General features: G+C 72.1%; 52 protein-coding genes, 1 tRNA gene, 2 pseudogenes and 1 riboswitch. Of the genes and pseudogenes, 25 read left to right on the plus strand and 30 right to left on the minus strand.

What is annotated here, in order from left to right; genetic code table 11:
* Nucleotides 1-313: 313 nt before the first annotated feature.
* Entirely contained in the window at nt 314-1,402 is a 1,089-nt protein-coding gene (locus AB0P06_RS02950; RefSeq protein WP_363604617.1) for a ThiF family adenylyltransferase, read from the minus strand.
* A 456-nt stretch (nt 1,403-1,858) separates the two neighbouring features.
* Between AB0P06_RS02950 and AB0P06_RS02955 the strand changes: the two are divergent.
* Nucleotides 1,859-2,404 (plus strand): annotated as a pseudogene (locus AB0P06_RS02955) (M48 family metallopeptidase); the annotation flags it as partial.
* A gap of 104 nt (nt 2,405-2,508) precedes the next feature.
* Here the strand turns inward: AB0P06_RS02955 and AB0P06_RS02960 are convergent.
* Together AB0P06_RS02960 and AB0P06_RS02965 are read right to left on the minus strand one after the other, a co-directional pair.
* Nucleotides 2,509-3,096: an NUDIX hydrolase gene (locus tag AB0P06_RS02960; RefSeq protein ID WP_363604619.1), complete on the minus strand. Its 588-nt coding sequence runs from the start codon at nt 3,094-3,096 to the stop codon at nt 2,509-2,511.
* On the minus strand, nt 3,093-4,628 hold the full coding sequence (locus tag AB0P06_RS02965; protein ID WP_363604621.1) for a zinc-dependent metalloprotease: 1,536 nt from the start codon (nt 4,626-4,628) through the stop codon (nt 3,093-3,095). The genes AB0P06_RS02960 and AB0P06_RS02965 overlap by 4 nt, the downstream gene beginning before the upstream one ends.
* Before the next feature lie 210 nt (nt 4,629-4,838).
* Between AB0P06_RS02965 and AB0P06_RS02970 the strand changes: the two genes are divergently transcribed.
* The 4 genes from AB0P06_RS02970 (at nt 4,839) to AB0P06_RS02985 (ending at nt 8,119) form a co-directional block, all read left to right on the plus strand.
* Nucleotides 4,839-5,987, plus strand: a complete 1,149-nt coding sequence (locus AB0P06_RS02970; RefSeq protein ID WP_363604622.1) for an NAD-dependent epimerase/dehydratase family protein — start codon at nt 4,839-4,841, stop codon at nt 5,985-5,987.
* A gap of 156 nt (nt 5,988-6,143) precedes the next feature.
* Nucleotides 6,144-6,584, plus strand: coding sequence for a molybdenum cofactor biosynthesis protein MoaE (locus AB0P06_RS02975; RefSeq protein WP_363604623.1), 441 nt, complete (start codon nt 6,144-6,146; stop codon nt 6,582-6,584).
* Nucleotides 6,585-6,796: 212 nt separating this feature from the next.
* Nucleotides 6,797-6,997: a hypothetical protein gene (locus AB0P06_RS02980; RefSeq protein ID WP_363604624.1), complete on the plus strand. Its 201-nt coding sequence runs from the start codon at nt 6,797-6,799 to the stop codon at nt 6,995-6,997.
* A gap of 42 nt (nt 6,998-7,039) precedes the next feature.
* Nucleotides 7,040-8,119 carry a PDZ domain-containing protein gene (locus AB0P06_RS02985; protein WP_363604625.1) on the plus strand — a complete coding sequence of 360 codons (1,080 nt, stop codon included), beginning with the start codon at nt 7,040-7,042 and terminating at the stop codon, nt 8,117-8,119.
* Between the two features lie 21 nt (nt 8,120-8,140).
* Here the strand turns inward: AB0P06_RS02985 and AB0P06_RS02990 are convergent, their stop codons facing one another.
* On the minus strand, nt 8,141-8,704 hold the full coding sequence (locus tag AB0P06_RS02990) for a PPA1309 family protein (RefSeq protein ID WP_363604627.1): 564 nt from the start codon (nt 8,702-8,704) through the stop codon (nt 8,141-8,143).
* A gap of 177 nt (nt 8,705-8,881) precedes the next feature.
* On the opposite strand from AB0P06_RS02990, the gene AB0P06_RS02995 reads away from it, so the two are divergent.
* From AB0P06_RS02995 to AB0P06_RS03005, 3 genes are all read left to right on the plus strand, one after another.
* Nucleotides 8,882-11,878 carry a UPF0182 family protein gene (locus AB0P06_RS02995; RefSeq protein ID WP_363604628.1) on the plus strand — a complete coding sequence of 999 codons (2,997 nt, stop codon included), beginning with the start codon at nt 8,882-8,884 and terminating at the stop codon, nt 11,876-11,878.
* Between the two features lie 56 nt (nt 11,879-11,934).
* Nucleotides 11,935-12,008 (plus strand) — tRNA-Met (locus AB0P06_RS03000).
* Between the two features lie 358 nt (nt 12,009-12,366).
* Nucleotides 12,367-14,352 carry a tetratricopeptide repeat protein gene (locus AB0P06_RS03005; RefSeq protein WP_363604629.1) on the plus strand — a complete coding sequence of 662 codons (1,986 nt, stop codon included), beginning with the start codon at nt 12,367-12,369 and terminating at the stop codon, nt 14,350-14,352.
* Nucleotides 14,353-14,382: 30 nt separating this feature from the next.
* Here AB0P06_RS03005 and AB0P06_RS03010 read toward each other — a convergent pair whose 3' ends face one another.
* Nucleotides 14,383-14,802 carry a Fur family transcriptional regulator gene (locus tag AB0P06_RS03010; RefSeq protein WP_363604630.1) on the minus strand — a complete coding sequence of 140 codons (420 nt, stop codon included), beginning with the start codon at nt 14,800-14,802 and terminating at the stop codon, nt 14,383-14,385.
* Nucleotides 14,803-14,907: 105 nt separating this feature from the next.
* Between AB0P06_RS03010 and AB0P06_RS03015 the strand changes: the two genes are divergently transcribed.
* Nucleotides 14,908-16,389, plus strand: a complete 1,482-nt coding sequence (locus tag AB0P06_RS03015) for a catalase (protein ID WP_363604631.1) — start codon at nt 14,908-14,910, stop codon at nt 16,387-16,389.
* Nucleotides 16,390-16,444: 55 nt separating this feature from the next.
* Here the strand turns inward: AB0P06_RS03015 and hisN are convergent, their stop codons facing one another.
* The 5 genes from hisN to AB0P06_RS03040 form a co-directional block, all read right to left on the minus strand.
* Nucleotides 16,445-17,242 (minus strand): histidinol-phosphatase, encoded by a 798-nt coding sequence (gene hisN / locus AB0P06_RS03020; RefSeq protein WP_363604632.1) that lies wholly within the window; start codon nt 17,240-17,242, stop codon nt 16,445-16,447.
* Nucleotides 17,243-17,324: 82 nt separating this feature from the next.
* Nucleotides 17,325-17,648, minus strand: a complete 324-nt coding sequence (locus AB0P06_RS03025; protein WP_363604634.1) for a multidrug efflux SMR transporter — start codon at nt 17,646-17,648, stop codon at nt 17,325-17,327.
* Nucleotides 17,649-17,778: 130 nt separating this feature from the next.
* Nucleotides 17,779-18,834, minus strand: coding sequence for a ribosome small subunit-dependent GTPase A (gene rsgA / locus AB0P06_RS03030; RefSeq protein WP_363604635.1), 1,056 nt, complete (start codon nt 18,832-18,834; stop codon nt 17,779-17,781).
* Between the two features lie 15 nt (nt 18,835-18,849).
* Complete coding sequence (gene aroA / locus AB0P06_RS03035) at nt 18,850-20,181, minus strand: 3-phosphoshikimate 1-carboxyvinyltransferase (protein WP_363604637.1); 1,332 nt, start codon at nt 20,179-20,181, stop codon at nt 18,850-18,852.
* 66 nt (nt 20,182-20,247) lie between these two features.
* Nucleotides 20,248-21,012, minus strand: a complete 765-nt coding sequence (locus AB0P06_RS03040; protein WP_363604638.1) for a M50 family metallopeptidase — start codon at nt 21,010-21,012, stop codon at nt 20,248-20,250.
* Nucleotides 21,013-21,141: 129 nt separating this feature from the next.
* Between AB0P06_RS03040 and AB0P06_RS03045 the strand changes: the two genes are divergently transcribed.
* The 8 genes from AB0P06_RS03045 (at nt 21,142) to def (ending at nt 29,278) form a co-directional block, all read left to right on the plus strand.
* The gene (locus tag AB0P06_RS03045; protein ID WP_363604639.1) at nt 21,142-21,894 is read left to right on the plus strand and encodes an SOS response-associated peptidase; all 753 of its coding nucleotides are present in this window, start codon (nt 21,142-21,144) and stop codon (nt 21,892-21,894) included.
* 90 nt (nt 21,895-21,984) lie between these two features.
* The gene (locus AB0P06_RS03050; RefSeq protein ID WP_363604641.1) at nt 21,985-22,620 is read left to right on the plus strand and encodes an alpha/beta family hydrolase; all 636 of its coding nucleotides are present in this window, start codon (nt 21,985-21,987) and stop codon (nt 22,618-22,620) included.
* Nucleotides 22,621-22,911: 291 nt separating this feature from the next.
* Nucleotides 22,912-23,655 (plus strand): sigma-70 family RNA polymerase sigma factor, encoded by a 744-nt coding sequence (locus AB0P06_RS03055; protein WP_363604642.1) that lies wholly within the window; start codon nt 22,912-22,914, stop codon nt 23,653-23,655.
* Nucleotides 23,652-24,077 carry a mycothiol system anti-sigma-R factor gene (gene rsrA, locus AB0P06_RS03060; protein ID WP_363604644.1) on the plus strand — a complete coding sequence of 142 codons (426 nt, stop codon included), beginning with the start codon at nt 23,652-23,654 and terminating at the stop codon, nt 24,075-24,077. The genes AB0P06_RS03055 and rsrA overlap by 4 nt, the downstream gene beginning before the upstream one ends.
* Before the next feature lie 357 nt (nt 24,078-24,434).
* A complete protein-coding gene (locus AB0P06_RS03065; RefSeq protein ID WP_363604645.1) occupies nt 24,435-25,871 on the plus strand; it encodes an HD-GYP domain-containing protein in 1,437 nt (478 codons plus the stop codon).
* Nucleotides 25,872-25,924: 53 nt separating this feature from the next.
* Nucleotides 25,925-27,292: an HD domain-containing phosphohydrolase gene (locus AB0P06_RS03070; protein WP_363604646.1), complete on the plus strand. Its 1,368-nt coding sequence runs from the start codon at nt 25,925-25,927 to the stop codon at nt 27,290-27,292.
* Between the two features lie 277 nt (nt 27,293-27,569).
* Nucleotides 27,570-28,559 (plus strand): hypothetical protein, encoded by a 990-nt coding sequence (locus AB0P06_RS03075; RefSeq protein WP_363604647.1) that lies wholly within the window; start codon nt 27,570-27,572, stop codon nt 28,557-28,559.
* Between the two features lie 65 nt (nt 28,560-28,624).
* Nucleotides 28,625-29,278, plus strand: coding sequence for a peptide deformylase (gene def / locus AB0P06_RS03080; protein ID WP_363604649.1), 654 nt, complete (start codon nt 28,625-28,627; stop codon nt 29,276-29,278).
* Between the two features lie 60 nt (nt 29,279-29,338).
* Here the strand turns inward: def and AB0P06_RS03085 are convergent, their stop codons facing one another.
* Complete coding sequence (locus AB0P06_RS03085) at nt 29,339-30,352, minus strand: LacI family DNA-binding transcriptional regulator (protein WP_363604651.1); 1,014 nt, start codon at nt 30,350-30,352, stop codon at nt 29,339-29,341.
* Nucleotides 30,353-30,535: 183 nt separating this feature from the next.
* On the opposite strand from AB0P06_RS03085, the gene AB0P06_RS03090 reads away from it, so the two are divergent.
* From AB0P06_RS03090 to AB0P06_RS03110, 5 genes are all read left to right on the plus strand, one after another.
* Nucleotides 30,536-32,344 carry a glycoside hydrolase family 13 protein gene (locus AB0P06_RS03090; RefSeq protein WP_363604653.1) on the plus strand — a complete coding sequence of 603 codons (1,809 nt, stop codon included), beginning with the start codon at nt 30,536-30,538 and terminating at the stop codon, nt 32,342-32,344.
* Entirely contained in the window at nt 32,341-33,681 is a 1,341-nt protein-coding gene (locus AB0P06_RS03095) for an alpha/beta hydrolase-fold protein (RefSeq protein WP_363604654.1), read from the plus strand. Before AB0P06_RS03090 ends, AB0P06_RS03095 begins: the two co-directional genes overlap by 4 nt.
* Before the next feature lie 76 nt (nt 33,682-33,757).
* On the plus strand, nt 33,758-35,050 hold the full coding sequence (locus AB0P06_RS03100) for an extracellular solute-binding protein (RefSeq protein ID WP_363604655.1): 1,293 nt from the start codon (nt 33,758-33,760) through the stop codon (nt 35,048-35,050).
* A 106-nt stretch (nt 35,051-35,156) separates the two neighbouring features.
* Nucleotides 35,157-36,773, plus strand: coding sequence for an ABC transporter permease subunit (locus tag AB0P06_RS03105; protein WP_363604657.1), 1,617 nt, complete (start codon nt 35,157-35,159; stop codon nt 36,771-36,773).
* Entirely contained in the window at nt 36,770-37,627 is an 858-nt protein-coding gene (locus tag AB0P06_RS03110) for a sugar ABC transporter permease (RefSeq protein WP_363604658.1), read from the plus strand. Before AB0P06_RS03105 ends, AB0P06_RS03110 begins: the two co-directional genes overlap by 4 nt.
* 122 nt (nt 37,628-37,749) lie before the next feature.
* Here the strand turns inward: AB0P06_RS03110 and AB0P06_RS03115 are convergent, their stop codons facing one another.
* Both AB0P06_RS03115 and AB0P06_RS03120 read right to left on the minus strand, forming a co-directional pair.
* Nucleotides 37,750-37,998 (minus strand): hypothetical protein, encoded by a 249-nt coding sequence (locus tag AB0P06_RS03115; protein WP_363604659.1) that lies wholly within the window; start codon nt 37,996-37,998, stop codon nt 37,750-37,752.
* Nucleotides 37,995-38,276, minus strand: coding sequence for a hypothetical protein (locus AB0P06_RS03120; protein WP_363604661.1), 282 nt, complete (start codon nt 38,274-38,276; stop codon nt 37,995-37,997). Before AB0P06_RS03120 ends, AB0P06_RS03115 begins: the two co-directional genes overlap by 4 nt.
* A 415-nt stretch (nt 38,277-38,691) precedes the next feature.
* Here AB0P06_RS03120 and AB0P06_RS03125 point away from each other — a divergent pair, with 415 nt between their 5' ends.
* The gene (locus AB0P06_RS03125; RefSeq protein WP_363604663.1) at nt 38,692-39,858 is read left to right on the plus strand and encodes a methyltransferase domain-containing protein; all 1,167 of its coding nucleotides are present in this window, start codon (nt 38,692-38,694) and stop codon (nt 39,856-39,858) included.
* 78 nt (nt 39,859-39,936) lie between these two features.
* Here AB0P06_RS03125 and AB0P06_RS03130 read toward each other — a convergent pair whose 3' ends face one another.
* From AB0P06_RS03130 to AB0P06_RS03185, 12 genes and pseudogenes are all read right to left on the minus strand, one after another.
* Nucleotides 39,937-40,998, minus strand: a complete 1,062-nt coding sequence (locus AB0P06_RS03130) for a ferritin-like protein (protein ID WP_363604665.1) — start codon at nt 40,996-40,998, stop codon at nt 39,937-39,939.
* Between the two features lie 411 nt (nt 40,999-41,409).
* Entirely contained in the window at nt 41,410-41,829 is a 420-nt protein-coding gene (locus AB0P06_RS03135) for a hypothetical protein (protein ID WP_363604667.1), read from the minus strand.
* Nucleotides 41,830-41,905: 76 nt separating this feature from the next.
* On the minus strand, nt 41,906-42,148 hold the full coding sequence (locus tag AB0P06_RS03140) for a DUF397 domain-containing protein (protein WP_363604668.1): 243 nt from the start codon (nt 42,146-42,148) through the stop codon (nt 41,906-41,908).
* 92 nt (nt 42,149-42,240) lie between these two features.
* Nucleotides 42,241-42,489: a hypothetical protein gene (locus AB0P06_RS03145; protein ID WP_363604670.1), complete on the minus strand. Its 249-nt coding sequence runs from the start codon at nt 42,487-42,489 to the stop codon at nt 42,241-42,243.
* Between the two features lie 67 nt (nt 42,490-42,556).
* Nucleotides 42,557-42,775, minus strand: a complete 219-nt coding sequence (locus tag AB0P06_RS03150) for a hypothetical protein (protein WP_363604671.1) — start codon at nt 42,773-42,775, stop codon at nt 42,557-42,559.
* Nucleotides 42,768-42,905, minus strand: a complete 138-nt coding sequence (locus AB0P06_RS03155) for a Scr1 family TA system antitoxin-like transcriptional regulator (RefSeq protein WP_363604672.1) — start codon at nt 42,903-42,905, stop codon at nt 42,768-42,770. The genes AB0P06_RS03150 and AB0P06_RS03155 overlap by 8 nt, the downstream gene beginning before the upstream one ends.
* Nucleotides 42,886-43,179 (minus strand): annotated as a pseudogene (locus tag AB0P06_RS03160) (Scr1 family TA system antitoxin-like transcriptional regulator); the annotation flags it as partial. The pseudogene AB0P06_RS03160 and the gene AB0P06_RS03155, both read right to left, overlap by 20 nt.
* Nucleotides 43,180-43,476: 297 nt before the next feature.
* Nucleotides 43,477-44,310: a helix-turn-helix transcriptional regulator gene (locus AB0P06_RS03165; protein WP_363604673.1), complete on the minus strand. Its 834-nt coding sequence runs from the start codon at nt 44,308-44,310 to the stop codon at nt 43,477-43,479.
* Nucleotides 44,307-44,834 (minus strand): DUF6879 family protein, encoded by a 528-nt coding sequence (locus AB0P06_RS03170; RefSeq protein ID WP_363604674.1) that lies wholly within the window; start codon nt 44,832-44,834, stop codon nt 44,307-44,309. The genes AB0P06_RS03165 and AB0P06_RS03170 overlap by 4 nt, the downstream gene beginning before the upstream one ends.
* Complete coding sequence (locus tag AB0P06_RS03175; RefSeq protein ID WP_363604675.1) at nt 44,818-45,009, minus strand: hypothetical protein; 192 nt, start codon at nt 45,007-45,009, stop codon at nt 44,818-44,820. The genes AB0P06_RS03170 and AB0P06_RS03175 overlap by 17 nt, the downstream gene beginning before the upstream one ends.
* A gap of 252 nt (nt 45,010-45,261) precedes the next feature.
* Nucleotides 45,262-45,534, minus strand: a complete 273-nt coding sequence (locus AB0P06_RS03180; RefSeq protein ID WP_363604677.1) for a hypothetical protein — start codon at nt 45,532-45,534, stop codon at nt 45,262-45,264.
* Nucleotides 45,531-45,962, minus strand: a complete 432-nt coding sequence (locus AB0P06_RS03185; RefSeq protein WP_363604678.1) for an ATP-binding protein — start codon at nt 45,960-45,962, stop codon at nt 45,531-45,533. Before AB0P06_RS03185 ends, AB0P06_RS03180 begins: the two co-directional genes overlap by 4 nt.
* A 230-nt stretch (nt 45,963-46,192) precedes the next feature.
* On the opposite strand from AB0P06_RS03185, the gene AB0P06_RS03190 reads away from it, so the two are divergent.
* Together AB0P06_RS03190 and AB0P06_RS03195 are read left to right on the plus strand one after the other, a co-directional pair.
* The gene (locus tag AB0P06_RS03190) at nt 46,193-47,050 is read left to right on the plus strand and encodes a helix-turn-helix transcriptional regulator (RefSeq protein ID WP_363604679.1); all 858 of its coding nucleotides are present in this window, start codon (nt 46,193-46,195) and stop codon (nt 47,048-47,050) included.
* Nucleotides 47,051-47,061: 11 nt separating this feature from the next.
* Nucleotides 47,062-47,277, plus strand: coding sequence for a DUF397 domain-containing protein (locus tag AB0P06_RS03195; RefSeq protein WP_363604897.1), 216 nt, complete (start codon nt 47,062-47,064; stop codon nt 47,275-47,277).
* Between the two features lie 62 nt (nt 47,278-47,339).
* On the opposite strand, the gene AB0P06_RS03200 is transcribed toward AB0P06_RS03195, so the two are convergent.
* The 5 genes from AB0P06_RS03200 to AB0P06_RS03220 form a co-directional block, all read right to left on the minus strand.
* Nucleotides 47,340-48,356 carry a ribonucleotide-diphosphate reductase subunit beta gene (locus tag AB0P06_RS03200; protein WP_363604680.1) on the minus strand — a complete coding sequence of 339 codons (1,017 nt, stop codon included), beginning with the start codon at nt 48,354-48,356 and terminating at the stop codon, nt 47,340-47,342.
* Nucleotides 48,356-50,761, minus strand: a complete 2,406-nt coding sequence (locus AB0P06_RS03205) for a ribonucleoside-diphosphate reductase subunit alpha (protein WP_363604899.1) — start codon at nt 50,759-50,761, stop codon at nt 48,356-48,358. Before AB0P06_RS03205 ends, AB0P06_RS03200 begins: the two co-directional genes overlap by 1 nt.
* A 187-nt stretch (nt 50,762-50,948) precedes the next feature.
* Nucleotides 50,949-51,080, minus strand: a riboswitch (cobalamin riboswitch).
* Nucleotides 51,081-51,152: 72 nt separating this feature from the next.
* Nucleotides 51,153-52,853, minus strand: a complete 1,701-nt coding sequence (locus AB0P06_RS03210; RefSeq protein WP_363604681.1) for a glycosyltransferase family 39 protein — start codon at nt 52,851-52,853, stop codon at nt 51,153-51,155.
* Nucleotides 52,850-53,944: a glycosyl hydrolase gene (locus AB0P06_RS03215; protein WP_363604900.1), complete on the minus strand. Its 1,095-nt coding sequence runs from the start codon at nt 53,942-53,944 to the stop codon at nt 52,850-52,852. Before AB0P06_RS03215 ends, AB0P06_RS03210 begins: the two co-directional genes overlap by 4 nt.
* A 5-nt stretch (nt 53,945-53,949) precedes the next feature.
* Nucleotides 53,950-55,368 (minus strand): glycosyltransferase family 2 protein, encoded by a 1,419-nt coding sequence (locus AB0P06_RS03220; RefSeq protein ID WP_363604901.1) that lies wholly within the window; start codon nt 55,366-55,368, stop codon nt 53,950-53,952.
* Nucleotides 55,369-55,678 lie beyond the last annotated feature (310 nt).

A 55,678-nucleotide genomic window follows, 5' to 3' on the forward strand; every position in this document is an offset into this window, starting at 1 on the left:
CCAGTTTCAGATTACTCCGCAGGGCCGATCCGGCTCGGGGGCGGTGGCGGGGAGGCCTGACCCCCCACCCCCTCCCACCCACCCGCCTCCCGTGATCTTGGCTTGTCGGGCCGGACGGGGAGCGAGCACACCTGCCCGCTCCCGCGCAGCCCACGTGCATGCTCCCGCGCAGCCCACCTGCGCGTTCCCGCGCAGCCCACGTCGGGCCCCGTGTGGTGGCTCGCCGGTCCGGGCCGGCTGCTGCAGCAGCCGACCCGGCGCCAGACGACGGTATTGCCGGCGGACCGCCGGAGTTCCGTCCCTGGGCCTCCGCTCAGTTCGGCGGCAGCGGCTGCCAGAGGCAGCCACAGTCGGGGTGGCCCTTGAGCCGCAACCGACGGGGCATGCCGTCGATGGCGGAGAGTTCGCACCAGCCGTCGACGCTGGGCGGGCGTCCGCCGTCCAGATACACCTGCACATGCAGCGCGGCGAGACCGGCGACGGCCGTCGCGAGGGCGGTGTCACAGGCCGGGGTACGGGCCCGCCCCGGCCCCTCGTCGGCGAGTTGCGCCAGCACCCGGGGCCAGGCCGCGTCCTCGTCCTCCCTCGTCAGCACCAGGCAGTGGCCGCAGGCCGAGCGGCCCGGCACCACCAGCGGCCCGACCACCCCGATCTCCTCCACCACCCCGGCGTACAGATGGGGCACCCCGGCCCGCAGCAGCTGTCTCGCCTCGTAGGTGCCGCCGGCGAACGCGCCGCTGCCGTCCCTCGGCGCCAGCACCACCAGGTCGGGTGGCCCGTTCGGGGCGGCACGGCGGGCGCCCGCCGCCGGGCGGCGCGCCGAGGCCCGCTGGACGGCCTCGCGGGCGGCGCTGGTCCGCAGCCGCCCGACCTCGCCCGGTGGCAGCCCGGCGGGGGAGCAGTCCCCGGGGGTGACCCGGCCGCCGTCCGTCACGGTGACCGTGCCCGTGCCGCCGGCGGCGAGGACGGCGGCGAGCGCCGCCCCGACCCGTCCGGCACCGCGGACCTCCACCCGGGTGTCGGCCCGGCGGGCCAGTACGGCGGGCGCGGCGCCGGGGCTGGAGTGCACCAGGGAGAGCGAGGCGAGGTCCGGCCCGAGCAGTTCGCGATGCGGCTGCGGGAAGCGGGCCAGCGCGCCGCCCACCGCGTCGGCGTCGTCGAGCAGCCCGCCCTGTTCGAGTTCGTCCAGCAGGGCGTCGGCCGGGTCGCGGCCGAAGCCCACCCGTTCACCGGCGTCGAGCAGCGCGGGCCGGTCCCTCGTCCCGTCGACGAGCCCGAGGAAGTCGCACAGGGCCTTGTCGGCGCGTTCGAGCACCCCCGCGTACTGGCGGACGGTGCCGAACTGCAGGGTCTCCGAGTCCCGCCAGCTGCGGGAGAGGGCGGGCTTCAGCACAAGGCGCACGACGGTTCTCCTTCCGATCGTTTCCGGACGGCTGACGGCAGCATGCCCGATCGGCCCGACATCGTGCTGTGCGTTGTCCACAGGTCCGGCCTCATGATCGGAAGATCTGTTCGCACGCCCTGTGGATAACTTGCCGTGCGGTCCCGAGACGGTTTCCGGACACCCGCTGTCGGCTTTTCGTTCCCGATCACTCCACGAAAGATTTCGGCCACGGCAGCGGACTTCTGTCAGCGGTACCGGGTAACGTCGTGTGGCATGGCAGCCGAACGGGACTCCCATCCCCCGGCGTCGCGTCGGCGTGCCCGCGCAGCGTCCGGGTCGCAGGTCGCCGCGCCGAGCACACGCGGGCGCCCGGATCAGCAGCAGAGGCCCCCGCAACCGCCGCAGCCCCCCGCCGCGCAGCCCCCCGAGTCGCATACCGAGCGGTTCGACGGGAAGCATGCCGACCGCTCCCGGGTGGAGGTCCGCCGGAGTGCCCGTCGCAGCCGTACCGTGTCCGCGTACCGCGAGGGCGATCGCACCGTCGTGCTGATCCCGGCCCGGATGTCGCACGCCGAGGAGCAGCGCTGGGTCGCGCAGATGCTGGAGAAGCTGGCCGCCCAGGAGAGCCGCCGGGTCCTCGGGGACGACGCGCTGGCGGCCCGGGCCCGCGAGCTGTCGGCCGCCTACCTGGGCGGTCGCGCCCAGCCGGCCCAGGTGCGCTGGGTCACCAACCAGAACTCGCGCTGGGGCTCCTGCACCCCCAGCGAGCGGACGATCCGGCTCTCGCACCGCCTCCAGGGCATGCCGGAGTACGTCGTCGACTATGTGCTGCTGCACGAGCTCGCCCACCTGCTGGTGCCCGACCACGGCCCCGCCTTCTGGGCGCTGCTGGAGGCGTATCCGCGGACCGAGCGGGCCCGCGGCTATCTGGAGGGTGTGGTCTCGGCGGCCCGGCTGCCGCACATCCCCGGCGCCCGGCATGCGGACCCGGAGCCCGATCCGGCCGAATCCTGCGGCTAGGTTCCCCCGGAGCCGCGCCCGGCTCGGGTCCGGCGGCACGGTGGCGAGGACGGATGAAGGGGGCGCGGGCCGCATCGGCCCGCGCCCCCTTCATCCGTCGTACCTCAGGCCGTCAGCCTCCGGGCCCGTGCCACCAGGTCGCGCACCGAGTGGTCGGTGAGCTCGGGCAGCCGGTCGTAGTCGAACCAGCGCAGGTCCAGTGACTCCTCGCTGATCAGCGCCTGCGCGCCCGGCGGGGCCACCGCGACGTACTGGACGTCCAGGTGGATGTTATCCGGCTGGTCCTTGCCGGTGCAGCGGACCTGGTGCCGGTCGAGCCTGGTCGGCACCGGCGTGCCGTCGACGGCCAGCAGGGTGAGGTCCGCGATGCCCGACTCCTCGGTGGCCTCGCGCAGTGCGGCGGAGGCCAGGTCCCGGTCGCCCGGCTCGCAGTGGCCGCCCATCTGCAGCCAGATGCCGACCTTGGGGTGCAGGGTGAGCAGCACCCGCCCGGCGGTCGGGTCGACGACCGCCGCGCTGGCGGTGATGTGGGCGGGCAGGCAGGACCGGAACAGCCCCTCGGGCTGCTCGGCGAGGTGGTCCAGGTAGTCGCGGCGCAACCGGTCCTGGTCCGGGTCGGCGGGCTGCCAGCGGCTCAGGGTGCGGACGGCGTCCGCGTGCAGGGCGGACCCGCCCGTCTCGGTGACCGTCATGCGGTGGGCTCGCCCTTCCCGTCGTCGTTCTTGCCGTCCTCGCCGCCGTCCTTGGTGAGGTCGTGCTTCGGGGAGCCGCCCGCGGCCGCCTCGCCGAGCAGCTTGTCGATCGCGTCGAAGTCGATGCCGCCCTCCAGGTCACCGGTGCCCCGGTGCACGAAGGCGTCCGGGTCGTCGAGGTCGGCGGCGGTGGGCAGCATGTCGGGGTGCTGCCAGAGGTCGTCGCGGCCCTCGATGCCGCGGGCGTCGGCGAGCAGTGCCCAGAGCCGGGCGGCGTCGCGCAGCCGGCGCGGGCGCAGCTCCAGGCCGACCAGGGTGGCGAAGGTCTGCTCGGCGGGCCCGCCGGCCGCGCGACGGCGGCGGACGGTCTCGCGCAGCGCGCCGGCCTGCGGCAGGTGCGGCTCGGCGGCGGTGTGCACGACGGCGTCCACCCAGCCCTCGACCAGCGCGAGCGCCGTCTCCAGGCGGGCGAGCGCGGCCTTCTGCTCGGGGGTGTCCTCGGGCTGGAGCAGGCCGCCGGCCAGTGCCTCCTGGAGCGCCTCGGGGTTGCTCGGGTCGAGCTGGCCGGCCAGCTCCTCCATCCGGGAGCTGTCGACCTTGATGCCGCGGGCGTAGGCCTCGACGGCGCCCAGCAGGTGGGCGCGCAGCCACGGCACATGGGCGAACAGACGCTGGTGGGCGGCCTCGCGCAGGGCGAGGTAGAGCCGGACCTCGTCGGCGGGCACGCTCAGGCCCTCGCCGAACTCGGCGACGTTCTGCGGCAGCAGCGCGGCCTTGCCGGCCGGGGCGAGCGGCAGGCCGACATCGGCGGAGCCGACGACCTCGCCGGCGAGCGCGCCGAGCGCCTGGCCGATCTGGGTGCCGAACATGGCGCCGCCCATCGAGCGCATCATGCCCATCAGCGGGCCGGCCATGGCCTGCATCTCCTCGGGCAGGACGCCGCCCATGGCGTTGCCGACGCGCTCGGCGACCGGGTCGACCAGGTCCTTCCAGACCGGCAGGGTGGCCTCGATCCACTCGGCCCGGCTCCAGGCGACGGCGGTGCCGGCGCCGGAGGGGAACTCGGTGGCGCCGTCCAGCCAGAGGTCGGCGAGGCGGACGGCCTCGGCGACGGCCGAGCGTTCGGCGGCGCTGACCGAGCGGTCCTTGCTCTTGCCCTCGGTGGGCTCGGCGACCACGGTCTGGCGGGCGATGTCCTTGGCGAGGTCCCAGTTCACCGGGCCGCCGTCGAACGACAGCATCTGCCCGAGCTGCTGGAAGGCGGCGCCGAGGTCGTTGGGGTTGAGGCCGCCGAACATCGCGGCGAACGGGTTGTCCGCGCCGGGACCGCCGGGACCGCCGGGTGCCCCGGGCGTACCGGGACCGCCGGGCATGCCCATCCCGAACAGCGCGCCGAAGGGGTTCCCGGCGAAGCCGAACGACGGGGGACCGCTCTGCTCCTGGTCCTTCTTCTTCTGCTCGTCCTCGGGCTTGGCCTTGCCGTCCTCGGGCTCCTCTGGCGGAACGCCGAATCCGAAGGGAAGGTCGCTCACGGGGTCCTCGATCCGGTCGGCCGTCATGCGGGTGGTGGCGGAAAAGTCTCGGCGCCCGAGGAGGTCGGCGGAGTGGGGGACTCGCGGCCGGTGGGCGGCTCCCGCACGGCTGGACCGCGCCGGGTGCACCGCCGGGCCTTCGCCTCGGGCAGGATGGGCGTACGTGACACACGTACGCACGCACATAAAGCTAACCGTGGAGGATGGCCGGTGAGTTCCCCGCCTTCGGACGTTCGCTCTGGGCTGACCGGAGGAGAGGACGCCCTGGACACCACGGCGTCGCCGCCTCCAGCCTACGGCGGGAGACCGCTGACCGTGGCCGTGACCGGCGCCGCCGGTGTCCTCGGCGAACGCGTCGCGGCCCGGCTGGTGGCCTCGCCAGGGGTCAGGAAGGTCCTCGCGGTCGACGACCGGCGCGGGGAGGTGCCCGGCGTGCAGTGGCGCGTCCTGGACGTCCGGGACCCCGCGGTGGCCGAGCGGCTGGCCGGGGTCGACGTGGTGGTTCACCTGGCGATGGACCTCGGCATGGAGTCCGACCCGCGCGCCCGCAGCGCCTACAACGTGCGGGGCGCGCAGACCGTGCTGACCGCCGCCGCGGCCGCCGGGGTGCACCGGGTGGTGCTCTGCACCTCGGCGATGGTCTACGGCGCGCTGGCCGACAACGAGGTCCCGCTGGCCGAGGACTCGGAGCTGCGGGCCACCGAGGAGGCCTCGCTGGTCGGGGACCTGCTGGAGATCGAGCGCCTCGCCCGGCGGGCACCCCGTGCCCACCCGGGGCTGCAGGTGACCGTGCTGCGGCCCGCCGTCGTGGTCGGGCCGGGGGTGGACACCGTGCTGACCCGGCACTTCGAGGCGCCCCGGCTGCTGGTGGTGGCGGGGTCCCGGCCGTGCTGGCAGTTCTGCCACGTGGACGATCTGGCGGCGGCGCTGGAGTACGCGGCGCTGGGGCTGGTCGAGGGGGAGGTCACGGTCGGCTGCGACGGCTGGCTGGAGCAGGAGGACGTGGAGCGGCTGTCGGGCATCCGGCGGATGGAGCTGCCGGCCTCGCTGGCGCTGGGCACCGCGGCCCGGCTGCACCGGCTCGGTCTGACCCCGGCCCCGGCCGGTGACCTCGCCTACACGATGTACCCGTGGGTGGTCTCCGGCAGCCGGCTGCACGAGGCGGGGTGGCGTCCGGTGTACACCAATGAGCAGGTGCTGGCCGAGCTGCTGGCGCAGGTCTCGGGGAAGCACGCGGTGGCCGGCCGCCGGCTCGGCGGCAAGGAGGCCGCCACCAGCCTGGGCGCGGCCGGGGCGACGGTGGCGCTGGTCGGTACGGCCGCGCTGGTGCGCCGGGCCCGCAAGCGGCGGCGCTTCTGACCCGTGCCCGGCCCCCGGCGGCGGCCGTCGGTCTCCGGTCGTCGGCCGTGGCCCACCGGCCGCGACCGGTGGCGGCATTCTCGCGATGCGAAATTTCACCGTCGTGATGCGGAAGACTCTTGTCCGAAAGCGCCAGGGATGGGGAATCATAAGGTCATGTCCGAGAATCACGACCCCATCCGTCTGCTCGCCGTCCGCGACACCCCGCTCTCGCTCGACGAGGTGTACGAGGCGGTCGGCGACGACGCGGCCGGTGGTACGACCGTCTTCGTCGGGACGGTCCGTGACCACGACGGCGGCAAGCCGGTCGCCGCGCTGGAGTACAGCTGTCACCCCACCGCGGAGCAGGAGATGCGCCGGATCGCGGAGAAGGTCGTCGCGGACTTCCCGGTCCGGGCGCTCGCCGCGGTGCACCGGATCGGGCGGCTGGAGATCACCGACAAGGCCGTGATCGTCGCCGTCTCGTGCGCCCACCGCGGGGAGGCGTTCGCCGCCGCCCGCCGGCTGATCGACGACCTCAAGCACGAGGTGCCGATCTGGAAGCACCAGGTGTTCTCCGACGGCGAGGAGGAGTGGGTCGGCGCCGGAGGCTGCTGACCCCGCGTGGCTCGTGTTGCCGCCCCGATGGCGGCCGTGGCGGCTCTGCACGCAGGCGCGCCGGTTCCTCACCCGAACGGGTGTGGCCGGCTGCTCCGAATACTCCCCGGCGGTGAGCCGATCGGCGGTGCCGTAACCCGGGTGGCGCCGTCCGCGTTGTCCGCCGGAGTGGTTAATCTGCTCATAGACACGACGAGCTGGGAGTGACGGATATGGCTGCGCTCGCCTGGTTGATCATTCCGGTTGTCGCCGCGCTGGTCGCCGCCGTCTGGGCGGGGTGGGCCCAGCGGGCGCCGAAGGCCACGGGGGATCCCGCCTCGCTCGCCGAGCACCGGCGCTTCATGGCGGCGATGGAACGCACCACCGCCGACAGCACCGCGGCCACCGGCCCCGGTGAGCGTCCCGGCCGATAGCCCGGCGGGCGTGCTGTCACGCGCGTCCCGTACTGTCGAGGCATGCCACGCCGCTCTGCGACGATGCTCGCCGCCACCCTGCTGCTCATAGCGCTGCTCTGCGTCTCGGTGCTGATGAAGGTGCCGTACACGGAGATGAGCCCGGGGCCGACGTACAACACGCTCGGGACGCAGGACAAGACGGGCACGCCGGTGATCACCATCACCGGCCGCGAGTCGTACCCGACCAGCGGGCACCTCAACATGACCACCGTCCAGGTCACCGGGGCCAAGTACGAGCCCAGCCTGGTCTCCGCCGTGGTCGGGTGGCTGCGGGACGACGTGCTGGTGGTGCCGCACGACAACGTCTACCCGAAGGGGCAGACGGACGCCGACGCCAAGCGGCAGAACGCCGAGGAGTTCGCGTCGTCGGAGGACAGCGCGCGGACGGCGGCGCTCACCGAACTCGGCATTCCGGTGGGCAACGAGCTGATCGTCAAGGCCGTGACGGCCCACAGCCCGGCGGAGGGCGTGCTGCACGCCGGTGACCAGATCGTCGCGATCGACGGCACGCCGGTCTCCACCCTCGAGGGCGTGACCGAGGCGGTCACCAGGCACCAGCCGGGCGAGAAGACGGTCTTCACCGTGGTGCCGCGGGTCAAGGACGGCGGCAAGGCCGATCCGGCGGCGCGCACCGATGTCACCGTCACCACCGCCAAGTCCCCCGAGACGGGCAACGCGATGGTCGGCATCTACCCGGGCATCCGGCACACCTACCCGTTCCAGATCGACATCGGGCTGCAGGACGTCGGCGGGCCGAGCGCCGGCCTGATGTTCTCGCTGGGCATCATCGACAAGCTGACGCCCGACGACCTCACCGGCGGCAAGTTCGTCGCGGGCACCGGCACCATCGACGACTCCGGCAAGGTCGGCCCGATCGGCGGGATATCGATGAAGCTGATCGCCGCCCGGGACGCCGGCGCCGAGTACTTCTTCACCCCGGCCGCCAACTGCACCGAGGCCGCCAAGAACACCCCGTCCGGGCTGACCCTGGTCAAGGCCGAGACGCTGGACGGCGCGCTGAAGTCGCTGGAGCAGATCCGCTCCGGGCAGGCCTCCGCGCTGCCGTCCTGCGTCAAGTAGCCGCGGGCGGGCGCCCGTCGGTCAGGAGAACGTCGCCAGCAGCGCGGCGGTCAGACCCGGCACGAGGTCGGGGCCGGTCAGCACCTCGCGGGCGGTGTCCTTGGAGCGCAGCCGCAGGGCGATCTCCTTCTTGCCGTCGCGCAGCACGGCGGCGGTGATCCGCACCTCCTCGCGCTTGGGGTGGCCGGCCACCCAGTCGGCGAGCTGGGCGTCGGTCGCGTTGCGCGGGCGGGACTGCTCGGCGCCGGGCGGCAGCATCATCCGCTCGACCACCAGGGCGCAGCCGGCCACCGCGGCGGGCCAGGCGATGGTGCCGAGGAACTTGTCCAGCTCCATGCCGTCCGGCAGTTCGTCCTGCTCGACCGGGGTGAGGCCGGGCTCGTCGCCGCCGGAGAGACCGAGCTGCTCGGCGATCCGGGGGTCGGCCTTGCGCAGCTGGGCGCTGTCCACCAGGGCGAACAGCCGGGCCGGGAGGTCCCAGCCGAGGGTGGCGGCGTACTCGTCGATCTCCAGGGCGGCCCGGGTGAGCGGGGTCGCGGCCGGGAGCTTGGAGACGTCGTCGGGGGAAGGGGAGACATCGGACATGCCTCAATCCTCACACGCCGGACCGCCGGGGCGGTGCCGCGTGCCGGGGGGAGGGAGGGGGGAACGTTGTCGTAACCGTCTGCTAACGGTGGGAACTCGGCTAAAGCCTGGTTAAGTTGCACTGACGACCGACCCATTTCCAGACGACACAGCTGAGGTGCCACCGTGGTATTCCAGATGCCGGAACGCTCAGGGCCGGGTTTCCGGCGCAGAGTAGGCCCGCCCTCCCGGCGCGCGCGGGTACTCCTGCTGACCCTGGGCGTGCTCGCGGTGCTCTTCCTGCTGTTCGTCATGTTCGCCGGATTCTGGACGGACTGGCTCTGGTTCAAGTCGGTCCACTATTCCTCGGTGTTCACCACCCAGCTCTGGACGAAGATCGGCCTGTTCGCCGTTTTCGGCCTGCTGATGGCGCTGATCGTGGGCGCCAACATCTGGCTGGCGCACCGGCTCCGGCCGCCGCTGTCGGCGATGTCGGTGGAGCAGCAGAGCCTGGACCGCTACCGGGCCGGCCTGGCGCCGTTCAAGCGCTGGGCGCTGATCGGCGTCTCGCTGGTGATCGGCCTGGTGGCCGGTGCCGCGGCGTCCGGCCAGTGGCGGACCTGGCTGCTGTGGACCAATGAGACGTCCTTCGGCGTCAAGGACGCGCAGTTCGGCATGGACGTCTCGTTCTACGCCTTCGAGCTGCCGTTCTACGAGTTCCTGCTGGGCTTCGCGTTCAGCGCGGTGATCGTCTCGCTGCTGACCTCGGTGCTGGTGCACTACCTGTACGGGGGCCTGCGGCTGCAGGGCCCGGGCCGTCGGGCCAGTGCGGGCGCGCAGGGCCACCTGGCGGTGCTGCTGGGTGTGTTCGTGCTGCTGAAGGCGGTCGCGTACTGGCTGGACCGGTACGCGCTGGCCGTGAAGACCGGCTCGTACAAGGGCGTCTCGGGCTGGACGGGCCTGCGTTACGTGGACGCCAACGCGTTCCTGCCGGCCAAGACCATCCTGTTCTTCGTCGCGATCATCTGCGCGGTGCTGTTCTTCCTGACCCCGATCCGCCGCACCTGGGCGCCGGCCCTGATCGGCCTCGGGCTGATGGTGCTGTCGGCGGTGCTGATCGGCGGGGTCTACCCGGCGATCGTGCAGCAGTTCCAGGTCAAGCCGAACGAGCAGGCCAAGGAGACGCCGTACATCCAGAAGAACATCGACGCGACGCGGCAGGCGTACGGCATCGCGGACAGCCAGACCACCCAGTACACCCCGCAGGGTTCGACCACGGCGGAGGCGCTCAAGCCGGACGCGCAGACCATCGCGGACATCCGTCTGCTGGACCCGAACGTGGTCTCCCCGACCTTCCAGTCGATCGAGCAGCAGCGCTCGTACTACGCGTTCCCGTCCACCCTGGACGTGGACCGGTACGGCAAGGGCGAGGGTGCGCAGGACACCGTGATCGGTCTGCGTGAGCTGGACCTCAACGGCGTGCAGCGGAACTGGATCAACGACCACTTCAAGTACACGCACGGCTACGGCGCCGTGGTGGCCAAGGGCAACCAGGTCAACGACAAGGGCCAGCCGGTCTTCACCGAGTCCGGTCTGCCGGCCACCGGTTCGCTGGGCGACTACCAGCAGCGGATCTACTACGGCGAGAAGACGGGCACGTACTCGATCGTCGGCGGGTCCAACCAGGAGATCGACTACACCACCGACTCCGGCGAGAACAAGGAGTACCAGTACACCGCCGGCAGCGGGGTGTCGCTGGACAACCCGATCACCCGTGCCGCGTACGCGGTGAAGTTCGCCGAGCCGCAGATCCTGTACGCGGGCGCGATCACCGACGGCGCCAAGGTGATCTACGACCGGACGCCCAAGGAGCGGGTCGAGAAGGTCGCCCCGTGGCTCTCCATCGACGCCGACCCGTACCCGGTGGTCGAGCCGGGCGTGAACGGGCAGCCGGGCCGGGTGGTCTGGGTGCTGGACGGCTACACCACCTCGGACGGCTACCCGTTCGCGTCCAAGACGACGCTGGGCACGGCCACCAAGGACTCGCTGACCAACCAGCGCGGTGAGCTGCTGACCGTCGCCAACCAGGTCAACTACATCCGCAACTCGGTCAAGGCCACCGTGGACGCGTACACCGGCGAGGTGACGCTCTACCAGTGGGACGAGAACGACCCGGTGCTGAAGACCTGGATGAAGGCGTTCCCGGACACCGTCAAGCCCAAGGCCGACATCCCGGACACGCTGATGCCGCACCTGCGCTACCCGCAGGACATGTTCAAGGTGCAGCGCGACCTGCTCGGCCAGTACCACGTGACGGACGCCAACTCGTTCTTCAACGGCAGCGACATCTGGCAGGTCCCGGTGGACCCGACCAGTGACACCAAGCAGGTCCAGCCGCCGTACTACCTGACGGTGCGGATGCCGGACCCGGCGGTCACCTCGGCCAGCTTCTCGCTCACCAGCACCTTCGTGCCGAGCGGCCGGGACAACCTGGCGGCCTTCATGGCGGTCGACGCGGATCCGGGGCCGGACTACGGGAAGATCCGCATCCTCAAGGTGCCCGGGGACAGCAAGACGCTCGGCCCCAACCTGGTGCAGTCGCAGTTCAACTCCCGGCAGGAGGTGGCCCAGCAGATCACCCTGCTGAAGAGCGGCGGTGACTCCGAGCTGGAGTACGGCAACCTGCTGACCCTGCCGGTCGGCGGCGGACTGCTCAACGTCGAGCCGGTGTACGTGCGTGGCCGCGGCGCCAAGTACCCGACGCTGCAGAAGGTCCTCGCGGTGTACGGGAACGACAACGTGGCGTTCGAGAACACCCTGGAGGAGGCGCTGAAGAAGGTCTTCGCCAACGCCGCCCCCGGGACCACGCCGACCGCGCCGACCAGCCCGGGCACGCCGACCAGCCCGACCGCGCCCACCACGCCGGCGCCCACACCGGGCACCGGCACCGGTACGGCGGCCTCGCCGGAGCTGCAGAAGGCCCTGACGGACCTGGACAAGGCCTACACGGACAGCCAGAACGCGTTGAAGAGCGGTGACTGGGCGGCCTTCGGCCAGGCCCAGAAGGCGATCGGGGACGCGATCAAGGCGGCCGGGGCGGCCCAGCAGAAGGACGGCGGCACCGCGCCGGCCACGCCCGCCCCGACACCCACCCAGGGCACCTCGCCGAGCGCCGGGGCGAGCACGAGCCCCTGAGCTGGGAGAACCGATTCCTGTTCCACCCCGGACCCGTGCTATGGTTCAGCTACCGACGCGGGGTGGAGCAGCTCGGTAGCTCGCTGGGCTCATAACCCAGAGGTCGCAGGTTCAAATCCTGTCCCCGCTACTCAGTAGCACAGAGGCCCGGAGGATTCAATCCTCCGGGCCTCTGGCGTTTTCGCCCGGGGGTGGCAGGGTGCGCTCCGGTAGGATCGACCGTCGCCAATGACGCCGGCATCGGGGTTTGTGGGGCCCAAGTGTCGGGAAATCGACAAAGCGCCGAAGCAATTTCGTCGGCTTCGGGTCTGCCCCGCCGAAATCGGCCGGGGCAGGTGTACGCGGGTTGCGGGTGATGCGACGATGGGGCACATGGGGGACGGTGCACGGCTGCTGACCAGCCGTCGGATCCGGCGGGTCCCCTGGGGGTCCCCCCGGCCGAAGGCTGGGGGAGGATGCCGCGACACTCTGGGGGAGCGGGAGTCGGCATGAGGCTGATCGGCAGGAACGGACCAGGAGCCAAGCCCGCTGCGACCACCGAGGCGGACACCGACGCCTGGGCGGAGAGTCCCGCGAAGCACCCCGGCGCCCTCCCGGCCCAGCGCACCAGCGGCCTGACGGAGCGCCGTCCGGTCGACGGCTACGGCCCGGACAGCCTGGTGCACGTCTCCGCCCGGCAGTTCGCCGCCGGCATCGGCCCGTACGGCGCCGCGGCCGAGGCCGCCGACGGCCCGGGCGAGCGGGGCTCCGCCGGCCTCGACACCGCCGGGCTGGACTCCACCAGCTTCGAGACCGCCCTGGCCGCCCGCGAGCAGGCCGCCCTGGAGGCCCGCCACCGCCAGGCCGCCGACGGGGGCGACGCGGAGGCCGCCGGCCGGCTCGGCACCCTGCTGCTGCGCCGCGGCGACCTGGAGGACGCCGAGCCGTACCTGCGCGGCGCCGCCGCCGCCGGGCTGCGCGCCGCCGCCAACAACCTCGGTGTGCTGCTGCACCAGCAGGGCCACCGGGCCGAGGCCGCCCAGTGGTGGCGGCAGGCCGCGGTGGCCGGCAGCGCGCCCGCCGCGCACGCGCTCGGGCTGCAACTGCGGGACCAGGGCGAGGAGGAGGCCGCCGAGTACTGGCTGCACTTCGCCGCCGATCACGGCCACCCGCTGGGCGCCTACGCGCTGGGCGACCTGATGGAGCACCGGCGCGACGTGCGCGCCGAGCGCTGGTTCAAGGTGTCCGCCGACGCCGGGCACCGGGAGGCCGCCTACCGGCTGGCCCGGATGCGCGAGGCCGCCGGGGACAAGGAGACCGCCGAGACCTGGTACCGCACCGCCGCCGCGCGCAGCCACCCCCGCGCCGCGCTGCGGCTGGGCGTGCTGCTGGAGGAGCGCGCCCGCACCGACCGCTCCCTGCTGGACGAGGCCGCCCGCTGGTACCGGCAGTCGGCGCAGAACGGCGAGCCGCGGGCCGCCTGCGCGCTGGGCTTCCTGCTGCGCGACGCCGGGGACCCGGCGGCCGCCGCCGAGTGGTGGCGGGAGGCCGCCGAGGCGGGGGACGGCAACGCCGCCAACGCCCTGGGGGCGTTGCACGCGAGCCGGGGCGAGGCCAAGGAGGCCGAGCACTGGTACCGCGGCGCGCTGGAGGCGGGCGACCAGAACGGCGCGTTCAACCTCGGTCTGCTCTGCGCCGGCGCGGGCCGGGACCAGCAGGCCGAGCAGTGGTACCGCCGCGCCGCGTACGCCGGGCACCGGGAGGCGTGCAACGCGCTGGCCGTGGTGCTGCTGCAGCGCGGGGACGAGTCGGGTGCCGAGCCGTGGTTCTCCAAGGCGGCCGAGGCGGGCAGCGTGGACGGCGCCTTCAACCTGGGCGTCCTGCACGCCGGGCGCGGGGAGCACCGGCAGGCGTACGAGTGGTACGCGCGCGCCGCCGCCGAGGGGCACGGCGAGGCCGCGCTCCAACTGGCCGTGGTCCAGGAGCAGCGGGGCAACCTGGCCGGCGCGCTGGAGCGCTACCGGCAGGCGGCGGCGGGCGGTTCGGCGGAGGGCGCGTTCCGGCTGGCCTCGGTGCTGGACCGGCGCGGCGACGCGGACGAGGAGGCCGAGCACTGGTACGCGCTCGCGGCGGACGCCGGCCACCGGCGGGCCCAGGTGCGGATGGGTGTGCGGGCGGCCGAGCGGGGTGCGCTGGAGATCGCGGAGAGCTGGTACCGGCGGGCGGCGGAGGCGGGCAGCCGCAGTGCCGCGTTCAATCTGGGGCTGCTGCTGGCCCGGCAGGACAGCGAGGCGGAGGCGATGCTCTGGTACACCCGGGCCGCCGACGCCGGCCATGGGCGGGCGGCGCTGCGGCTGGCCCTGCTGGCGCTGCGGCGCGGCGAGCCGGTGCAGGCGGAGAACTGGTGCCGGCGGGCCGCCGACTACGGTCCGGCCGAGGTGGCGGAGCGGGCCGGGCGGCTGCTGGGCGCGCTGCACGCCGAGCTGAGCGCGTAGCGCCCCGGCGGGGGCTGTGCCCGTACGGGCTCAGGGCCCGGTCGTACAGTCCGGACAGAGCCCGCGGTAGGTGATCTCGGCCCCGGAGACGACGAAGCCGAACCGCTCGGAGGCGGGCAGCGCGGCCAGCGGGTCGCCCTGGGGGTGGACGTCGCGGATCGCGCCGCAGCCGGAGCAGACCAGGTGCTGGTGGGCGTGGTGGGCGTTGGGGTCGTACCGCTTGGCGCGGCCGTCGGTGGCGACCTCCAGGACCTCGCCGAGGCAGACGAGTTCGCCGAGCGTGTTGTAGACCGTCGCGCGGCTGATCTCGGGCAGGCGTTCCACGGCGCGGGCGTGCACCTCGTCCGCCGTGAGGTGGACATGCTCACCATCGAGGACCTCGGCCACGACCCGGCGCTGCGAGGTCAGCCGCCACCCACGTCCGCGAAGTCGTTCCAGCAGGTCGTTCATGGATACAGGGTAGGTGACACTCCGAACTTGGTTCCAGTGTTGACTTAGACAAAGTCCAAGTTAGGATCGAGTCGTAACAACCGGATCACGCGGAGGCACCCTCATATGACTACCCAGGACGAGCTGCGCCCCACCCTCACCACGGAGGCGGGTGCCCCCGTCGCCGACAACCAGAACACCGAGACCGCCGGTGTCGGCGGCCCGGCGCTGATCCAGGATCAGCAACTGTTCGAGAAGCTCGCGCACTTCAACCGCGAGCGCATCCCGGAGCGGGTGGTGCACGCCCGCGGCGCCGCCGCGTACGGCACCTTCACGGTGACCGCCGACGTGTCCGCCTACACCCGGGCCGCCTTCCTCTCCGAGGTCGGCAAGCAGACCGAGACGTTCCTGCGGTTCTCCACGGTGGCCGGCAACCTCGGCTCCGCCGACGCCGTCCGCGACCCGCGCGGCTTCGCGCTGAAGTTCTACACCGAGGAGGGCAACTACGACCTCGTCGGCAACAACACCCCGGTGTTCTTCATCAAGGACGCCACCAAGTTCCCGGACTTCATCCACACCCAGAAGCGGGACCCGTACACCGGCTCGCAGGAGGCGGACAACGTCTGGGACTTCTGGGGCCTGTCGCCCGAGGCGACCCACCAGGTGACCTGGCTCTTCGGCGACCGCGGCATCCCGGCGTCCTACCGCCACCTCAACGGCTACGGCTCGCACACCTACCAGTGGCAGAACGAGGCCGGCGAGCACTTCTGGGTCAAGTACCACTTCAAGACCGACCAGGGCATCCGCAACCTGACCGCCGAGGAGGCCGCCAGGCTCGCCGGCGAGGACCCGGACAGCCACCAGCGCGACCTGCGCGAGGCGATCGAGCGCGGCGAGTTCCCGACCTGGACGGTGCAGGTCCAGATCATGCCGGCGGCGGACGCGGCGCAGTACCGCTTCAACCCGTTCGACCTGACCAAGGTCTGGCCGCACGCGGACTACCCGCCGATCGAGATCGGCAAGCTGGAGCTCAACCGCAACCCCGACAACATCTTCGCCGAGGTCGAGCAGTCGATCTTCTCCCCGGCGCACTTCGTGCCCGGCATCGGCCCGTCCCCGGACAAGATGCTGCAGGGCCGTCTGTTCGCGTACGCGGACGCCCACCGCTACCGCGTCGGCATCAACGCCGACCACCTGCCGGTGAACCGCCCGCACGCCACCGAGGCGCGCACCAACAGCCGGGACGGCTCCCTGTACGACGGCCGCCACGGCCGGCAGAAGAACTACGAGCCGAACAGCTTCGGCGGCCCGGTCCAGACCGGCCGTCCGCTCTGGGCCCCGACCCAGGTCACCGGCGGCACCGGCACCCACGAGGCGCCCTCGCACGCCGAGGACAACGACTTCGTGCAGGCCGGCAACCTGTACCGGCTGTTCGACGAGGACGAGAAGCAGCGGCTGATCGCCAACCTGGCCGGCTTCATCGCCAAGGTCTCGGCCGACCGCGACGACATCGTCGAGCGGGCGATCGAGAACTTCCGCAAGGCCGACGCCGACTACGGCCGGCGCCTGGAGGCGGCGGTGCGGGAGCTGCGCAAGCAGCAGCAGTAGGACACCCGGGCGAGCAGCAGGCCCGTGCCTGCTGCTCGCCGGGGGCAGGGGGACCTCAGACGCTGAGGCGGCGCAGGGCCTCCTCGTGCAGCAGGCCGTTGGAGGCGACCGCGTCGGCGCCGCCCGGGCCGGGGATGCCGTCCAGACCGGTGAAGCGGCCGCCGGCCTCCTCGACGATGACGCAGTTGGCGGCCATGTCCCAGAGCGACAGCTCGGGTTCGGCGGCGATGTCGACCGCGCCCTCGGCGACCATCATGTAGGACCAGAAGTCCCCGTAGGCGCGGGTGCGCCAGCAGGCCCGGGTGAGGTCCAGGAACGGGTCGAGACGGCCGCGCTCCTCCCAGCCGGTGAGCGAGGAGTAGGAGAACGAGGCGTCCTCGATCCGGGAGACGCCGGAGACGTGGATCCGGCTCGCCTTGGCCAGGCTGCGGCCGGCGAAGGCGCCGAGGTCCTTGGCCGCCCACCAGCGGCGGTTCAGCGCCGGGGCGGAGACCATGCCGACCACCGGGCGCTCCACGCCGTCCGGGCCGTCCTCCATCAGGGCGATCAGGGTGGCCCAGACCGGCACACCGCGGATGTAGTTCTTGGTGCCGTCGATCGGGTCGATCACCCAGCGACGGGGGCCCGAGCCCTGCAGGCCGAACTCCTCGCCGAGCACCGCGTCGCGCGGGCGGGCGCGCTGCAGCACCCCGCGCACCAGTTCCTCGGCGGCCTTGTCGGCGTCGCTGACGGGGGTGAGGTCGGGCTTGGTCTCGATCTTCAGGTCGAGCGCGCGGAAGCGCTCCAGGGTGACCGAGTCGGCCGAGTCGGCGAGGACATGGGCGAGTCGGAGATCGTCGTGGTAATCGGCCATGCCAGAAACCCTAGCGAGCCCGCCCCGATCGGGACAGCCGGGCACGCGGAGCGGACGGCGCCCCGGGGGCCGTCCGCCCGGATCAGTGCACCGAGCCGCTGAGCTGCAGGCCGATCACACCGGCGATCACCAGCGAGATCGAGACCAGCTTGAGCACCGAGGTCGCCTCGTCCAGGAAGACCATGCCGTAGATCGCGGTGCCGGCCGCGCCGATGCCGGTCCAGACCGCGTACGCGGGGCCGACCGGCAGGTTCTTCAGGGAGAGGGTGAGCAGGCCGAAGCTGCTGAGGGCGAAGACGCAGAAGCTGATGGTGGGCCAGAGTTTGGTGAAGCCCTCGCTGAGCTTGAGGTTGATCGCGAAGCCCGTCTCCAGCAGACCGGCCAGGATCACCAGGGCCCATGCCATCGCGTGCTCTCCCTGTCGATCGACGGGCCGGACCGCGATCCGGCCCGACTTTCCTATGATCACCAGGCATGGGTGCTCCGACACCTCGAACGCCCCGAAAACCCGCGGGGCGGTCCGAGGCGAACGCCCGTCAGTCGCCCTCGCGGGTGTCCTTGCTGGCCAGCAGCCGGCGCAGCGAGTAGAGCCGGGCGGCCTCGGCGTGGCCCTCCGCGACCCAGGCGTCCAGCGCGCAGTCGGGCTCGTCGTGGCTGCACGCGCGCGGGCAGTCGGCGGTGCCCGGCTCCAGGTCGGGGAAGGCGAGGATGACCCGGGACGGGTCGATGTGGGAGAGACCGAAGGAGCGGAAGCCCGGGGTGTCGATCACCCAGCCCGGGTCGAGCGCCTTCTTCGAGCCGGGCTTGGCGCCCGGCGGCGGGGGCAGCCGCAGTGCCAGGGCGGAGACGGTGGTGTGCCGGCCGCGGCCGGTCACCGCGTTGACCCGGCCGGTGGACCGCTGGTGTTCCGGCACCAGGGCGTTGACCAGGGTGGTCTTGCCGACACCGGAGTGCCCGATGAACACCGTGGAACGGCCGCGCAGGTACGCGCGGACGGCCTCGGCGCCGGCGGTGGCCAGCTCGTCCCGCCGGGTCACCACATAGGTGATGCCGAGCGGGGCGTAGGACTCCAGCAGCGGCGCCGCCGGGGCCAGGTCGGACTTGGTGAGCACCAGCAGCGGCTCCATGCCCGCGTCGTACGCGGCCACCAGGCAGCGGTCGATCAGCCGGGGCCGGGGCTCCGGGTCGGCCAGCGCGGTCACGATGGCCAGCTGCTGGGCGTTGGCGACGACGATCCGCTCGTACGGGTCGTCGTCGTCCGCGGTGCGGCGCAGCACCGAGGTGCGCTCCTCGACCCGGACGATCCGGGCCAGGGTGTCGGCGTCCCCGGAGAGGTCGCCGACCAGGTTGACGATGTCGCCGACGACGACGCCCTTGCGGCCCAGCTCACGGGCCTTCATGGCGGTGATCTCGCGTTCCTGCCTGGTCCCGGCGTCCACCAGGCAGGTCAGCCGGCCCCGGTCGACGGTCAGCACCATCGCCTCGGCGGCGTCCTCGTGCTTGGGCCGGATCCTGGTCCGCGGCCGGGAGCCCTTGCGGCCCGGGCGGTTGCGGATGTCGTCCTCGTCGGCGTCCTTGCCGTAGCGGCGCATGTGCTCAGTCTCCGCTCAGGCGCCCGCCACCGCTTCGCCGAGCAGTTCCGCCCACATCTTCGGGAAGTCCGGCAGGGTCTTGGCGGTGGTGGCCACGTTCTCCACCCGGACGCCGTCGACGGCCAGGCCGATCACCGCGGCGGCGGTGGCCAGGCGGTGGTCCTCGTAGGTGTGGAAGACGCCGCCGTGCAGCGGGCGCGGGCGGATCCGCAGGCCGTCCTCGGTCTCGGTGACATCGCCGCCGAGGTCGTTGATCTCCTTGGCGAGCGCGGCGAGCCGGTCGGTCTCGTGCAGCCGCAGGTGGGCGATGCCGTACAGGTGGGACTCGGAGTCGGCCAGCGCGGCGACGGCGGCGATCACCGGGGTCAGCTCGCCGACGTCGTGCAGGTCCGCCTCGATGCCGTGGATCCGGCCGGTGCCGGTGAACTGCAGGCCCTCGTCGGTGAACTCGCAGCGCCCGCCCATCCGCGTGTAGAGGTCGCGCAGCTGGTCGCCGGGCTGGGTGGTGTGCTTCGGCCAGTCGCGGACGGTCACCCGGCCGCCGGTGACCAGGGCGGCGGCGAAGAACGGCGCGGCGTTGGAGAGGTCCGGCTCGACCACCATGTCGCGGCCGATCAGGGCGCCGGGGGTGACCCGCCAGACGTCCTTCTCACCGCCGTCCTCGGGGGCGTCCACCTGGACCCCGGCGAGCCGCAGCATCTCGACCGTCATCCGGATGTGCGGCAGCGAGGGGACCGGGCCGCCGACATGCCGGACCTCGACGCCCTGGTTGTAGCGGGCGCCGGAGAGCAGCAGGGCGGAGACGAACTGGGAGGAGGCGGAGGCGTCCAGCTCGACCGTGCCGCCGTCCAGCGAGCCGGTGCCGTGCACGGTGAGCGGGAAGGCGCCGCGGCCGCCGTCGTCGATCCGGGCGCCGAGCGCGCGCAGGGCGTTGATCACGCCGTGCTGGGGGCGCTCGTAGCTGCGCGGGTCGCCGTCGAAGCGCACCGGGCCGTCGGCCAGGACGGCGAGCGGGGGCAGGAAGCGCATGACCGTGCCGGCGTTGCCGACGTCGACGCTGGCCGGGCCGAGCAGGGCGGGCGCGGGGATGATCCGCCAGGCCTCGCCGCCGCCGGTGCCGCCGGCGTCGTTGTTGACCCGCTCCTCGATGCCGACGCCCAGGGCGCGCAGGCCGTCGGCCATCAGCTGGGAGTCGCGGCTGCGCAGGGGGTGCCGCACCCAGCCGGGCTCGCCGGCGAGGGCGGCCAGCACCAGGGCCCGGTTGGTGACCGACTTGGAGCCGGGGATGGTGACGGTGGCGTCAACGGGGGCCGTCGCGACGGGGGCGGGCCACAGGGTCTCGGTCATGGGGCAAGTTTAGGGGCCGCAGGGGAACTGTCCCCGCGAGTGGTCCGGCGGTCGGGGCCGGGGGGTTCACAGCGGGCGCAGCAGCCAGCTCGTGCCGAGGGCCAGGCAGGCCAGCGCGGTGACCAGGAACAGCCCCACCCAGGCGAGGCCGGGGATGCCGGTGAGCCGGGCCAGCTGGTCGGCGTCCGAACCGCCGGCCCGGCCGCCGCGGCGCTGGTGCTGGAGCTCCAGCACCGGCCGGACGGCTCCGACCAGCAGGAACCAGCTGCCCAGGTAGGCGAAGCCGGCCTGCACCTCGGCGCTGCCGAACCAGGAGACCAGGAAGAACGCGGCGCCGGTGAGCAGGACGGAGAAGAGGCCGAAGGCGTTGCGGATCCGGATCAGCAGGGCGAGCAGCAGCGCGACGGCCAGCCAGAGCAGCGCGGTGATCCGGTCGGTCGCGAGCAGGGCGGCGCAGCCGAGGCCGAGCAGGGCGGGGGCGGTGTAGCCGGCGATGAGGGTGAGCACCATGCCGGGGCCGGTCGGGCGGCCGTAGGAGAGGGTGAGGCCGGAGGTGTCGGAGTGCAGCCGGATGCCGGCCAGCCGACGGCGGGTGAGGACGGCGGCCAGGCCATGGCCGCCCTCGTGGGCGATGGTGACGGCGTTGCGGCTGTACCGCCAGACCGGCCGGTACAGCACGGCGACCAGGGCGACGGCGCCGGTGGCCAGGACGAGCCAGGAGGGCGGGGCGGCCTGGGTGCCGGTGACGCGGTCCCACAGCTCGCCGACGGTCTGCGCGGTGCCCTGGCCGCCGCTCGGTCCGTTGATCTGTCCGTTGATCTGTCCGCTCATGTGCGCGCTCGCCTCCGTTCGGCCGTACCGGGGTGGCAGCCTCCCATGCGGGGACGGTCCGGCGGGAACGGGCGGTTCTCTTCGGGGATGAGGAAGTGATGAGAGTGACGGACATGGCAAGCTGACGGTATGTGCGGTCGCTTCGCCTCCAGCAGCAGGCCCGAGTCCATCGTCGAGCTCTTCGGCGTCCAGCAGTGGGACCCGGCCGAGACGCTCGCCCCCAGCTGGAACGTCGCGCCCACGGACCGCGCCTTCGCGGTGCTGGAGCGGGTGCCCAAGGGGGAGCCGGCGCCGGTGCGGCAGCTGCGGGTGCTGCGCTGGGGCCTGGTGCCGGCCTGGTCGAAGTCGGCCGAGACGGCGGTGAAGATGATCAACGCCCGGTCGGACACGGTGCACGAGAAGCCGGCCTACCGCCAGGCCTTCGCCTCCCGCCGCTGCATCCTGCCGGTGGACGGGTACTACGAGTGGCAGACCCTACCGGGCGAGCGCGGCAAGCCCCGCAAGAAGCCCTTCTTCGTCTCCCGGGCGGACGGCGGCCCGCTCGCGCTGGCCGGCCTGTACGAGTTCTGGCGCAACCGGACGGTGCCCGCCGACCACCCGGAGGCCTGGCTGGTGACCTTCACCGTCGTCACCACCGAGGCCGAGGAACTGCTCGCGCCGATCCACGAGCGGATGCCGCTCTTCCTCGACCGGGCGTCGTTCGACGACTGGCTGGACCCGGGGCTGAGCGACCCGGACGAGCTGCGCCGGCTGCTGATACCGCCGCCGCCCGGTGCGCTGCTGGCCACCCCGGTCTCGCCGGCGGTCGGCAGCATCCGGAACAACAGCCCGGAGCTGACCCGGCCGTGGACCGAGGTCGAGCACGAGACGACGCTGTTCTGACCGCTGACCGCTGACCGCTGACCGCTGACCGCTGACTGCTGACCGCCTCCCCGTCGATCCGTTGACCCGCCGAACCGGAGCCCCGCCGCCATGACCGCCGAACTCGTCCCCACCCCGGCCGGGGAGGCCCGGATCACCTACCACCGCGCGGCGGCGCCGAAGGCCGTGCTCGCGCTCGGCCACGGGGCCGGCGGCGGGATCGAGGCGCGGGACCTGGTGGCGCTGGCCGCGGCGCTGCCGCCGCTGGGGATCACGGTGGCGCTGGTCGAACAGCCGTGGCGGGTGGCGGGCAGGCGGGTGGCACCCGCGCCGAAGACCCTGGACGCGGGCTGGACCCCGGTCGCGGAGCTGCTGGCCGGGGAGTGCGTGCCGCTGGTGGTCGGCGGGCGCAGCGCCGGGGCCCGGGTGGCCTGCCGGACGGGCGCGGCCACCGGGGCGGTCGGGGTGGTGGCGCTGGCGTTCCCGCTGCATCCGCCGGGGAGGCCGGAGAAGAGCCGGGCGGAGGAGCTGCTGGGGGCCGGCCTGCCGACGCTGGTGGTGCAGAGCGTGGCCGATCCGTTCGGCGGGCCGGCCGAGTTCCCGGAGCCGCCGCCCGGGTGCGCGCTGGTGCCGGTGCCGTACGGCGGCCACGGTTTCGAGGTGCCGAAGCGGGCGCCGATGGGGCAGGACGAGGTGCTGGAGCTGATCACCGGGGCCGTCGGCGACTGGGTGCTCGGGCTGCTCTGAGCGGCCCGGACGCGGGACCTTTCCGTCCGCTCACCCGTGCGAGTGAACGGGCCGTCGGGGCGGGAATGCGGGCGTCATCGGCATGGTTGACAAGCTCGTCAGCTTGAGTCCCGATGGAAGGCAGCACAGATGGGTTCGATCGCGTGCCCCGAGCGGCCAGAGGAGCGTGAGGCCGGAGCGGCCTTCGCCCCCACGTGGTCGGACTGGCTAGTCGCGGGCGAGAAGCCCGTCGGGCCGATATCCTCCATTTCGGGGCGGCCCGCCGTGGGTCGTGCCCGCCATGCCGAGGAGGTGGGTCCGGTCGTCGGGACCGAGCACGAGGCCGAACCGGGCCGGGGCCCGGAGGAGGGCCTGCCCACGGGCGAGGCGCTCACCGGTGAGGAGCTGGCCGAGGCGATCGGTGAGGACACCTTCAGGGTGTCGGCGGAGGAGAGCGAGGCGGCCCGGCGGGAGCGCTTCGAGCGCGACGCCCTGGGCTACCTGGATCCGATGTACTCGGCCGCGCTGCGGATGACCCGCAACCCGGCCGATGCGGAGGACCTGCTCCAGGAGGCGTTCGCGAAGGCGTACGCGTCCTTCCACCAGTTCCGTGAGGGGACGAACCTCAAGGCCTGGCTGTACCGCATCCTCACCAACACGTTCATCAACTCGTACCGCAAGAAGCAGCGGGAGCCCCAGCGCACCGCGGCCGAGGAGATCGAGGACTGGCAGCTGGCCCGGGCCGAGTCGCACATGTCGACCGGTCTGCGGTCCGCCGAGACCCAGGCGCTCGACCACCTCCCGGACAGCGATGTGAAGGACGCCCTCCAGGCCATCCCGGAGGAATTCCGTATCGCCGTGTATCTCGCGGATGTAGAGGGCTTTGCGTACAAGGAGATCGCGGACATCATGGGTACTCCTATCGGTACGGTGATGTCCCGGCTGCACCGCGGCCGCCGTCAGCTGCGCGGCATGCTGGAGGATTACGCCCGTGAGCGCGGGCTGGTCCCGGCCGGTAGCGGGGCAGGGCAGGAAGCGAAGGGCTCGGGCTCATGAGCTGCGGCGATCCGCACGACACCGAGTGTGGCGAGGTCCTCGACCACCTCTATGAATTCCTCGACAACGAGATGGCCGAGGGCGACTACGACAAGTTGCGGGTGCACTTCGAAGAGTGCTCGCCATGCCTGGAGAAGTACGGTCTGGAGCAGGCCATCAAGGCGTTGATCAAGCGCTGCTGCGGGTGTGACGACACCCCGGCCGACCTGCGCGGGAAGGTCCTGGCCAGGATCGACTCGATCCGGGCCGGGCAGCGCTCGGGCGAGGCGGTGGTGGTCGCCGTCGATGCCACGGTCGAGGGCCACGCCGAGGCGGCTCAGCAGGGCCGTCAGGTCAGGGAGGCCCGGGAGGCCCGGGAGGTCACCGCGGAGGCGGCGGTCCGGCCGGGCGCTCCGGTCGAGGCGGGTGCCCCGGCGGAGTGAGCGCCGCCCGCCGGTCCGGCGGGCCGCGGGGGCGTCACGCGCCGGTCAGGGCGCGCGAGTTCGACAGGATGAACGACCGGGCGGCCCCGGGAGCGTGCAGCTCCAGGGGCCGCGCTGTCTGTGGGGCGTGCACCCTCACTCGTTCGAGTGAGTTGACGGTGCGCCAGCTGCGCCGTTCCGCGATCGCGCGTCCCCGTGCGGGGGTGGCGGCCTATCCTCCTGACGGACGCTCACCGCCGGTCCGTCCGGCGCGCTGAGTGCGGAGCGTGCCGGGACGGCGGGGAGGTCCAGATCGCTATCGACAATGGAGACGCGGTCCTGCCGACAGGCGCGACGCGCTACCTCCTGGCCGTCCCGGTGGCGGCCGTCTGCTGCCTGCTGCCGCTGCTGCCCGCGTCGGGCCCGCTCGGGCTGCCGCGCTGGCTCGGCGCGTCGGTGGACTGGCCCAAGGTCGGCCTGCTCGCCTGCCTGCACGGGTGCTGGGAGTCGCTGGCCCAGGGGCTGCCCACCCCCTGCCTGCGGCTGGTCCGCACCCTGCTGCGCCGGCCGCCGGTGCCCGACCGGGCGCCGGCCCGGCCGTGCGCGAACGCGTTCTTCCCGGTGCTGTTCGCCGGGGCGCTGATGCTGCCGCCGTCCGCCGCCGCCCTGGTCGCGGTGCCGGCCGGGCTGTTCGGCCCCACCGAGGCGCACGGCCGGCCGCGGCAGGTGTGGAACGGCGCGCAGCTCGCCCTCTCCGCGTTCGCCGCCTCGGTGGCCTTTCATCTGCTGGCCGGGCCGCAACTGCTGCTCGGCTCCCGCTTCCCGGCCGCGCTGCTGCCCGGGCTCGCCGCCGTCACCGCGTTCTGCCTGGTCAACGGGGTGCTGGTGGGCGGCATGCTGGTGCTGGCCGAGGGCCGCCGGCCGATCGTGCTGCTGCGCCGCTCGGCCGCCGCGGCGGGGCTGCCGGTGCTGGTGCACGCGGCCGGCGGGCTGATGGTCGCGGTGCTCTGGCAGGGCCCGTACGGTGCCTTCGCGGCGCTGCTGGCGCTGCTCCCGCTCTCCATCTCGGCCTGGGTGTTCGCCCAGGGCCACCGTGAGCGGGCCGCCCACCAGGCCACCGTCCAGGCCCTGGTGCAGGCCGTCGAGATCAAGGACTCCTACACCCGGGGGCACAGCGAACGGGTCGGCCGGGCCTCGGTGCTGATCGCCCGTCAGCTCGGGATGGAGGCCGACCGGCTGCGCACCCTGCGGTTCGCGGGCATCCTGCACGACGTCGGCAAGCTCGGCGTCGCCACCGAGCTGCTGCGAAGAAACGGTCCCCTCAGCGAGGCAGAGCGGCGGGCCGTGGAGATCCACCCGGTGCACGGGTACGAGCTGGTGCGCGGTATCGCCTTCCTGGGCGAGGCGCACGACGGGATCCTGCACCACCACGAGCGGATGGACGGCCGGGGCTATCCGAGCGGGCTGGCGGGCGAGCGGATCCCCGAGTTCGCGCGGATCATCTCGGTCGCGGACGCCTTCGACTCGATGACCTCCACCCGGTCCTACCGGCGCGGGCGGCCGGTCACCGAGGCCGTCGCCGAGCTGGAGCGCTGCGCGGGCAGCCAGTTCGACCCGGTGATGGTCCGGGCGCTGATCGACGCGCTCGCCGTGCACGACTGGCAGCCGGTGCTGCCGCCGCCCGGGGACTGCATCCGCGCGGTGCCGGACATCCCGCTGGGCGTCCCCGAACCGGTCCGGCCCGCGCCGGTCCTGCCCGCCCCGGGTGGGCTGCCCGCCCAGGGCGGCACCGTGCCGACGGCCGGGCAGCCGTGAGCGCGCCGGCCGGACGCGGGGCCGGCGGAGGCGGTGCGGCGGGAGGTGGCGCGATGGAGGGTGGCGCGGCCGGGGACGGTGCCGGCGACCGGTGCGCGGGTGGGACGGGCACCTTCCCGCGCGAGGTGGTCGCGGTGCACGCCGGGGCGGCCGCGCTGCTGGCCGTGGCGCTCGGCGCGGTCGCGGTGCGCGGGGTGGCCGACCCCGGCGTGGCCCTGGCCTTCGTCGCGCTGATCGCGGTCGGCGAGTGCGTCCGGATCACCCTTCCGGGCGACCGGGAACAGGCCCCGATCGGGGCGGCCGGCGCCCTCGCGTACGCCCTGCTCGGGCCGTTGCGCGGCCTGCCGACCGCGCACGGCGGGCTCCAGGTGGTCGCGGTGACCGGGGCGGGCCTGCTGGTCGCCGTGCTGCTCGCCCTGCCGGCGCCCGTCCTGCTGCCCCGCGGCGCCGGACCGCGCCGGCGCCCGCCCTGGGCCGATCCGGCCCGGCGGGACGGTGCCGCCCGGCGGCTGCTCGGGGTCGGCTTCGCGGCCGCCGTCTTCCAGCCGCTCTACACCAGCGGCCTGGTGGACCGGTTCTCGGCGGAGGGGCCGGCGTACGGGGCGTTCCTGACCGCCGTCGCCGCCCTGGCCGCGCTCTGCGACGCCACCCTCGCGGCGCTGCTGCGCCGGGCCAGGAGCGGGCTGCGGTTCCCGGCGGTGCTGGAGGACGAGCTGCGGTCGCTGTTCGGGATCGGCTCGGCGATCGTGGCCACCGGCATGCTGGTCAGCCTCGCGGCCGGTGAGGTGGGGCTCTGGGCGCTGCCGCTGTTCTGCGCGCCGCTGCTGCTGGCGCAGGTCTCGTTCCGGCGGGCCGCCGGAATCCGGGCCACCACCGGGCAGGCCATCGCCAGCCTGGCCAAGGCCACCGAGGTGGCCGGCTACACCCCGCCCGGCCACGCGCGCCGGGTCGCGGACACGGCGTGCGCGCTCGGACGCGAGCTGGGTCTCTCCACCCGCGAGCTCGCCCTGCTGGAGTACGCGGCTCTGATGCACGACATCGGGCAGCTGTCGCTGGTCGAGCCGGTGCCGGACGGCGCGACGGCGCTGCTGCCGGACGCGGAGCAGCAGCGGATCGCCCGGCTGGGCAGTGAGGTGATCAGCCGGACCGGGGTGCCCCACAAGGTCGCCGAGCAGGTCGCCCGGCTGGCCGATCCCTGCCACGGTCCGGACGGCACCGGGCGCCCGGTGCCGCTGGCGGCTCGCATCATCCGGGTGGCCAACGCCCATGACGACCTGCTGACGGCCGCCCGCGGCCGGGGGGCGGGGGAGGCGGTGGGGCGGCTGGAGGCGCTGGAGGCGCTGCGGCTTGGCCGGGGCCGGGTCTACGACGCGCGGGTGGTGGATGCGCTGGCGCGGCTGGGCGGCCGGGGCCGGCGCTGACCGGCGGGAGCGCCGGGCGTACCGGGGTGCCGCGGGCGCACTTCGGGGGCTGCCGGGGGCCGCCGGGGTTGAGGCGGGGCGGTGGGGCGGGCAGGCTGGGTAGGGGCGGGGCAGGAAGCGGATGCAACCCCGGCGGTGGGGAGCGCGGGCGGTGGCGGGCGTGGTTGGATGCGGTCGTAGCGTGGAACACCGACCCGGGGCACCGGGCCCGCGCCGCGGGAGCGGACACGGGAGCGCCGGTACGGGACTTGAGCGGACGACGACGGCAGGGACGAACGTGAGGATCTTCCACCGGGCACGGCACCGGCCGTCCGCCACCTGGCGGCAGACGACCGATCGGGCTTTCACGCTGATCGGCGACGGCCGTTTCGAGGACGCCGGCGCCCTGCTGGTGATGGCCGCCGACCTGGAGCCGTGGCTCTCCGACTCCTGGTTCAACCTGGCGCTGCTGCACAAGTTCCGCCGGGACTGGGAGCAGGCCAGGGCGGCCGGTCTGCGGGCCGTCGCGCTGCTCGACCGCGAGCAGGGCGCCCCCGACTGGTGGAACCTGGGCATCACGGCCACCGCCCTGCAGGACTGGCCGCTGGCCCGCCGGGCCTGGCAGGCGTACGGCCTGCGGCTGCCCGGGGGGCCGGGCACCCAGCCGGACGGGCCGGTCAGCCTGGACCTCGGCACCACGCCGGTGCGGCTCTCGCCGGACGGCGAGTCCGAGGTGGTCTGGGGCCGCCGGCTGGACCCGGCCCGGATCGAGGTGCTGTCCATCCCGCTGCCGTCCTCCGGCCGCCGCTGGGGCGAGGTGGTGCTGCACGACGGCGCCCCGCACGGCGAGCGGGTCACCGACGGGGTCGCGTACCCGGTGTTCGACGAGATCGAGCTGTGGGCGCCGTCCCCGGTGCCGACGTACGTGGTGCTGCTGCAGGCCGCCGCGGCGGTGGACCGGGACGCGCTGGAGCGGATGGTGGCCGAGGCGGGCTACGCGGCGGAGGACTGGACGTCCTCGGTACGGCTGCTCTGCCGGGCCTGTTCGGAGAGCCGGATGGCCTCGGACGACGGGCACACCGCGCACCACGACCCGCACGACGACGGCGACGCCGCGCACCCCGGCCATCTGAGCCACCTCAGCCAGGGCGCCGGCGGGATGTCGTGGCTGGTCGAACGCGAGTGCGGGATCGCGGCCCCGGCCGGACTGGTGCGCACCCTGCTGGACCGCTGGGTGGCGGCCGCGCCGGCCACCCGCGCATATCGGGATCTCGAAGAAGTCTGTTGATCGGGCCGCTTACCCTTGACCGGTAGACCCAGGCAGTCCACGGAAGCGGAAGCGGAAAAGCAGCGATGGCGGAGCAGCACGACCACCAGCACGACCACCAGCACGACCACGACCACGAGCCCGCGCAGGGCGAGGCCCAGCCGGTGAAGGTGGTCGGCGAGGAGCCGGACCTCTCGAAGGGCACCGCGCGCCCGATCACCGTCTACGGCAACCCCGTCCTGCACCGTGAGGTGAAGGACGTCACCGCCTTCGACGGCGAGGTGTCCGCGCTGATCGACGACATGTTCCAGTCGATGTACGCGGCCGAGGGTGTGGGCCTGGCCGCGAACCAGATCGGCGTGGACCTCAAGGTCTTCGTCTACGACTGCCCGGACGACGAGGGCGTGCGCCACGTCGGCCATGTCATCAACCCGGTGCTGGAGGAGCTGCCGGCCGGTCGCAAGCGGGTGCTGGCCGACGGCAACGAGGGCTGCCTCTCGGTGCCCACCGCGTACGCCGAGCTGCCCCGTCCGGACTACGCGGTGGTGACCGGCCAGGACAAGGACGGCAACCCGATCCGGGTCGAGGGCACCGGTTTCTTCGCCCGCTGCCTGCAGCACGAGACCGACCACCTGTACGGCTTCCTCTACATCGACAAGCTGTCGAAGCGGGACCGCAAGGACGCGCTGCGGCAGATGGCCGAGGGCACGCCCCGGTACGCCACGGTGGCGAACGGCTGACGGTCCGGTACCGCGTGCGCCGAAGGGCCGGGACGGGTGTCCCGGCCCTTCGGCGCACCGTCAGTCGCGCAGCCGGCCGGTGGACTCGCGGGCGACCAGGACCGGCGTGAACAGGTAGTCCCGGGCGCGGCCGCCGTGCCCCTCCAGCTGGCGCCAGAGGGCTTCGGCGACGGCGGCGCCCATCTCCTCGATCGGCTGGCGCACCGTGGTCAGCGGCGGATTGCTGTGGGCGGCGAGGTAGCAGTCGTCGTAGCCGACCACGGAGAGGTCGCCGGGTACCGTGCGGCCGGCCTCGCGGGCGGCCTGGACGACGCCGAGGGCCATCAGGTCGCTGCCCGCGACGACCGCGGTGACGCCCGCGTCGAGCAGCTGGCGGGCGGCGGCGGCGCCGCCGGCGATGGAGTAGGACGACTCGGCGTACCAGTCGGCGGGGGCGTCCTCGCCGAGCAGTTCGCGCATCGCGCGCCGGTAGCCGTCCAGCCGGTTGATGGAGGGGCGCAGATAGCCCTGGCCGCCCGCCAGCCCGATCCGCCGGTGGCCGAGTTCCCGCAGGTGGGCGACGGCGGCCCGGGCGGCGAGCGCCTCGTCGGTGGCGACCGTGGGGACGGCCAGCCCCTCGACCTTGCCGCTGACCAGCACCATCGGGATGCCGCGCTCGTGCAGCAGCCGGTAGAAGCCGTGGTCGGCGTGCGGGTTGGCGTGCCGGCCGGAGACCAGGACCAGGCCGGAGACGCCCTTGCGGAGCAGGACGTCGATGTAGCCCAGCTCGGCGGTGCCCTGGCGGGTGGAGGTGCCGACCACGGCGGTCAGGCCGTGCTTGGCGAGCTGCACCTCGATCGCGGAGGCGAGCAGCGGGAAGACCGGGTTGTCGAGTTCGGGCACGACGATGCCGACCAGCGCGCCCTGGTGCGGGTCGTAGCCCTGGTCGGGCTGCCAGCCGAGTTCGCGCATGGCCTCGGCGACCTTGACCTTGGTGTCGTCCGAGACGCCCGGCCGGTCGTTGATCACCCTGCTCACCGAGGCGGCGCTGACGCCCGCCCGGGCGGCGATGTCCCGCAGTGACGGGCCGCTCAATTGGTCCTCCCGACTGGTCGAGCCTGCATCTTACAAATCCCCGGCAGGCAGGCCCGCGAGGTCGTTGAAACAATCTTAGCAACGTATTGCGCAACAGTTTCATCGCCGTTACGGTTCCCTCGTCGGCCCCGGTAAACGGAATGCCGGCATCCGTTAACCTGTCCACCCGTCCCGAGGAGCTCCATGGACACGGCCAGCAGTCACCGCCTCGCCGCCCGCCACCAGCCGCACCACGACGGCTCCGCGCGGTATGTCGGAGACCTCGCCCCGCAGCTCGGGCAGAAGGTCGACCTGCTGGTCCGGGTGCCCGCCGGCGACCAGGTCGAACGGGTCTTCCTGCGCTCCGTCCCGGACGGCGAGCCGCACTTCGAGGCGGCCGCGGTCGACCGCACCGACGCCGACGGGACGTGGTGGCGGGCCACCCTGACGATGGTCAACCCGGAGATGAACTACCGGTTCTGGCTGCACACCCCGGCCGGCGGGCGCTGGCTCACCGCCGCGGGCCTGCACGACCACGACCTGCCCGACGCGAGCGACTTCCGCCTCACCACCCACCCCGCCCCGCCCGCCTGGACCGCCGACGCGGTGGTCTACCAGATCTTCCCCGACCGCTACGCCCGCGCCGGCGACGCCCCGCTCGCCGCCTGGGCCCGCCCGGCCGACTGGGACACCCCGCTGCACACCGGCGACGCCGCCGCCCTCCAGCAGATGTACGGCGGCGACCTGTGGGGCGTCGCCCGGAAGATCGACCACATCCAGCGCCTCGGCGCCACCGTCATCTACCTCACCCCGTTCTTCGAGGGCCGCTCCAACCACCGCTACGACGCCGTCTCCTTCGACCGGGTCGACCCCGCGCTCGGCGGCGACGAGGCGCTCGTCGCGCTCATCACCGAGGCGCACCGGCGCGGCATCAAGGTGATCGGCGACATCACCCTCAACCACTCCGGCAACGAGCACGAGTGGTTCCGCGCCGCGCAGGCCGACCCGGAGAGCCCCGAGGCCGGGTTCTACTTCTTCGGCGAGGGCGGCCCGGACGACTACGCCACCTTCCTGGGCGTCCACACCCTGCCGACCTTCGACCACCGCTCGGCCGAACTGCGCCGCCGGCTCTACGAAGGCCCCGACTCGGTGATCGCCAAGTATCTCAAGGCGCCCTTCCACCTGGACGGCTGGCGGGTCGACGTGGCGCAGATGGCCGGCCGGCGCGGCGAGGTCGAGCTCAACCAGCTGGTCGCCACCACCACCGCCGCCACCGTCCGGGCCGCCAACCCCGACGCGGTGCTGCTCGCCGAGCACCAGCACGACGCCTCGCTCGCCCTCAAGGGCGACGGCTGGCAGGGCACCATGAGCTACGCCGGCTTCACCCGGCCGGTCTGGAGCTGGCTCGCCGAACGGCACGACCAGAAGGACTTCTGGGCGGTGCCCGGGCCGATCCCCGACTACACCGGCGCCCAACTGCGCGCCACCATGACGGCGTTCGGCGCCGCGCTGCCCTGGCGCAGCCGCGCGCACAACCTCACCCTGCTCGACTCCCACGACACCGCCCGGTTCCGCACCTTCGCCGGACCGGAGCGCCAACTGCTCGGCGCGGCACTGCTGTTCACCCTGCCCGGCACCCCGATGGTGTTCTCCGGCGACGAGGTGGGCGTCGAGGGCGAGGGCCTGGAGGAAGGGCGCAAGCCGTTCCCCTGGGACGAGTCCGCCTGGGACCAGCACACCTACCGCACCTACCGCGAGCTGATCCGGCTGCGCCGCAGCCACAGCGCGCTCAGCGGCGGCGGGCTGCGCTGGCTGCTCGCCGAGCGCGACGTCCTGCTGTTCGAGCGGGAGGACGAGCGGGAGCGGATCCTGGTGCAGATCAGCCGGGCCGACCACCCGCCGGTGGCCGGCGAGTGGCACGCCACCCACCTGCTCGGCGGGCCCCAGCTCGTCCCCGGCCGCGACCTGCCCTGCGAGGGCCCGGCCGTGCACGTCTGGTCGGTGGCCCGGTGACCACCACCCCGCGCCGCGGCCGGATCGAGCGCATCCCCGGCTTCCGCTCCGAACTCCTCGGCAACGAACGGGACCTGCTGGTCCACCTGCCGCCCGGCTACGACGACGACCCGGCCGCCGACTACCCCGTGCTCTACCTGCACGACGGCCAGCAGGTCTTCGACCAGGGACAGCAGCCCACCTGGGCGGTCGACCGGACACTGGAGCAGCTGTACGCGGAGGGGCTGATCCCCGAGCTGATCGCGGTCGGCGTGCCCAACGCCGGCGCCGAGCGCGGCACCGAGTACTCGCACGTGGCCGAGTACTGGCGCACCCCCGGCACCCCGCTCAAGGGCCACCGCTACGAGGCGTTCCTGACCGACGAGGTCAAGCCGTTCGTCGACGCCCGCTACCGGACCAGGACCGGCTCCGGGCACACCGCGTTGATGGGCTCCTCGATGGGCGGCCTGGTCAGCTACCACATCGCGTTCCGCCGCCCGGAGGTCTTCGGCCTGGCCGCCGTCCTCTCGCCGTTCCTCACCCACGTCGACCCGGCCGACCTCGGCGAGCGGGTGGTCTACGAGAGCTACCGCCGCCGCGGGCCGCGCCGGCTCTGGCTGGACATCGGCGGGCGGGAGGGCCTGATCATGGCCCGGCCCGCCCGGGACCTGGCCGTCCAGCTGATCGACGAGGCCGGCTACACCTCCGGCACGGACCTCCTCTACTACGAGGACCCGGTCGCGCCGCACCACGAGAATGCCTGGCGCCCGCGCGCCCGGCACGCGCTGCTGCACCTGTTCGGCGGCCCCTCGCCGGTCGTCTCGCTCACCGCCGAGCCGTCGATCCCGCTCGCGCCCGGTGAGACGTGGAGCGCCGTCAACCCGGTCGCCGTCCGCGCCGACGGGGTGCGGTACACCGCGCTGGAGGCCGGCTACCGGGTGGAGCGCCCCGAGGTCGCGGCCGTCTCGCCGCACGGACTGCTGCGCCCGCTCGCCGCCGGGCGGACGGAGCTCACCGTCCGCGCCCACGGGCTGACCGCCAGGACCGAGGTCCGGGTGGAGCCGGAGCTGCCGGCCCGGCCGGTCCTGGAGGTCACCGTCGCCGTCCCGGCCGGCACCCCCGAGGACGCGCCGGTGATGTACGGCCCGGTGCCCTGCCGGCCCGACGGACCCGGCCGGTTCCGCGGGCGGATCGCCGTCCCGCGCGGCACCGGCTTCGACGGCGGGGTCTCGCGCGGCTGGGGCCTGGACGCCGTGGACGCCGAGGGCCTGCGGGTGCTGCACCCGCTGCGGGTGGACCGCGACACCCGCCTCGACATCACCGTCGACCGCTGGAACCGGCCCGCGGACGGCATCTGACCGTCCGCGCCCGCCCGCCCCCGCAATCCCCGCCCCCCGCAACCCCGCCCCCTCCCGGACGAAGGAGTCTCGGACCATGCGCTACCGGAGACACGCCGTGCTCGGCGTCCTCGCCCTGCTGGCCACCGCCACGGCCTGCGGTGGCACCTCGCCCGCCGGCACCCCGTCCGCGAGCGGCCCGGCCACGGCCGCGGCGGGTGACCCGATGACCGCCCCGCCGATCGGGAGCGCCGAGGGCGACCTGGTGATCTGGGCGCAGACCCAGCAGGCCGCCGCCCTGCAGCCGCTCGCCGACCGGTTCGGCAAGGAGCACGGGGTCAAGGTCACCGTCGTCCCGCAGTCCGTCAACACCCAGCAGGCGTACGTCTCGGCCACCAACGCGGGCAAGGGCCCCGACCTCGTGGTCGGCGCCTCCGACTGGCTGGGCAACCTGGTGCAGAACGGCGTGGTCGCGCCCGTCCCGCTGACCGGGCAGCAGAAGGCGCTGTTCCAGCCGGCCGCGCTGGACGCCGTCGCCTACAACGGCCAGCAGTACGGGCTGCCGTACGCGACCGAGAACCTGGTGCTCTTCCGCAACACCGAGCTGGCGCCCACCGCACCCGGCACCTTCGAGGACCTCGCCGGCGCCGCGCAGGCCGCGGTCAAGGCCGGTACGGCCGAGGTCCCGCTCGCCCTGCCGGTCGGCCAGCAGGGCAACGCGTACGCCCTCCAGCCGCTGTTCACCTCGGCCGGCGGCTACCTGTTCGGCACCAAGGCGGACGGCAGCTACGACACCGCCGACCTCGGCGTCGGCGGGCCGGGCTCGATCGCGGCCGGCGAGCTGTTCAGGCAGTACGGCGAGAAGGGCGCCGGGCTCCTCAACCGCTCGGTGGACACCAACGCCATCTCGCTGTTCACCGGGAAGAAGACCCCGTTCCTGGTGGCCGGGCCGTGGGCGCTCGGACAGGTCAAGCAGGCCGGTCTGCCGTACGCGATCTCGCCGGTGCCCGGCTGGGCGGGCAAGGGCCCGGCCCGCCCGTTCATTGGGGTGCAGAGCTTCTACCTCTCCGCCAAGGCCAGGAACCAGCCGCTGGCCCAGGAGTTCCTGCTCCGCGAGGTCGGCTCCGAGGAGGGCCAGCTGGCGCTCTACCAGGCCTCGCCGGAACCGCCCGCGCTCAGCTCCGCGCTGGCGAAGGTGTCCGCCACCGACCCGGACATCGGCTCCTTCGCGGCGGCCGGGGCCGGCGGCCAGCCGCTGCCGACGATCCCCGCGATGAACGCGATCTGGGGGCCGCTCGGCCAGGCCGAGGCCGGCATCGTCGCCGGTGCCGACCCGGCCGAGACCATGCGCCAGGCCGGCGACGCCATCCGCGCGGCCCTCGCGAAGTAGGGCCCGTCCCACGGGTCGGCATGCCCGGCCGCCCCGTGGGACCGCCCGAACACCGACACCCGGACGGGCCACCACCGCCGGGCGCCCTCCGGACCAGGGACCACCCATGACCTCCCCCACCCTTCAGGACAGCAGGCGCCCGGCCGACCCCTCCGCCGGGGCCCCGGACCGCCCGCCCGGCCGGCCCCCGCGCCGGGCCGGCGCCGCCACCGCGCAGCTGGTGAAGATCACCCTGCTGGCCGGTGTCGCCGCCGTCGCCCTGTACGCCGCGCCCAAGCTGTACGACGCCGGGCACTGGGCCGCGCTGGGCGTGCTGGCCGCCGCCGTCGGCGCGACGTTCTGGATCTACCTGTCGCCGCGCCGGCTGCCCGCCAAGTACCTGCTCCCGGCCACCGCGCTGTTCCTCGCCTTCGTGGCCTACCCGGTGCTGTACATCGTCGCCGTCTCCTTCACCGACTACGGCGACGGGCACCTGCTCACCAAGGACCAGGCGGTCCGCACCCTCGTCGACCACTCCGCCGAACCGGTGCCGGACAGCCCCGCGTACACGCTCACCGTCGCCACCGGCGCGGACGGCGGCCCGCTGGTGCTGCTGCTCACCGACCCGGCCACCGGGCAGGTCTCGGCCGGCACCGCACGCGGCCTCGCCCCCGCCCCGGCCGGGACCACGACCGCGCCGGACGGCCGGGTGACCGCCGCGCCCGGCCTGACCGTCCTGACCTTCGGCCAGATCAACGGCAGGGCCGGGGAGCTCAAGGACCTCCGGGTGCCGGTGGACGGCGGCTTCATCGTCAGCCAGGGCCTCTCCACGGCCACCACCGCCCGGCCCGTCCTGGTGTACGACCGGCAGGCCGACACCCTCACCGACACCCGCGACGGCACCGTCTACCAGCCCCGGGACGGCTGGTTCACCGCCACCGACGGCTCCGGGCGGACCCTGCCCACCGGCTGGCACCGCACCGTCGGCTTCGCCAACTTCACCGCCGTGCTCACCAGCCCCGCGATCCGCGGCCCGTTCCTCGGCGTGCTCGCCTGGACCTTCGGCTTCGCCCTGCTCTCCACCGGCGCGTCCTTCGCCCTCGGTCTCGGCCTGGCGCTCACCCTGCACCACCCCCGGCTGCGCGGGCAGCGGGCCTACCGCTCGCTGCTGCTGCTGCCGTACGCGATGCCCGCGTTCATCGGCATCCTGATCTGGCAGAGCATGTACAACCGGGACTTCGGCCTGCTCAACCAGGTGCTGCACACCCGGATCGACTGGCTGGGCGATCCGTGGAACGCCCGGTTCGCGGTCCTGCTCACCAGCCTCTGGCTCGGCTTCCCCAACATGCTGCTGATCTGTACGGGGGTGCTGCAGGCGATGCCCGCCGAACTCAACGAGTCCGCCCGGATCGACGGTGCCGGGCCCTGGACGGCGTTCCGGGCGGTGACCTTCCCGCTGCTGCTGGTCGCCGCCGCGCCGGTGCTGATCTCCTCGTTCGCCTTCAACTTCAACAACTTCAACGCCATCCAACTGCTCACCGGCGGCGGGCCGTTCGACGGCGCGGGCGGCACGGCCGGGTCCACCGACATCCTGATCAGCTACACCTACCGGCTGGCCTTCGGCGGGCAGGGCGCGCAGTACGGCTTCGCCGCCGCGCTCTCCATCGTCATCTTCCTGCTGGTCGGTCTGATCACCCTGGTGGGCTTCCGCCGCACCCGCGCCCTTGAGGAGCTGAACGCATGACCACCACCCGATGGCTGCGCCGCTTCGGCTGGCGGCACCTGATCGCCGTGCTCGCCGTCTGCTTCGCGCTGTTCCCGCTGCTGTTCGTGCTCTCGGCGGCGCTCAACCCGCTCGGCACGCTCCAGTCGTCCACGCTGGTGCCCGAGCACGCCTCGCTCGCCAACTTCACCGCGCTGTTCACCAACGACCAGTACCCGTTCGCCCGCTGGCTCGGCAACACGGCGCTGGTCTGCGGCAGCTTCGCGGTGCTGAACGTCTTCCTCGGGATGTGCGCCGCGTACGGCTTCTCGCGGTTCCGCTTCCGGGGCCGGCGGATCGGGCTGATGGCGGTCTTCCTGGTGCAGATGTTCCCGCAGTTCCTCGCGGTGATCTCGCTCTACCTGCTGTTCGCCGAGATCGGCGACATCGTGCCGGCGATCGGCCTGGACACCCCGTGGGGGCTGGTGCTGGTCTACCTCGGCGGCGCGATGGGGGTGAACACCTGGCTGATGAAGGGCTACCTGGACACCATCCCGCGCGAGATCGACGAGGCCGCCAAGGTCGACGGCGCCGGACACGCGCAGATCTTCTTCCGGCTGATCCTGCCGCTCGCCGCGCCGATGCTGGTGGTGATCTCGATCCTGTCGCTGACCGCCGCGCTCAACGACGTCATCCTGGCGAACATCTTCCTGACCTCGAACGACTCCAAGACGGTCGCGGTCGGCCTGTACGGGATCATCTCCGGCCAGCAGGACCAGAACTACGGCCTGTTCGCGGCCGGGGCGCTGGTGACCTCGCTGCCGGTGATCGTCGTCTACCAGTTCCTCCAGCGCTACCTCGCCCAGGGCCTGACCGCCGGGTCGGTCAAGGGCTGAACGGCCGGACGCCGCCCCGGACGGGAGATCCGTACGGGGCGGGCATCTGGCCGGGGCACACGACCACGTACTGGCCGGACCCATAGTTGTAGGACAGGTCCGCCCTCCCAAGGCGGGGCTGATCAGTCCGCGCGCAGGATCCGGGACACGTAGACACGAGACGGATCCTGGCCCTCGTCCACCGCGTACTCCACCAGCCCGAGATCCCGGCGTAGCGGCGCCGAGTGCATGCCGGGTCTCCCTGGAATCGGCATGCTCAGATGAGGGAAGGGGTTCTCGCGCAGATCGACGAGGAAAGCGACGACGGCGGAGAAGACGTCGGCCGACGTGCTCGGGTCGTCCTCGTCCGGGTTCTGGATGCGGTCGCTCACAGGGCCCCGAGACGGCGCAGAACTGTGGAGGCCGGGGTTCCGGGGGCGGTGCCGGACTGGATGGCGGCGTGGATACGGTCGCCCTCCGGGTCGCGGTAGAGCTGGGCGCGCAGCCACCAACGCCGCAGGACGCCGCCGATCGTCGAGTCGTCGGCCTCGCCCATCTCCCGGTAGAACTCCATCCGCTGTGCTGGTGGGAGGGCGACGGCGACGGCGTCCTGGGTCCGCGGGATGGGCTGCTGGTCGTCGTGGCGGCCGTGCAGGGGTGCTGCGCTCACCGTTCCTCCGGAAGTCTCGTGCGGGCGGGACCGGTACCAGCGTCCTCCCTCACCGGTTCGGCCGGTACCGGAGTCGTCATAAGAGTCCAGAGTGGCGTTCGGGGCCCGCCCGGCGGTGCCACTCGACCAGGCGCCCGGTTGCCAGGTCCTTCCGAATCGCGACTCCGGCGGGCGGGCGGTCGCACCGGCGCGCCCCTCGGGTGGGCGCACCACCTCCGGGTGATCCTCTGCGCGGCTGCCGTCGAGCGTCGGGGCCGGGCAGAGTTGGCCGGCCGGACGTGTTCCGTACCCGAAGGGAGCGACGCATGGGTGACCACGAGAAGCCGCCGCCGGACCCGGGCCAGGGGACCCCGCCGCCGGGCAATGCCGACGGGCAGGTGCCGCCTCCGCCGCCGGGCGGCGGGAAGCACAAGAAGTGAGTGCCGACCTGGCCGGCCGTCTTACCCGGATGGACGCGGTGATGGAGCAGCGCGGGGCGTGGCCGGCCGACTCGCCGTGGCTGCGCGAGGCCATGGCCGCGCTGCCCCGCGACGCGTTCGCGCCGGATCGGTTGTGGCGCTGGGAGGGCCACGCCTATGTGCCGCTCGACCGGCAGACCGATCCGGCGGCGTGGGCGGACGAGCTGTACGCCGGCCCGGACGCGGCGGCGGTCACCCAGGTCACCGACGGGCTTCCGTCCTCCAGCCTCTCGGCGCCCGCCGTGGTGGCGGACATGCTGGACAGCCTGATGCTGGAGCCCGGTCACACGGTGTGGGACATCGGCACGGGGCAGGGCTGGAGCTGCGCGCTCGCGGCGTGGCGGGCCGGGCCCGGCCTGGTCGTCTCCACGGAGATCGACGAGGACCTCGTCGTGCCTGCTCGCGAGCGGCTTGCCGCCGGTGGGGTCGACGCCGAGGTGTTCGTCGGCAACGGCACCAGCAGCGTGCCGCCCGGGGGTCCGTTCGACCGGATCCACGCGACCTACGCGGTGGAGACCGTCCCGTACGAGTGGATCGAGGCCGTCAGACCGGGCGGTCGGATCGTCTACCCGTGGGGACGGCTCGGGCACGTGGCGCTCACGGTGGCCGCCGACGGGCGCGGTGCGAGCGGCTGGGTGCAGGGTCTCGGGCGGTTCATGGCTGACCGGTGCGGCCGGGTTCCGGCGTCAGCCGGTTACGACGGGTATGTGAAGGTGCGAGGCAGTGGCGATCCCGACGCCGAGCGGATCCTCGAACGCGCCCTCGCCCCGCTCGCCGGTGACTGGGACCTGCGGTTCGCGGTGCGCGTCGCCGTTCCGGACGCCGTGGTGATCACCGGCCGGGACGAGGACGGCGTCAACGCCTGGATCCACGACGGCAACGCATCGTGGGCGGCCCTGTCCGCGTGTGGCGACGGCAGTGCGGTGCTGCACCAGGGCGGTCTGCGGCGCATCGGCGACGAACTTCTGACCGCGTGGGAACAGTGGGAGGCGCACGGCCGGCCGACGCCGTACGACTACGGGATCACTGTCACGCCGGAGCGCCAGTGGGTGTGGCTGCGCGATCCGGACGGCCCTCGGTGGCCCATCGTGGATGGCGGGGGCGCTGCCTCGCCCAGGGCCTGACCGCCGGGTCGGTCAAGGACTGAGCGGCCGAACGCCGCCGCCCCGTACCGGAGTTCCGTACGGGGCGGCGGTGTTCTGTCAGGCGGAGACGAAGAGCCACTCCGGGCCGTAGGTGAAGCGGGGGTCGGCGGGGAGCTTCACGCCGTTGATCTGCTGGGCGGTGCCACGCAACTGGCCCATCAGCCCGATCGCCTGGAAGAGCGAGTCCGACCCGGCAACGCCCCAGGCCTGTTCGAGGGCGCGCAGCATGTCGCTGTACTGCTGGTCGAAGGTGTGCAGGAGGTCGGCCGTGGCCTGGTCGGGCTTGTTGCCGGGGTCGTTGGCCCAGCCGCCGGCGGGGACGCGGGCGACCGGGTGGGCGTCCGGCAGCGGGAGGTCGGGGCCGGTGAACTCGAACTTCTTCGTCGTGGGGTTCTGGACCAGCTTCCTGCCGACGGCGATCTCCTTGAAGGCGTAGTAGTGGGCGAGTTCGCCGGGGGCGCCGGGGAAGGGGTTGTCCGGGGAGGCGTCGGTGCCCTCGCCCTGGGTCCGGATGATGTCGAGCGCCTTCAGGACGTCGTCGATGGTGTTCATCGGGACGATGTCGTTGCCGGCGCCGTGGCTCGACCCGAGCGGGAAGCTCACCTGCCGCTGCCCGGTGAGGAGGTGGGCGAAGTTCGGGAAGACATTGACGATCCGCTGGTAGAAGGCGCCGATCGTATTGCCGTCGGCGGCGAAGGCGAGCGGGTTCTCGGGCTTCTCGATGTCGGAGAAGAGGCCCGCCGACTCGCGGGTCAGCCCGCTGAGGAAGACCTCCAGCCCGGGGTTCACGCCACCCGGCAGCTCGCCCGGGTACTTCGGCACCGTGGCGGGGTCGGTGAGGACGACGGTGCCGCCGATGCTGGTGAGCATGTTGCAGACCAGGCCGAAGTGCGACATCTCGTCGAAGACGATCTCACGGATGGTGTGGCGGACCGGCTGGCTGTTGTCCGGATCGGTGATCGACCAGAGCGCGGTGGCGTACGGCGGGATGGTCGACAACTCCAGCATGATCGCCCGCTGGAGCGCGTCCTTGAGCTCCTGCCCGGTCCAGTCCTCCTCCGGGATGTTCATGAGCTGGACGATCGCGTCGCTCCGGTAGTCCAGGATTCCGGTCGTCACGGCGTACCCCTTTCGTTCGGCTGTGCGCCGGACCGTAGCGGGGGGCGGATCGTGCGTACGCGTGTGCTGCCGGTGTGGCCCGGGAGTTCATCCGGATGGTGGGGGTCGGGCCGTTGCGGTTCGGGATGGCCCCCGAGCCGGTCGAGGCTGCTCCGGGTGGGGTGGTCGCCGGCGTTTCGAGGAGCCGGGAGGACAGCGCGTCCTGGCACCGGTACGGCGAGCCGGGGGTGACCGCGGTCTACGGGCAGGGGCCGCGCCCGGTCGCGGTGGCGATCGATGCGGTGTCCGGGCCACTGGGGCCGACGGAGCATGTGCGCAGGGAGTCGGACCGGCCGACTTCCTGTGCATGGGGCCACGCGCGGATGTGGCCGCCCCGCCCGGCGTGGGCGCCGGGCGGGGCGGGGCGCTGTGTCAGTCCGAGGCCGGCGGCCGGGCGGCGTGCTTGGTGGGGCAGGGGATATTCGGCCAGGTGCGGTTGGGGCAGGCGATTGCGTAGTGGCCGGACCAGCGGCTGTCGGAGATCCATCGGGACCACACGACGTCAGCGGCCCTGGCCAGTTGTTCGACCGCGCGGAGCCGCCGTGCCTCGATCGGCAGCCAAGGATCACCGCCCGGTGTGTGCTCCCCGTACCGTTGCGCGAGCCAGTCGGCCGCATCGGTCGGCGTCTCCCAGGTGCCCCGGAGCTGGGAGGTCGGCCGCAGCAGCCACCAGCCCGTCATCATCGGCGGTAGCTCCGAGAGCCGGAACCCGCCGCTCTCGATCGGTCGGCGCTCCGACTCCTTGGCGAGGAGTCGGCCGTCGCCGGCCCATTCGTAGCCGTGGAAGTGCAACTGCGCTTCTCCTCGGTGGCGTTGGTGCCCCGGCCGGCCGCACGGGGCTGCGGGCGGCCGAGGCTGTCAGGGGGCTTCAGACGGACAGACCGAACCGCGCCGGGTCGATCCCGGCCTCGGTCAGCTCCTCGACGGTGAACAGCAGCGGCTGGTGGTCGGGACGCTTGCTGTCGCCCAGGGCGAAGACACCCGGGGCCTGCGGCACGACGCCGAGGGTCACACACGACTCGCCGTCGTCACCCCCGCCCTGGTTGCCGCCGCACGCACGGTTGAACTCGACCTGCGAGAGGTCGAGTTCGTACAGGTTGCGCTCAGTCATCGCCTGCACCTTCCGGTATCACTTCGGGGCATGGAACGGCCCCGTCCCGCCCAGGACTTGGGCGGAAGAATGAGGAGGGGAGAGCCGGTCCGTCAGCGCCAGAGGCTGATGCGGGTGGTGAGCAGGTCGGCTGGCACCTGACGCGGCTTGGCGTCCGGCTCGAACAGCGGCCGGACCAGGGCCCGGCCGTCCTGGGCGCCGACCACCTCGACCAGGCGCCCGGTTGCCAGGTCCTTCCGGACCGGGTTGTTGTCGATCCGCTCTATGAGTTCCGCGTGTGTACGGCGACGCTTCGGCGGACAGTTCGTGTCGGCCGGCTGTGCGAGATCGGCGGCGGACATGGAGTGCTCCCGTGACTCTCGGATCGTTTCGGCGAGTCACCAAATTACGAGAGATGCGGGGAGATTCCTACGCGCTTTCCTGTTCCTGAAATAACTCGTCTCGGATTCCTTCGGTCAGTGCGCGCATGTCATCTTCATATAGTGCCGCAGCATCGAATGCGGCGAATTTTGACAAGTAGATTCCGACGCCCCTCGGATCGTGCGTGGTGATCTCCGAATGGAACGTCTCCACGATGGCCAGGTGATCGTCATACATGCTGAAGCAGGTCATCGGGAAGTCAGGCATGAGCCTGGAGCATGAGCCTGGAGAGAGGAAGAACTCCGATGGTCACATTGGGAAGTCGGGACAGTGACACCAGGCGATCGAGCTGTGTGGCCATGGCGGGCGGGAGGGCATATCCGCCACCGCAGTACATGTTCGCAGATGACGAAATGGAACTCTCGATGGCGGTCGTACAGGACGGCCTGGCGCTCCAGTCGAGCCGCGATGGTCTTTGTCTTGGCCTCTGACGACAACTCTGGGTGCAGGGCGAAAACGGTCGAGACGTATTCGGCGCTCTGGAGCAACCCGGGAATCAACTCGGACCGGCCGACTTCCTGCGCCGCGAAGGCCTGCTGGGGTCGGTTCCTGTCGGGTGACTCGGCTATCGGCAGAGATCCTGCGGCGTCTCCCGATGACGGGAAGCCCACTCGTGCACTCTGTACCCGCGATCCGTGTTGAATCCGACCTGTTGTCCATCGCTACTCCCTCGGCTTCTTGGTCACGATGCCAGGGATCTGCATGAAGCCCTGTCCCGGTGGGAGGGAGGCGTTTCCCGTTCTGGACTGAAGATCTCGCCCAGGAATCCTGCCGGCCAACGAGGAAGCGCCACAAAGGCGTTGTGGATTTTCAGGGGGACCATACGGCTGACTTCCTGCGGCCCCCTTGCGAGGAGCAAGGGGGCCGTCGGAACCATTTGCCAAGCGTTGGCGGTGAGATGGGAGGTGCTACGGGGCGCCTTCCTGGTCCCCCAGGAACTCGTCCCGGATGTCTTCGAGCATGTGCCGCATCACGTCGCCGGACACGGCGGCGTCGGAGAACCCGTTGAACTTCCGCACGTACACCTCAATGTCGCGCGGGTCGGTGACCGTTACCTCAGCGTGCACGGTCTCGACCGTGACCATGCGGTCATCGCGGATGACAAAGGAGTGCGCCGGCACGTCGGACTGAGGTGCAGCCAGCGGAACGACCCGAATGTCGACATGGCCGAGGCGGGAAGCGGAGATGATGCGGTCCAGCTGTCCGGCCATCATCGCGGCGGGAACGAGGCGCCAGCGAAGAACGGGCTCGGTGATGACGAACTGCAGCGTCTTGGTGGCGTCGTAGAGGGACTGTTGTCTTACAAGCCGCGCTGAAACCGCCCGAGACAGCTGCTCCTCACTGAGGTCTTTCCTCCCGAATACGGCTCGCACGTATTCGGGGGTCTGAAGCAGCCCAGGAACAAGAGACGGCTGGAACACGCGAAGAAGCTCGGTCGAGTCGTCCAGCGCTTTGATCTGCTGCTGCTTGCGGTGGTGCCCCAGACGTCGGATCAGGCGCCAGGCCGTCGTCTCCGTGGCCTCGGCTCTCGCAGCGGCCATGTACTCGGCCTTGACCTCGTCGGACACGCCTATGGCCGTAAGGATGCGTTCCACGTCTGCGACGGTGGGTGGTACCTTGCCAGTTTCAATCTTGCTCAACTTGCTCGGGGACATGACAGCGCCACGGGCCACGGCCTTGGCTTCCTTGCCAGAAGCCTGCCGAAGTTCCCGCAGTGCTGCCCCGAGCCGTGTTCTGTTCACTCGCCGTGTTCGGCCCACCATTCCGTGAACGGGACGGATTTCGCCATCGCAATGTCACGGTATGCCTTGAACTGGGCGATCCGGCTGCCGGTGAGGAATCCAGTTCCGCGATACTTTCCGTTGCCGTCATAGTTCATCTCGGCAACGGTCTCGTCATCAAAGAGCCAGAAGTCCGGCGCCTCGGGAACAGGGTTCTCCTGGCCTGTGGTGTCGAGGATGAAGAACTCTTCACCAGCCGCCATGTTGCGGTGGTATCCCCACGCGAGCTCGAACCGGAGGTAATCCGTGAGCGGGCGAGAGAGGACGTGCACCCGATACATGCGCTTACCGGCCTGGGTGGCATCGGCTACGGTCGTGACCCAGCCAGCGGACTTGTAGCCCTCCGGTTGCTCCTCGCCTGCGAGGAAGGCGTGATAGGCGTCCACTCCGCCGGACTGGCTGTAGTCGTCCAGCGTTTCCAGCCGGAACGCCTCTCGATTGAAATTCGAGAACCAGTCTCCGAGGGTCCTAGATGAGGTTGTCACGGATGGCCTTTCGAACGAGTTCAATGGGAATTTCGACCAGCGTCTCGTGCGCCGGAATCTTAAGATCGTGCTCGGTCAGATGCTCGCCCTGGACGGCGAGGGTGCCTCGGTCCGTCAGGTAGAGCGTCGGGCACTCGCCCTCGTCGCAGGAACCCACAAGCCGTGTCAGCTCCACGTTGTCTCCTCGCTCGGTCTCCCGACGATGCTCCCGAGTTGAGCCGGGCGCAGGCAAGAGGTTCGCGTTTCCGATACTGGAAACCAGCTCAACTTCGAACAGGCACTCAAAAGTTCAGCTACGACGGTGCCGCTTCTGTGGCGGACCCTTGCGGGGGGCAAGGGTCCGCCGGAACGGATGGCTGTGGCTCGGCCGTGGTGGTGCGGCGTCGAAGCAAGGTGCAGGCCCCGCGCGCGGGCGGGGCGGGGGAGTTCAGGGGTGGTGGGTGGTGATGGTGATCGGGTGGGCGGTCCAGTCGGTGAGCTCGCCGATGCAGAGGGTCATGCTCCAGAGGCCGCCGCGGGTGAGGCAGCGGGCGACACCGTCGCCGCCGCCGGGGCCGATGCAGAGGCGGATGAAGTCGCGGTGGGCCGCGCGGATCGGGCGCGTTCGGACGTGCTCCCAGAGGACGGGGAGCGCGTGGTCGAGGCTCGGGAAGACGGTCGGGAGCATGATGCCGGTGATCTCGGCCCGCACGGCGTTCACGCGGCGGCCTCGGCGGGGGCGGAGATGTGGCACCAGATGAACTTGCCGATGCCGCCCGCACGCGGGCAGCAGCCCCACTGGGCGGCCAACTCCTTGACGAGGAACAGCCCTCGGCCGGATTCGTCGGAGGTGGAGGTGGTTCGGAGCGCGGGCTTCTCGCTGTCGGCGTCGTGGACTTCGATGCGCAGGAGGTTTTCGGAGAGTCCGAAACGGATCTGGATCAGGCGGCCCTGGGGCGTACGGGCGTGCTGCACGGCGTTGGCGACCAGCTCGGAAAGCAGCAACTCGCCGGTGTAGAGCAGGTATTCGACGCCCTGGTGGCGGGCGAGGAAGTGGTGCAGCTCCTGGCGGGCCGCGCCGGCGGACTTTCGGTGCCGGGGGAGCCAGCAGGCGTGTTCGGTGGGGGCGGGGGAGACGGTTTCAGGCATGGCGGCGCCACCTCTGAGGGGTGAGGGGTGAAGACGACTGAAGAAGGCATGGGGATGCCCGGGTGATGAGCCCACAATCATCACGCTGTGTCGAATGGTGAGCTACGTTGAGTAGCATGCTCCTGGGGGATTCCAAAGTGCAAGTCCCCACTTTGGAATCGGTCAAAGATTGTTGTCGGGTGGCAGGGGAGGGCAGACTGGCAGATCACAGAAGTGGGGAGGTCGCGACGGTGCCCGTGAACCGGAATCCGACAGTTCGGCAGCGACGGCTGGCTCGAACGCTCAAGGAGCTGCGGGCGGAAGCGGATCTGACGATTGCCCAGTCGGCTCGGCAGCTTGCCTGTGCCGAGAGCAAGATCAGTCGAATCGAGGCCGCGCAGTCAGGGATTCGGTTGGTGGATCTTCGGCTGCTGCTCGACCTGTACGGGGTGGTGGAGTCGGCGACCCGCAGCAGGCTGGAGGCACTGTCGCGCGAAGGTCGTCTGCGTGGATGGTGGGACCGCTACTCGGACACGCTGTCGCCGCTCTATGCCGACTACATCGCGCTGGAATCCGACGCGTCGGACATGTACAGCATCCAGACGTTCCTGGTGCCGGGACTGCTGCAGACGGAGGACTACACGCGTGCGGTGGTCCGTGCCCAGATAGAGGATGCGACCGCGGAGCAGGTCGAGCGGCTCACGAAGGTTCGTCAGGAACGGCGGGCAGTGCTGACGCGGGAGGCGCCACTTCGCATGTGGGTCGTTCTCTCGGAATCCGTGCTGAAGCATCGGATTGGTGGCCGGTCGGTCATGCGGGAGCAACTCGACTTCCTGATGGCGAGTGCCGAACAGCCGAACATCAACGTCCAGGTCCTGCCGGAGGAATCTGACGTTCACGCTGCACTCTTCGGCCCTGTTGCCATCCTGAGCTTCCCCGAGGCGACAGAGACGGATGTGGTGTACGTCGACAGCCTCCTCAGCACGCTCTACATCGAGGAGCCGGAGGAAGTGTTCAAGTACACCAACCTGTTTCGCCGTGCTCTGGCGGAGTCGCTGCCGCGCACCGAATCGGTCGCACTCATCGAGCGTGCAAAGGACAAGGTCTAGAAATGGTGAGTATGTTCCTGCCGTCTGTTTCCGCTGCCGGACTTGAGTGGTGCAAGTCCTCCTACTCCGGCGCACAGAGCGATTGCATCGAGGTGGCCAGTGGTCTGATCGGCGCTGTGCCCGTACGTGACTCCAAGGATCCGGACGGGCCCGCGCTGTTGTTCGCGGCCGAGGCGTGGTCGTCGTTCCTCGCCGGGGTCAAGGGTGGGGAGTTTCCGACCAACTGACATAACAGAGGTGCCCCGCACGGGCTGTGGCCGTGCGGGGCACCTCTGGTCGTCTTCTGCTTTTAGAAGTCGTCGTCGAAGGCGACCGAGCCCTCGACCGCCACCTGGTACGCCGACACCCGGCGCTCGAAGAAGTTGGTCAGCTCCTGCACGTTCTGGAGCTCCATGAAGCCGAACGGGTTGGTCGACCCGTACCGGATCGGCAGACCGAGCCGCGCGAGGCGCTGGTCCGCCACGGCCTCCAGGTACTGCCGCATCGACTCGGTGTTCATGCCGGCCAGGCCGTCGCCGCACAGGTCCTGGGCGAACTGGAGCTCGGCCTCGACGGCCTCCTCCAGCATCTCCGTCACCTGCTTGGCCATCTCGTCGTCGAAGAGGTCGGGCTCCTCCTCGCGAACGGTGTCCACGACCGACATCGCGAAGTCCATGTGCATGGACTCGTCGCGGAACACCCAGTTCGTACCGGTGGCCAGGCCGTGCAGCAGACCACGCGACCGGAACCAGTACACGTACGCGAACGCGCCGTAGAAGAACAGCCCCTCCACACACGCCGCGAAGCAGATCAGGTTGAGCAGGAACGCCCGCCTGTCCTCCTTCGTCTGCAGCGAGTCGATGTGGTCGACCGCGTTCATGTACTTGAAGCAGAACTGCGCCTTCTGGCGGATGGAGGGGATGTTCTCCACCGCGTCGAAGGCCGCCGCGCGGTCCTCGGGGTCGGGCAGGTAGGTGTCGAGCAGCGTCAGATAGAACTGGACGTGCACGGCCTCCTCGAACAGCTGCCGGGACAGGTAGAGCCGGGCCTCGGGCGAGTTGATGTGCTTGTAGAGGCTCAGCACCACGTTGTTGGAGACGATCGAGTCACCGGTGGCGAAGAACGCCACCAGCCGGCCGATCAGGTGGCGCTCGCCCTCGCTCAGCTTGGCCAGGTCGGCGACGTCGGAGTGCAGGTCCACCTCCTCGACGGTCCAGGTGTTCTTGATCGCGTCGCGGTACCGGTCGTAGAACGACGGGTAGCGCATCGGGCGCAGGGTCAGCTCGAAGCCGGGGTCGAGCAGCATCTTCTGGCGATCGTCGGACATTACTGGCAGGCCTCGCAGGACTCGGGGTTCTCCAGGGAGCAGGCCAGGGCGGCCTCCTCCTCCGGCGTGAGGGTCGGGGACGCCACCGGGACGGGGGCGGCGGCGCGGGCGGCGCCCGAGGCGGCCTGGGCGATCCGGGTCGCCGGGCGCGAGCGCAGGTAGTAGGTGGTCTTCAGACCGACCTTCCAGGCGTACGCGTACATCGAGCTGAGCTTGCCGATGGTGGGCGCGGCCATGAAGAGGTTCAGCGACTGGCTCTGGTCGATGTACGGCATCCGGGCGGCGGCCAGGTCGATCAGCGCGCGCTGGGGCAGCTCCCAGGCCGTGCGGTAGAGCGAGCGGACCTCGGCGGGCAGCCAGTTGAGGTCCTGGACGGAGCCGTTGGCGTCGCGCAGCGCGTCCCGGGTCTGCTGGTCCCAGACGCCGAGCTCCTTCAGCTCGCGCACCAGGTACGGGTTGACCTGGAGGAACTCGCCGGAGAGGGTCTCGCGCTTGAACAGGTTGGAGACCTGCGGCTCGATGCACTCGTAGACGCCGGCGATCGAGGCGATGGTCGCGGTCGGCGCGATGGCCAGCAGCAGCGAGTTGCGCAGGCCGGTCTCGGCGAGCCTGGTCCGCAGGGCGGCCCAGCGGTCGGCCCACTCCGGAGCGGCGCTCGGGAAGTGGTCGATGTGCAGCTCGCCGCGGGCGGCCCGGGTCTCGCCGTATGCCTCGTGGCGGCCCAGCTGCTCGGCCAGCTCGCTGGAGCGCTCGTACGCGGTGAGCATGATGCGCTCGGCGATGAGGGTGGAGAGCCGCTTCGCCTCGGCGGAGTCGAAGTCGATCCGCAGCTGGAAGAAGACGTCCTGCAGGCCCATCACGCCGAGGCCCACCGGGCGCCAGCGGGAGTTGGAGGCACCGGCCTCGGGGGTCGGGTAGAAGTTGATGTCCACCACGCGGTCGAGGAAGGTGACGGCGGTGCGGACGGTGGCGTCCAGGCGGTCCCAGTCCAGCGCGTTCAGCAGGTCGTCGGCGGTGGCGCCGGCGGCGACGTGGGCGCCGAGGTTGACCGAGCCGAGGTTGCAGACGGCGGTCTCGGAGTCGTCCGTGACCTCCAGGATCTCGGTGCAGAGGTTGGAGCTGTGCACCGTGCGGCCGGGCAGCGCGGTCTGGTTGGCGGCGCGGTTGGAGGCGTCCTTGAAGGTCATCCAGCCGTTGCCGGTCTGCGCCAGGGTGCGCATCATCCGGGCGTACAGGGTCTGCGCGGGGATGGTGCGGACGGCCTTGCCGGACTGCTCGGCCTTCAGGTACGCCTCGTCGAACTCGGCACCCCAGAGGTCGACCAGCTCGGGCACGTCGGCGGGGGAGAACAGCGACCAGTCGGCGTTGGCGTTGACCCGGCGCATGAACTCGTCCGGGATCCAGTGCGCCAGGTTGAGGTTGTGCGTGCGGCGCGCCTCCTCACCGGTGTTGTCGCGCAGCTCCAGGAACTCCTCGATGTCCGCGTGCCAGGTCTCCAGGTAGACGCAGGCCGCGCCCTTGCGGCGGCCGCCCTGGTTGACGGCGGCGACCGAGGAGTCGAGGGTGCGCAGGAACGGGACGATGCCGTTGGACTTGCCGTTGGTGCCCCGGATCAGGCTGCCGCGCGAGCGGATCCGCGAGTAGGACAGGCCGATGCCGCCGGCGTGCTTGGAGAGACGGGCGATCTGGGCGTACCGGGAGTAGATCGAGTCCAGGTTGTCCAGCGGGGAGTCGAGCAGGTAGCAGCTCGACATCTGCGGGTGCCGGGTGCCGGAGTTGAACAGGGTCGGGGAGGAGGTCAGGTACTCCAGCCGGCTCATCAGGCCGTACAGCTCGGCCACCTCGCGCACCGACTGCTCGTTGTCGCCGACCGCCAGGCCGCTGGCGACGCGGAGCAGGAAGTGCTGCGGGGTCTCGACCACCTTGCGGGTGATCGGGTGGCGCAGCAGGTAGCGGGACTGCACGGTGCGCAGGCCGAAGTACTCGAAGCGGTCGTCGCCCCGCGGGTCGACGAGCGCGTCCAGGGTCGCGGCGTGCTTGGCGACGAAGGCGGCGGTGGTGTCGCCGATCAGGCCCTCGGCGTGGCCGACCGCGACCGAGGCGGAGAAGGAGACCGAGCCCTGGCTGACCGCCTCGTCGACGATCTCCAGCGCGAGCAGGCGCGCGGCCAGCTTCGAGTACTGCGGGTCCTCGGCGATCATCGACGCGGCGGCGTCCACGGCCAGCCCGCGCAGCTCGGCGAAGTCCGAGCCGGCGTGGCGGCCGCGCAGCGCGGCGGCGGCGACATGGCCGGGGTCCACCTGGGGGAGATCGGCGCTGCGGTCGGTCAGCAGCCGGAGCAGCGCACCGCCGGGGTCGGAGACCGTCGGGTCGACGGGGGCGAAGCTGGAACCCTGGGCGGGCAGGGTGGCTGAGGCAGCGGTGGTCAAGGCGCTCTCTCCTGGCGGCGATCGGCGTCGGTGCATCGGGGTGCCGGACCGTTCGGGGCAGGGGAGCACGGCGCGAACGCCCGGTGGCGTCGCGCGACAGTGTCATCCCCGGCCCGCCCGCGAGGCCCGGACGTGGTGCAGTGCTTCGGGGCCTCTGCGGGGAGGCCGGTGGCACGCCGCCGGCAGGTACTCGGACTCGCGGGCCCTGCTTCCAGAGGCCCGCACACCGCTGCGGGGCAGTCCCGGACTCGCACCGGGTTCCCCTGCGTCGACAGCAGGAGTGAGCATACATCTAGTGGCGGTCGACTGTGGCGGCACCATATGTTGTGGCCGTCGTGTCGCGAGCCCGGACAGGCTCGGCGGGGCGTCAGTGCTTCAGGTAGACCTTGTAGGTGCTGGAGTCGCCCGTCGGCGAGGTGAACTGGGCGATCAGCCGGTACTGTCCGCCGGCGGCCAGAGCGGCCGCCAGGGCGCGGTCCGTGGCAGCCGGCGCGGTGCTGTCGAGGACGACCATGGTGAACCAGCCGTCCCGGATGGCGGCCGCGCTGCCGTCGTCGCCGTGGTGCTGCACCCCGGCGGCGTCCCGGTAGTCGGTCCCGTTGCGCGCCGAGACCCACTGCTCAGGTGTACTGACGGTGCCCAGGTAGTACTCGGCGAGTCCGTCGACCTCGGTGAGGTAGCGGCCCTGCGGTTCGGCGTGCACCCGCAGGACGGCGAGCAGCCGCCCGGAGTCGGGCCCGTTCTGGTAGCGCAGCGCGGACTGTTCGAGGCCCAGCGCGAGCAGGGCGACCCACACCAGGATGCCCAGCTGCGGGTGGCGGAAGTGCGCGCCGACCAGCCGGGTGAGGCCGACCCCGGCCAGCGGGGCGGCGAGCAGCATCCCGAAGCCGAGGTGGCGGAACATCGCCCCGGAGGAGCCCAGCGCCAGGTGGATCGCCGGGACCAGCAGCGCGGTGGCGGTCAGCGCGGTGCCCAGCAGCGCGCGCTGGGCCCGGGTGGTGGTGACGCCGCCGTTCTCCGGGGACTCGTGCATCTGCTCGCGGCGGACGTAGGCGATCGTGCCGGCCACCGCGAGGACGGTGAACAGGCCGCCCCACTGGACGGTGTCCAGGAGGATCCCGCCGACCGTGCGGCCGGCCTGGCCGCGGGCCGGGGACCATCCCGCGATCGTGCCGAGTACGCCGAAGGGGAGCAGCGCGCCGGCCGTGCCGGCGGCGAGCAGCAGCGCGCGCAGGGCGGCCGGGCCGAGCCGCCGGTGCGGCCAGGCGGTGGCCAGCGCGAGGGCGGCCAGGGCGGGCATGGCGAGCGTCGAGGCGTACGCGACCGCGCAGGCGAGGGCGGCGGCCGGTGCGGCGAGCAGGACCAGGGCCACCGGGCGGCGGGCGGTGAACACCGTGATCCAGGCCGCGAGGGCGACCAGAAGAACGGCCGGCGCCTCGGGGGCGGCGTAGAAGCCGACGACGACGGTCGACTGCACCACCGCGTAGGCGGCGATGGAGCAGATGGCCACCCGCTCGTTGAAGAGCCGGCGGGTCAGCGAGTACAGCAGCACGGTGGTCAGCAGGGCGAAGCAGAGACTGAGTACCCGGGCGCCGAAGATGCCGTTGGCGTTGGCGGCGGCGCCGGCCAGCGGCGGGTACAGCCAGGGCGAGCCGGGTGTCCGGCCGACCAGGTCGGAGGTGACGGCGGTGCCGTGCAGCAGGTGGGCGAGCTGCTGGCGGCCGGCCACCATGGTCGCGGCCTCGTCGGGGTGCGCGGCGGCCAGCAGGCGCAGCGAGAGCGCGGCCTGGACGATCAGCACGGCGAGCAGCAGACCGCGGGCTATCCAGCGGCGCCGGGGGCTGGGGGCCGGGTCCCAGCCGATCGCGGGGACCTGCGGGATGGTGTACGGCGCCAGCTCGACGGCCTGGTTGTCGTCCTCGGGGGCGGCGGTGCCCCGCTCGGCGGCGGGCCGGGGCAGGGTGTCCGCGTCCGGCCGGGGGCGGCTGCTCCCGGCGCGCGTCGCGGTGCCGCCGGGGGCAGGGACGGGGCTGTCCGGGGTCAGGGGTGGCTCGGAGGCCGCGCTCATCGTGGGTTCCTGATGTCGAAGCCGTAGCGGGGGTCGGCCACGCGTTGCCTGAAGGCGGCGAGGGTGTCCGGGACGGCCTCGACGCGCCAGTCCGCCCGCTTGACGATGTTGAACCAGACGAAGCCGATGACGTCGTCGTGCGCTTCGAGGCCGGAGAAGAGCTGGTCTATGTCCGCGCGCTGGCGTTTGCCCTGCTCCGAGGCGGTCTCGCTGATGAAGAAGGGCTTCTTGCTGAAGGTGCGGATCTCGGCCATGGTGGGCCCGTACAGGGTGTCGAAGGTCTTCGGGCCGGTGCGGGTGAAGTAGCCGGTCATGCCGGCCCAGTCGACGTAGGTGTCGCCGGGGTAGTACGGCGCCAGCCGGGTGTTGGGCGCGGGGTCGGTGATGTTCGGGCTCCAGACCCAGATGACATTGGTCGCGCCGGCCCGGTCGAAGATGTCGTGGACGTGGCGCCAGGCCGCGACGAAGTCCTCAGGGCTGGCGGCCTGCCGCCCCCACGGGTACCAGTCGCCGTTCATCTCGTGCGCGATGCTGACGGCGATGGGCAGGTCGAGCCTGGCCACGGCCTTGGCCACGCCCCGGACGTAGTCGTCGGTCTCGCCGGCCGCGATCCCCGCCAGCGAGTGGTCGAGCGGCTCCCACGCCATGTAGGGCAGGGCCCCGGCCTCGTAGATCCGGCGGACTCCCGCGGTGTCGAAGCCGCCCCGCCAGTGGGCGTAGTACTCCAGGACGTTCGGCTGTTTGCCGATCGCGGCGGTGTAGGGGGCCAGCGCGTCCATCGAGCCGGGCACGTCGGGCAGCGCGGCGCCCAGGTACTTGCCGGCCGGCTTGAGCAGCGGGGTGACGTCGTACGGGACGCCGACCGGGACGGCCTTCGGCTTCGCCGGCGCGCTCGGGGCGCCCGACGCGTTCGGGGTGGCGGCGCCGGGGGTGGCGGCGGCGGCCGGCGCGGGCTGGGCGAGGTCCTCGGTGTCCTGCATCGCGAAGCCCGGGTCCTCGGGGCCGCAGGCGGTGACGAGCAGCAGTGCGGCCGTCAGCAGTGGGAGCGTCAGCCGACGGTACCGGCCGGCCCGTCGGGGGTGGGCGGACATGGCGATCACACAGCTTCCGTGGGGCGCGGTTGGACGAGGACCCGGCCCACGATGGTCGCGTAGAAGAGACCGGACGCGAGGACGAGGGTGAAGTTGAGCGGGCCCATCGTGAGCATCCGCCATATGCCGATGCCGACCCAGAGCACGGCCGTCCCGCCGCTCCAGACGGTCATGCCGATCCAGAACCGCCGGGTCTTGTTCTTCTTGGCCCCGCTGGAGCCGGTCGGCTGCCAGGCCATCCGGTTGCGGCGCACGATGTCCCAGATGGCGAAGACGTGCGCCCAGCCGTACATCATGCGGGCGGCCCAGGCCTCCAGCCGGTAGGGGTTGCGGTGCCAGAGCGGGAAGACGACGGTCGCGTAGAGCAGGCCGGGCAGCACCAGCATGGTGTTCTGCCAGCGGATCAGGTCGGGTCTGGCCAGCAGCAGCACGATCGGGATGAGCGGGGAGACGAGGGTGAACAGCGCGGTGTGGATGTAGTAGAAGAACCCGGACAGGTAGCAGGCCCGGGTGACCGGCCGCAGCTTGGTCTCCCAGAACTTGCGGCTGCCCAGCAGGCTCATCGACCCGGTGCACCAGCGGTACTGCTGGTTGAAGAAGCCGCCGACGTTGTCCGGGCAGACCCCGGCCGCCAGGGCGATCGGAATGTACTGCAGGTCCCAGCCGAGCCGGCGCAGGTCGAAGCCGGTGTGCACGTCCTCGGAGTGCCCGATCAGCGTGGTGCCGCCGTTCTCCTCCAGGGCGGCCCGCCGGTAGACGGCGCAACTGCCGACGCAGATCGCGCCGTTGTTGCGCTGCCGGGAGACCTGGACGGTCCGGTAGAACAGCTCCTGGACGGCGCCCGCGCCGCGCTCGATCCAGTTCTGGGTGTCCAGGATGCGGAAGAACTGAGGCGACTGGATGATGCCGAGGCGGGGGTTGGCCGCCATGTAGGGGAGCATCTCGGTCAGCAGGTCCGGCCGGGGGGCGAAGTCGGCGTCCAGGATGAGGACGTACTCGCTGTCGGAGTTGCGGAAGCCGAACTGGAGGTTCCCGGCCTTCTTGAACCAGCCCAGCTTGTTTCGGGTGCCGTAGACGAACTCGAAATCGACCGCCATCTGAGCGAGTTGCGGGCTGTTGCTGTCGTCGAGGACGTAGGGCGTGACCTCGCCCGGGTACTGGTCCCGCAGCCGGGCGACGTGGGTCCAGGTGTTGTGCAGGACCTCGATCGGCTCGCCGGCGACGGGCAGGAAGATGTCGACGGTCGGGTAGTGCTCCGGGCGCCAGTCCTTCACCAGCGCGCGGTGCGCCGCGAGGTCGAAGGTCTCGTTGAAGCCGTGCACCCAGCGGGAGATGAGGTAGTAGACGATGGTGAAGGCCAGCGGCGGGACGAAGAGGAGGAACCACGGCGTCGCGCTGAGCAGGCCGATCTCGCTGGCCACCATGCAGGCGAAGCTGATGAGGGAGAAGCAGGTGAGGATCCACAGCCGGCTGCGGGCGTAGGTGTACTTCTCGGTGTTGTCCGGCGGCTGCGGCAACAGGCCCCACTGACTGCGGGCGGCCGGGTCCCGGCGGCTGCGCCGGCGCGAGACGGGTGCCCTGCGGCTGCCCGCGAGACGGGTGCCCTCGGTGACAGTCACGTGGCTCTACTCCCCCGGAAGCCGAATTGATCTGAACCTATCCCGCCCGGCAGCCGTTGTCGTACGGTCAGCGCGGGGACGGCAGGATCGTACGGGACCGGCCGTCCTTAATTCT

Source organism: Kitasatospora sp. NPDC088351 (assembly GCF_040685575.1).
Lineage (GTDB): Bacteria > Actinomycetota > Actinomycetes > Streptomycetales > Streptomycetaceae > Kitasatospora.

What these genes read in the sequence shown, in the direction of transcription:
- AB0P06_RS03050 (WP_363604641.1), top strand. Translation starts at nt 21,985, where the DNA reads ATGACCGCCGAACTCGTCCCCACCCCGGCCGGGGAGGCCCGGATCACC.
- AB0P06_RS03200 (WP_363604680.1), bottom strand. Translation starts at nt 48,356, where the DNA reads ATGTCCGACGATCGCCAGAAGATGCTGCTCGACCCCGGCTTCGAGCTG.
- AB0P06_RS02975 (WP_363604623.1), top strand. Translation starts at nt 6,144, where the DNA reads ATGTCCGAGAATCACGACCCCATCCGTCTGCTCGCCGTCCGCGACACC.
- AB0P06_RS03155 (WP_363604672.1), bottom strand. Translation starts at nt 42,905, where the DNA reads ATGTACTGCGGTGGCGGATATGCCCTCCCGCCCGCCATGGCCACACAG.
- AB0P06_RS03015 (WP_363604631.1), top strand. Translation starts at nt 14,908, where the DNA reads ATGACTACCCAGGACGAGCTGCGCCCCACCCTCACCACGGAGGCGGGT.
- rsrA (WP_363604644.1), top strand. Translation starts at nt 23,652, where the DNA reads ATGAGCTGCGGCGATCCGCACGACACCGAGTGTGGCGAGGTCCTCGAC.
- def (WP_363604649.1), top strand. Translation starts at nt 28,625, where the DNA reads ATGGCGGAGCAGCACGACCACCAGCACGACCACCAGCACGACCACGAC.
- AB0P06_RS03040 (WP_363604638.1), bottom strand. Translation starts at nt 21,012, where the DNA reads ATGAGCGGACAGATCAACGGACAGATCAACGGACCGAGCGGCGGCCAG.
- AB0P06_RS03005 (WP_363604629.1), top strand. Translation starts at nt 12,367, where the DNA reads ATGAGGCTGATCGGCAGGAACGGACCAGGAGCCAAGCCCGCTGCGACC.
- AB0P06_RS03110 (WP_363604658.1), top strand. Translation starts at nt 36,770, where the DNA reads ATGACCACCACCCGATGGCTGCGCCGCTTCGGCTGGCGGCACCTGATC.
- AB0P06_RS03070 (WP_363604646.1), top strand. Translation starts at nt 25,925, where the DNA reads ATGGAGGGTGGCGCGGCCGGGGACGGTGCCGGCGACCGGTGCGCGGGT.
- AB0P06_RS03100 (WP_363604655.1), top strand. Translation starts at nt 33,758, where the DNA reads ATGCGCTACCGGAGACACGCCGTGCTCGGCGTCCTCGCCCTGCTGGCC.
- AB0P06_RS03195 (WP_363604897.1), top strand. Translation starts at nt 47,062, where the DNA reads ATGTTCCTGCCGTCTGTTTCCGCTGCCGGACTTGAGTGGTGCAAGTCC.
- AB0P06_RS02995 (WP_363604628.1), top strand. Translation starts at nt 8,882, where the DNA reads ATGCCGGAACGCTCAGGGCCGGGTTTCCGGCGCAGAGTAGGCCCGCCC.
- AB0P06_RS03185 (WP_363604678.1), bottom strand. Translation starts at nt 45,962, where the DNA reads ATGCCTGAAACCGTCTCCCCCGCCCCCACCGAACACGCCTGCTGGCTC.
- AB0P06_RS03045 (WP_363604639.1), top strand. Translation starts at nt 21,142, where the DNA reads ATGTGCGGTCGCTTCGCCTCCAGCAGCAGGCCCGAGTCCATCGTCGAG.
- hisN (WP_363604632.1), bottom strand. Translation starts at nt 17,242, where the DNA reads ATGGCCGATTACCACGACGATCTCCGACTCGCCCATGTCCTCGCCGAC.
- AB0P06_RS03105 (WP_363604657.1), top strand. Translation starts at nt 35,157, where the DNA reads ATGACCTCCCCCACCCTTCAGGACAGCAGGCGCCCGGCCGACCCCTCC.
- AB0P06_RS03145 (WP_363604670.1), bottom strand. Translation starts at nt 42,489, where the DNA reads ATGTCCGCCGCCGATCTCGCACAGCCGGCCGACACGAACTGTCCGCCG.
- AB0P06_RS02990 (WP_363604627.1), bottom strand. Translation starts at nt 8,704, where the DNA reads ATGTCCGATGTCTCCCCTTCCCCCGACGACGTCTCCAAGCTCCCGGCC.
- AB0P06_RS03210 (WP_363604681.1), bottom strand. Translation starts at nt 52,853, where the DNA reads ATGAGCGCGGCCTCCGAGCCACCCCTGACCCCGGACAGCCCCGTCCCT.
- AB0P06_RS03150 (WP_363604671.1), bottom strand. Translation starts at nt 42,775, where the DNA reads ATGCCTGACTTCCCGATGACCTGCTTCAGCATGTATGACGATCACCTG.
- AB0P06_RS02960 (WP_363604619.1), bottom strand. Translation starts at nt 3,096, where the DNA reads ATGACGGTCACCGAGACGGGCGGGTCCGCCCTGCACGCGGACGCCGTC.
- AB0P06_RS03140 (WP_363604668.1), bottom strand. Translation starts at nt 42,148, where the DNA reads ATGACTGAGCGCAACCTGTACGAACTCGACCTCTCGCAGGTCGAGTTC.
- AB0P06_RS03010 (WP_363604630.1), bottom strand. Translation starts at nt 14,802, where the DNA reads ATGAACGACCTGCTGGAACGACTTCGCGGACGTGGGTGGCGGCTGACC.
- AB0P06_RS03025 (WP_363604634.1), bottom strand. Translation starts at nt 17,648, where the DNA reads ATGGCATGGGCCCTGGTGATCCTGGCCGGTCTGCTGGAGACGGGCTTC.
- aroA (WP_363604637.1), bottom strand. Translation starts at nt 20,181, where the DNA reads ATGACCGAGACCCTGTGGCCCGCCCCCGTCGCGACGGCCCCCGTTGAC.
- AB0P06_RS02985 (WP_363604625.1), top strand. Translation starts at nt 7,040, where the DNA reads ATGCCACGCCGCTCTGCGACGATGCTCGCCGCCACCCTGCTGCTCATA.
- rsgA (WP_363604635.1), bottom strand. Translation starts at nt 18,834, where the DNA reads ATGCGCCGCTACGGCAAGGACGCCGACGAGGACGACATCCGCAACCGC.
- AB0P06_RS03220 (WP_363604901.1), bottom strand. Translation starts at nt 55,368, where the DNA reads ATGGTGGCCAGCGAGATCGGCCTGCTCAGCGCGACGCCGTGGTTCCTC.
- AB0P06_RS03090 (WP_363604653.1), top strand. Translation starts at nt 30,536, where the DNA reads ATGGACACGGCCAGCAGTCACCGCCTCGCCGCCCGCCACCAGCCGCAC.
- AB0P06_RS02980 (WP_363604624.1), top strand. Translation starts at nt 6,797, where the DNA reads ATGGCTGCGCTCGCCTGGTTGATCATTCCGGTTGTCGCCGCGCTGGTC.
- AB0P06_RS03215 (WP_363604900.1), bottom strand. Translation starts at nt 53,944, where the DNA reads ATGTCCGCCCACCCCCGACGGGCCGGCCGGTACCGTCGGCTGACGCTC.